General features: G+C 65.3%; 50 protein-coding genes (2 of these 50 running past the window's edge). 18 read left to right on the forward strand and 32 right to left on the reverse strand.

Translation table 11 applies throughout. From position 1 onward, the window contains the following. The 4 genes from FHP89_RS18025 to FHP89_RS18040 form a co-directional block, all read right to left on the reverse strand. Window positions 1–2,087: the 5' portion of an EAL domain-containing response regulator gene (locus tag FHP89_RS18025; protein ID WP_144173879.1), read on the reverse strand. It extends 124 nt beyond the left edge of the window; only the first 2,087 of its 2,211 coding nucleotides appear in the window; its start codon is at window positions 2,085–2,087; the stop codon falls past the left edge of the window. A gap of 52 nt (window positions 2,088–2,139) precedes the next feature. Further along, window positions 2,140–4,197 (reverse strand): ATP-binding protein, encoded by a 2,058-nt coding sequence (locus FHP89_RS18030; RefSeq protein ID WP_144173877.1) that lies wholly within the window; start codon window positions 4,195–4,197, stop codon window positions 2,140–2,142. 203 nt (window positions 4,198–4,400) lie between these two features. Further along, window positions 4,401–5,537: an EAL and HDOD domain-containing protein gene (locus tag FHP89_RS18035; RefSeq protein WP_144173875.1), complete on the reverse strand. Its 1,137-nt coding sequence runs from the start codon at window positions 5,535–5,537 to the stop codon at window positions 4,401–4,403. 4 nt (window positions 5,538–5,541) lie between these two features. Further along, a complete protein-coding gene (locus FHP89_RS18040; protein ID WP_144173873.1) occupies window positions 5,542–6,567 on the reverse strand; it encodes a CDP-6-deoxy-delta-3,4-glucoseen reductase in 1,026 nt (341 codons plus the stop codon). Window positions 6,568–6,596: 29 nt separating this feature from the next. Here FHP89_RS18040 and FHP89_RS18045 point away from each other — a divergent pair, with 29 nt between their 5' ends. From FHP89_RS18045 to FHP89_RS18065, 5 genes are all read left to right on the forward strand, one after another. Beyond that, on the forward strand, window positions 6,597–7,475 hold the full coding sequence (locus FHP89_RS18045; RefSeq protein ID WP_144173871.1) for an NAD(P)H-binding protein: 879 nt from the start codon (window positions 6,597–6,599) through the stop codon (window positions 7,473–7,475). Window positions 7,476–7,483: 8 nt separating this feature from the next. After that, entirely contained in the window at window positions 7,484–7,900 is a 417-nt protein-coding gene (locus tag FHP89_RS18050; RefSeq protein WP_144173869.1) for a CopD family protein, read from the forward strand. Window positions 7,901–7,911: 11 nt separating this feature from the next. Beyond that, window positions 7,912–9,063 carry a THUMP domain-containing class I SAM-dependent RNA methyltransferase gene (locus tag FHP89_RS18055; protein ID WP_144173867.1) on the forward strand — a complete coding sequence of 384 codons (1,152 nt, stop codon included), beginning with the start codon at window positions 7,912–7,914 and terminating at the stop codon, window positions 9,061–9,063. Window positions 9,064–9,115: 52 nt separating this feature from the next. Beyond that, the gene (locus FHP89_RS18060) at window positions 9,116–9,508 is read left to right on the forward strand and encodes a hypothetical protein (RefSeq protein ID WP_144173865.1); all 393 of its coding nucleotides are present in this window, start codon (window positions 9,116–9,118) and stop codon (window positions 9,506–9,508) included. Window positions 9,509–9,570: 62 nt separating this feature from the next. Then, on the forward strand, window positions 9,571–10,185 hold the full coding sequence (locus FHP89_RS18065; protein WP_144173863.1) for a LysE family translocator: 615 nt from the start codon (window positions 9,571–9,573) through the stop codon (window positions 10,183–10,185). A gap of 433 nt (window positions 10,186–10,618) precedes the next feature. Here the strand turns inward: FHP89_RS18065 and FHP89_RS18070 are convergent, their stop codons facing one another. Further along, window positions 10,619–11,752, reverse strand: a complete 1,134-nt coding sequence (locus FHP89_RS18070) for a PilT/PilU family type 4a pilus ATPase (RefSeq protein WP_144173861.1) — start codon at window positions 11,750–11,752, stop codon at window positions 10,619–10,621. A 40-nt stretch (window positions 11,753–11,792) separates the two neighbouring features. Then, window positions 11,793–12,836, reverse strand: coding sequence for a type IV pilus twitching motility protein PilT (locus tag FHP89_RS18075; protein ID WP_144173859.1), 1,044 nt, complete (start codon window positions 12,834–12,836; stop codon window positions 11,793–11,795). Between the two features lie 128 nt (window positions 12,837–12,964). Between FHP89_RS18075 and FHP89_RS18080 the strand changes: the two genes are divergently transcribed. From FHP89_RS18080 to FHP89_RS18100, 5 genes are all read left to right on the forward strand, one after another. After that, on the forward strand, window positions 12,965–13,648 hold the full coding sequence (locus FHP89_RS18080; RefSeq protein ID WP_144173857.1) for a YggS family pyridoxal phosphate-dependent enzyme: 684 nt from the start codon (window positions 12,965–12,967) through the stop codon (window positions 13,646–13,648). 22 nt (window positions 13,649–13,670) lie between these two features. Then, window positions 13,671–14,483 carry a pyrroline-5-carboxylate reductase gene (gene proC / locus FHP89_RS18085; RefSeq protein ID WP_144173854.1) on the forward strand — a complete coding sequence of 271 codons (813 nt, stop codon included), beginning with the start codon at window positions 13,671–13,673 and terminating at the stop codon, window positions 14,481–14,483. 21 nt (window positions 14,484–14,504) lie between these two features. Continuing rightward, window positions 14,505–15,086, forward strand: a complete 582-nt coding sequence (locus FHP89_RS18090) for a YggT family protein (RefSeq protein WP_144173852.1) — start codon at window positions 14,505–14,507, stop codon at window positions 15,084–15,086. Continuing rightward, the gene (locus FHP89_RS18095; protein WP_144173850.1) at window positions 15,083–15,379 is read left to right on the forward strand and encodes a DUF167 domain-containing protein; all 297 of its coding nucleotides are present in this window, start codon (window positions 15,083–15,085) and stop codon (window positions 15,377–15,379) included. Before FHP89_RS18090 ends, FHP89_RS18095 begins: the two co-directional genes overlap by 4 nt. A gap of 65 nt (window positions 15,380–15,444) precedes the next feature. Further along, complete coding sequence (locus FHP89_RS18100) at window positions 15,445–17,094, forward strand: acyl-CoA synthetase (protein ID WP_144173843.1); 1,650 nt, start codon at window positions 15,445–15,447, stop codon at window positions 17,092–17,094. A gap of 229 nt (window positions 17,095–17,323) precedes the next feature. On the opposite strand, the gene FHP89_RS18105 is transcribed toward FHP89_RS18100, so the two are convergent. From FHP89_RS18105 to FHP89_RS18125, 5 genes are read right to left on the reverse strand one after another with little or no spacing between them, the layout of a single operon-like run. Beyond that, window positions 17,324–18,601, reverse strand: coding sequence for a dihydroorotase (locus FHP89_RS18105; protein WP_144173834.1), 1,278 nt, complete (start codon window positions 18,599–18,601; stop codon window positions 17,324–17,326). Between the two features lie 25 nt (window positions 18,602–18,626). Continuing rightward, window positions 18,627–19,586, reverse strand: a complete 960-nt coding sequence (locus tag FHP89_RS18110; RefSeq protein WP_144173832.1) for an aspartate carbamoyltransferase catalytic subunit — start codon at window positions 19,584–19,586, stop codon at window positions 18,627–18,629. Beyond that, window positions 19,579–20,082, reverse strand: a complete 504-nt coding sequence (gene pyrR, locus FHP89_RS18115; protein WP_144173830.1) for a bifunctional pyr operon transcriptional regulator/uracil phosphoribosyltransferase PyrR — start codon at window positions 20,080–20,082, stop codon at window positions 19,579–19,581. The genes FHP89_RS18110 and pyrR overlap by 8 nt, the downstream gene beginning before the upstream one ends. Continuing rightward, window positions 20,066–20,524, reverse strand: coding sequence for a Holliday junction resolvase RuvX (ruvX, locus tag FHP89_RS18120; protein ID WP_144173827.1), 459 nt, complete (start codon window positions 20,522–20,524; stop codon window positions 20,066–20,068). Before ruvX ends, pyrR begins: the two co-directional genes overlap by 17 nt. Further along, a complete protein-coding gene (locus tag FHP89_RS18125) occupies window positions 20,517–21,092 on the reverse strand; it encodes a YqgE/AlgH family protein (RefSeq protein ID WP_144173825.1) in 576 nt (191 codons plus the stop codon). Before FHP89_RS18125 ends, ruvX begins: the two co-directional genes overlap by 8 nt. 96 nt (window positions 21,093–21,188) lie before the next feature. On the opposite strand from FHP89_RS18125, the gene FHP89_RS18130 reads away from it, so the two are divergent. Next, complete coding sequence (locus FHP89_RS18130) at window positions 21,189–22,637, forward strand: cryptochrome/photolyase family protein (protein WP_144173823.1); 1,449 nt, start codon at window positions 21,189–21,191, stop codon at window positions 22,635–22,637. Between the two features lie 19 nt (window positions 22,638–22,656). On the opposite strand, the gene FHP89_RS18135 is transcribed toward FHP89_RS18130, so the two are convergent. The 6 genes from FHP89_RS18135 to FHP89_RS18160 form a co-directional block, all read right to left on the reverse strand. Further along, the gene (locus FHP89_RS18135) at window positions 22,657–28,299 is read right to left on the reverse strand and encodes a hybrid sensor histidine kinase/response regulator (protein WP_144224979.1); all 5,643 of its coding nucleotides are present in this window, start codon (window positions 28,297–28,299) and stop codon (window positions 22,657–22,659) included. 31 nt (window positions 28,300–28,330) lie between these two features. Further along, a complete protein-coding gene (locus FHP89_RS18140; RefSeq protein ID WP_144179730.1) occupies window positions 28,331–30,466 on the reverse strand; it encodes a methyl-accepting chemotaxis protein in 2,136 nt (711 codons plus the stop codon). 45 nt (window positions 30,467–30,511) lie between these two features. After that, window positions 30,512–31,024, reverse strand: coding sequence for a chemotaxis protein CheW (locus FHP89_RS18145; protein WP_144179731.1), 513 nt, complete (start codon window positions 31,022–31,024; stop codon window positions 30,512–30,514). 10 nt (window positions 31,025–31,034) lie between these two features. Continuing rightward, entirely contained in the window at window positions 31,035–31,400 is a 366-nt protein-coding gene (locus FHP89_RS18150; protein WP_144179732.1) for a response regulator transcription factor, read from the reverse strand. Window positions 31,401–31,411: 11 nt separating this feature from the next. Beyond that, window positions 31,412–31,807 carry a twitching motility response regulator PilG gene (pilG, locus tag FHP89_RS18155; RefSeq protein ID WP_144179733.1) on the reverse strand — a complete coding sequence of 132 codons (396 nt, stop codon included), beginning with the start codon at window positions 31,805–31,807 and terminating at the stop codon, window positions 31,412–31,414. Between the two features lie 98 nt (window positions 31,808–31,905). After that, window positions 31,906–32,058 carry a rubredoxin gene (locus FHP89_RS18160; RefSeq protein WP_144179788.1) on the reverse strand — a complete coding sequence of 51 codons (153 nt, stop codon included), beginning with the start codon at window positions 32,056–32,058 and terminating at the stop codon, window positions 31,906–31,908. A gap of 248 nt (window positions 32,059–32,306) precedes the next feature. Between FHP89_RS18160 and FHP89_RS18165 the strand changes: the two genes are divergently transcribed. Genes FHP89_RS18165 through FHP89_RS18185 form a run of 5 tightly spaced genes read left to right on the forward strand, consistent with a single transcriptional unit; the run spans window position 32,307 to window position 36,673 of the window. Continuing rightward, a complete protein-coding gene (locus FHP89_RS18165; protein ID WP_186300415.1) occupies window positions 32,307–33,101 on the forward strand; it encodes a bifunctional hydroxymethylpyrimidine kinase/phosphomethylpyrimidine kinase in 795 nt (264 codons plus the stop codon). Next, entirely contained in the window at window positions 33,098–33,751 is a 654-nt protein-coding gene (gene thiE / locus FHP89_RS18170) for a thiamine phosphate synthase (RefSeq protein WP_144179735.1), read from the forward strand. Before FHP89_RS18165 ends, thiE begins: the two co-directional genes overlap by 4 nt. A 42-nt stretch (window positions 33,752–33,793) precedes the next feature. Continuing rightward, a complete protein-coding gene (hemL, locus tag FHP89_RS18175; RefSeq protein ID WP_144179736.1) occupies window positions 33,794–35,077 on the forward strand; it encodes a glutamate-1-semialdehyde 2,1-aminomutase in 1,284 nt (427 codons plus the stop codon). Between the two features lie 40 nt (window positions 35,078–35,117). After that, window positions 35,118–35,723 carry a TetR/AcrR family transcriptional regulator gene (locus tag FHP89_RS18180; RefSeq protein ID WP_144179737.1) on the forward strand — a complete coding sequence of 202 codons (606 nt, stop codon included), beginning with the start codon at window positions 35,118–35,120 and terminating at the stop codon, window positions 35,721–35,723. Between the two features lie 35 nt (window positions 35,724–35,758). Continuing rightward, entirely contained in the window at window positions 35,759–36,673 is a 915-nt protein-coding gene (locus FHP89_RS18185; RefSeq protein WP_144179738.1) for an alpha/beta hydrolase, read from the forward strand. Here FHP89_RS18185 and mgtE read toward each other — a convergent pair. From mgtE to FHP89_RS18230, 9 genes are all read right to left on the reverse strand, one after another. After that, window positions 36,623–38,059, reverse strand: coding sequence for a magnesium transporter (gene mgtE / locus FHP89_RS18190; protein WP_144179739.1), 1,437 nt, complete (start codon window positions 38,057–38,059; stop codon window positions 36,623–36,625). The two genes, FHP89_RS18185 and mgtE, sit on opposite strands and share 51 nt — an antisense overlap. A 96-nt stretch (window positions 38,060–38,155) precedes the next feature. Continuing rightward, the gene (gene mtgA, locus FHP89_RS18195; RefSeq protein ID WP_144179740.1) at window positions 38,156–38,848 is read right to left on the reverse strand and encodes a monofunctional biosynthetic peptidoglycan transglycosylase; all 693 of its coding nucleotides are present in this window, start codon (window positions 38,846–38,848) and stop codon (window positions 38,156–38,158) included. Further along, entirely contained in the window at window positions 38,845–39,678 is an 834-nt protein-coding gene (gene aroE, locus FHP89_RS18200) for a shikimate dehydrogenase (RefSeq protein WP_144179741.1), read from the reverse strand. Before aroE ends, mtgA begins: the two co-directional genes overlap by 4 nt. A gap of 57 nt (window positions 39,679–39,735) precedes the next feature. Next, on the reverse strand, window positions 39,736–40,671 hold the full coding sequence (locus FHP89_RS18205) for an energy transducer TonB (protein ID WP_144179742.1): 936 nt from the start codon (window positions 40,669–40,671) through the stop codon (window positions 39,736–39,738). 9 nt (window positions 40,672–40,680) lie between these two features. Further along, on the reverse strand, window positions 40,681–42,582 hold the full coding sequence (locus tag FHP89_RS18210) for a ribonuclease catalytic domain-containing protein (RefSeq protein ID WP_144179743.1): 1,902 nt from the start codon (window positions 42,580–42,582) through the stop codon (window positions 40,681–40,683). Window positions 42,583–42,625: 43 nt separating this feature from the next. Then, window positions 42,626–43,510, reverse strand: coding sequence for an EamA family transporter RarD (gene rarD, locus FHP89_RS18215; RefSeq protein ID WP_391525885.1), 885 nt, complete (start codon window positions 43,508–43,510; stop codon window positions 42,626–42,628). A gap of 3 nt (window positions 43,511–43,513) precedes the next feature. Then, a complete protein-coding gene (locus tag FHP89_RS18220) occupies window positions 43,514–44,344 on the reverse strand; it encodes a methyltransferase domain-containing protein (protein WP_144179744.1) in 831 nt (276 codons plus the stop codon). Continuing rightward, window positions 44,341–44,907, reverse strand: a complete 567-nt coding sequence (locus FHP89_RS18225) for a YqiA/YcfP family alpha/beta fold hydrolase (protein WP_144179745.1) — start codon at window positions 44,905–44,907, stop codon at window positions 44,341–44,343. Before FHP89_RS18225 ends, FHP89_RS18220 begins: the two co-directional genes overlap by 4 nt. 21 nt (window positions 44,908–44,928) lie before the next feature. Continuing rightward, the gene (locus FHP89_RS18230) at window positions 44,929–45,762 is read right to left on the reverse strand and encodes an undecaprenyl-diphosphate phosphatase (protein ID WP_144179746.1); all 834 of its coding nucleotides are present in this window, start codon (window positions 45,760–45,762) and stop codon (window positions 44,929–44,931) included. Between the two features lie 235 nt (window positions 45,763–45,997). On the opposite strand from FHP89_RS18230, the gene FHP89_RS18235 reads away from it, so the two are divergent. Beyond that, entirely contained in the window at window positions 45,998–50,491 is a 4,494-nt protein-coding gene (locus FHP89_RS18235; RefSeq protein ID WP_144179747.1) for a PAS domain S-box protein, read from the forward strand. A gap of 9 nt (window positions 50,492–50,500) precedes the next feature. Here the strand turns inward: FHP89_RS18235 and FHP89_RS18240 are convergent, their stop codons facing one another. From FHP89_RS18240 to xseB, 6 genes are all read right to left on the reverse strand, one after another. Next, a complete protein-coding gene (locus FHP89_RS18240; protein ID WP_144179748.1) occupies window positions 50,501–51,202 on the reverse strand; it encodes a hypothetical protein in 702 nt (233 codons plus the stop codon). 7 nt (window positions 51,203–51,209) lie between these two features. Further along, entirely contained in the window at window positions 51,210–51,722 is a 513-nt protein-coding gene (locus tag FHP89_RS18245; RefSeq protein WP_144179749.1) for a DUF2478 domain-containing protein, read from the reverse strand. A 140-nt stretch (window positions 51,723–51,862) separates the two neighbouring features. Continuing rightward, window positions 51,863–52,660 (reverse strand): GTP cyclohydrolase FolE2, encoded by a 798-nt coding sequence (folE2, locus tag FHP89_RS18250; RefSeq protein ID WP_144179750.1) that lies wholly within the window; start codon window positions 52,658–52,660, stop codon window positions 51,863–51,865. A gap of 54 nt (window positions 52,661–52,714) precedes the next feature. Next, on the reverse strand, window positions 52,715–54,595 hold the full coding sequence (dxs, locus tag FHP89_RS18255; RefSeq protein WP_391525889.1) for a 1-deoxy-D-xylulose-5-phosphate synthase: 1,881 nt from the start codon (window positions 54,593–54,595) through the stop codon (window positions 52,715–52,717). A gap of 14 nt (window positions 54,596–54,609) precedes the next feature. Beyond that, window positions 54,610–55,506, reverse strand: a complete 897-nt coding sequence (locus FHP89_RS18260) for a polyprenyl synthetase family protein (protein ID WP_144179751.1) — start codon at window positions 55,504–55,506, stop codon at window positions 54,610–54,612. Beyond that, window positions 55,503–55,751 carry an exodeoxyribonuclease VII small subunit gene (xseB, locus tag FHP89_RS18265; protein ID WP_144179752.1) on the reverse strand — a complete coding sequence of 83 codons (249 nt, stop codon included), beginning with the start codon at window positions 55,749–55,751 and terminating at the stop codon, window positions 55,503–55,505. The genes FHP89_RS18260 and xseB overlap by 4 nt, the downstream gene beginning before the upstream one ends. A gap of 136 nt (window positions 55,752–55,887) precedes the next feature. Here xseB and FHP89_RS18270 point away from each other — a divergent pair, with 136 nt between their 5' ends. Beyond that, window positions 55,888–56,124, forward strand: partial view of an aromatic ring-hydroxylating oxygenase subunit alpha gene (locus tag FHP89_RS18270; protein WP_144179753.1) — the 5' portion only. 864 nt of this gene lie beyond the right edge of the window; only the first 237 of its 1,101 coding nucleotides appear in the window; the start codon lies at window positions 55,888–55,890; the stop codon falls past the right edge of the window.

Below are 56,124 nucleotides of genomic sequence, written 5' to 3' on the forward strand. Positions count from 1 at the left end.
TCTTGCAGCCGCTGGGCCTGCTCCTGGCGTTCTACGCCTTCGGCGACCAGGTGCAGACCAAAGCCTCGCGCGATGCCGGTAATCGCCGAGATGATTGGCTGGGTGCCTTCGCCGTTGAGATTGTCGACAAAGCTGCGGTCGATCTTGAGGCTGCTGACCGGGAATTTCTGCAAATAGGCGAGCGCGGAGTAGCCGGTGCCGAAGTCGTCGATGGAGATGCCGACGCCGCAGTCGCGCAGCCGGCGAATCCGGGCGATGACCTCGTCGGTGTCGCGCATCATGACCCGCTCGGTGATCTCCACCTCGAAGCGGTCATGCGCGAGGCCGCAGCGCGAGACGCAGTCGGCGACCTGGTCGATGGTGTCGTCGCGATCGAAATCGTGGGAGGACAGATTGATCGACATGCGCAGGGCCTGATGCCCGCGAGCGTGCCATCGCGCGAGCTGTCGCGTGGCGGTATCGACGACCCAGTGGCTGATGTCGCGGATCAGACCGACCTCTTCGGCCACCTGAATGAAGGCCGCGGGGCCGACCAGCCCGTGGGTGGGGTGTTGCCAGCGCAGCAGGGCTTCGACGCCGACCAGCTGGCCGGACTCCATGCTGATCTGTGGCTGGTAGTGCAGCGAAAATTCGTTTCTGGCCAAGGCGCCGCGCAGGTCGTCTTCGAGCGCGATACGTTCGCGGTAGTGCGCGTTGAGGTCCGGGTCGAAGAAGCGGAAGCCGTTCTTGCCTTCGCGCTTGATCTGGTACATCGCGATATCGGCGTGCTGGGTCAGTTGTTCGGCCACGTCGCCGTCTCGCGGGAAGACCGAGATGCCAATGCTGACGGTGGCGTGAAAGCTGCCGTGTTCGAGCTGGAACGGGGTTTTCAGTGCGGTGTGGATTTTCTGCGCGATGGTTTCGGCGTCTTCGGCGTGGGCGATGTCGGGCAGCAGAATGATGAACTCGTCACCACCCAGGCGGGCGAGCGTGTCGCCTTTGCGCAGGGTCTCTTTCAGCCGGGTGGCGAGGCCGCGCAGCAGGCGGTCGCCTTCGCTGTGTCCGTAGGTATCGTTGACCCGCTTGAAACGGTCGACATCGATGAACATGACCGCCAGCAGTCCGCCGCGGCGCTGCGCCTGGGCGATCGCCAGTTCGAGGCGGTCCTTGAACAGAATCCGGTTGGGCAGGTGGGTGAGCTGGTCGTGGTAGGCCTGAAAGGTGATGATTTCTTCGGCCCGCTTGCGCTCCGAAATATCGCGGGCCACGCCGTAAATGCCGACCGGGGCCTGGCTGGCGTCCTCGCCGCTACGATTCGAAATCGGGACTGCATTGAGCGTGACGGTGACGGTTCTGGTGCCGGGTTGGCCGGATTGCGCATCCAACCGTCGCAGGCGCAGCTCCAGCACCGGGTGCATGCGTTTTCCGCGGGCTGCGTCGCGCAGCAAGGCCTCGACCCGAATGGCGTCATCGTCGAGCAAGAGTGTGCTGAAGGCTTTGCCGAGCAACTGCTCGCGGGTGTAGCCCAGCATGGTCTGAACGCGCGGGTTCACATAGTTGAACGCGCCGCTGGGGTTGAGGGTGAAGATGAAGTCGGGTGAGCTTTCGACCAGATAGCGATGCAGGCGCTCGGAGCTTTTCAGGCGCTGGCTCATGACCCCGTTGGCCTGCTCCAGCAGGGCTTTGTGCAAGACGTTTTGCACGGCGCGTTGCAGCTGGGCCACATGGTAGGGCTTGCGCACATAGTCGTCGGCGCCGCGGCGCAGGGCGCCAATGGCGGCGTCGATGGCGTCTTCGCCGCTGATCATCACCACCGATTCCGTGCGGCCGGCGTTGGCCAGCCAGTCGAGTACGTCGAGGCCGGAGCCGTCGGGCAGCCGGTAGTCGAGCAGGATCAGGTCGTAGCGATTGTTTTCAAGGCGGCTGATGGCGTCGGACACCGTGCCGCACTCTTCAAAGTGGCGGCCGGCATGGGCGAGGACATGCGGCAGGGTGCGACGCAAGGGGGCGTCGTCGTCGACCAGCAGAATGCGGCTGGGACGCTCGTACGTCGCCGTACGATCGGACAGGGTATGACTAAAGAAAGGGGCCTCACCGGGTATGACCATGATCTCCCCGTCGTCGCCAAGCGACAGCGTAACCCGTCGGATGATGCCCGATTCAGACGTTGCGGGCTAGTGGAATGAAAATCTGGAAGCTCGTGCCAGTGTTTTTTTGACTACGACAGAGGGTATAGGCACCAGATTGCCGGAGTAAGTCATTGACGATCGACAGCCCAATGCCTTGGTGGTCCTCGCCTTTTTGGCTCGGCTGCGGCGAAAACAGTCGGCCGAGGCGAGCGTCGGGTAGTCCGGGGCCGTTGTCGACGAGTCGCAGTTCCAGGCTAGGGACGCCATCGGCCATCAGCACACCGGGCGAAGAGATGCTCAGACGGCCGCCCTCGGGCAAGGCCTCGGCGGCATTGCGCATCAGGTTGAGGACGACTTGCTTGAGTGCGCTGGCCGGCATCGCCACGGCGGGCAGGCCGCGGGGGATTCGTACGTCGAGTTCGCGCTTGCGGCTGCTGAACAAGGTATCTGCATAGACTTGCTGGAGCTGGCGCACGACCTCGCCGAGGTCGGCGGTGGTGGTCACTGGCTCGGCCGTGTCGGGATCGCTCATGCGTCGCAGCAGCGCGCCAATGCGGTCGATCTCCTTGCTGACCTGGGCGAGCTCGCCGGTCAGCGCGGTGTCGGCGGTGTCGCGCTGGCTGATGATGCCCAGATAACTCTTGATGACGGTGAGCGGGCTATTGACCTCGTGCGTGATGCGGCGGGCCTTGGCCAGGTGTTCGGCGCGCGCGGTTGCCAGAAGCTGCGCCTCTGCCGCTTGGCGCTGCGCCTGGCGCACCTGGCTGGCCGCCGCGTGCGCGACCAGTGACAGCATCAGGCTTTGTTCGTCTGGCGCGATGTCGAGGCTTTCATCGATACCCAGCACGCCCACGCCGCGCTCGCCGCCAGCGTGCCACGGCAGGCACAAAATGCCGGCGCTATCGAGCCAGCGGGCGATATGCCAGTCGCGGGTGCTTCTGCCGGGCGCGTCGCGGCCAGGGAAGTGGCTGGTGCTGGTCTGGGTGCGCATGGCCAGGGCAACCACGCTGGTTTCATCTGACAGGCGCAAGTCGAGCTCGGCGATGGCGCTCGCTCGCTCGGCTTCATGCGTGGCGTCGAGTGCGAGCAGCACTTCGCTGTTGGCGCGTAACACCATCGGCGGGCGCTTGCCGAACAGCAGTCGAAACGCGTCCTGCAGTTGGCGCACGGCGGTCTCGGCAGAGGCGGCGTTGAATGCGGCCTGGATCAGCCCGTCGATGGTGACCCGTCGCCAGTGGGCTGGCAGGCGGGGGGAGTCGGGCGAGGCGCTGGTCGGCGCCACCGCGTTGCTGCCTGCCGGCTGCCCGATGCCAAGTGATTGCAGCCCCTGGCTGGACAGGTAGTCCACGTCGGTTTGCAGGCTGAGCAGGGCCTCTTTGGACAGGCCGCTGAGGCGCTGCGCTTCGTCGAGCCGTTGTGAGTCATCGCTCAGGCATTGCGCCGCACGAAGAATGGCGGCCAGCGGATGCGCGTTTTGTAGCTGCTCTTCGGTGGCGCCGGCCAAGGCCAGGGCGTCGATGACGGGGCGCGGCAGCTGGCAGTGCTGGGCCAGGTTGGCGCTCAGCGCGATGTGGTCGGTGTCGAAGCGTTGGCGCTCACGGGTGCGGAGGGCTTCGGGTGTGGCGCATTGCGCACATAGTTGCGCATAGTCGGGCGAGGAGGCGTGCAGGTTCATCTGCCCCAAGCGTGACCACAGACCGGCCAGAAAGGCCTCTTCAGGGCGCGGGTAGCGTTTCTCGATGGCCAGGTGCATGGCACTTTCGGCGGTGAGCAAGGCCTGCTGGTGCAGCCCTTTCATGACCGCAATATCGCCGGGGTGGGCGCTCGCATGCAGCAGCCAGGCGCGCAACAGGGGGGCGCCAACGCGACGCAGGCGATCGGCAAGCAGGGCTTGCAGCGGTCGGGCGTCGGCGCTGTCGAGCGGTTGCAGCCAGAGCAGGGCGAAGCACAGCGCGGCGTCGCGGCTGGCGTGCTCGGCCAGCGTGTCCCACGGAATGTCCGCCGCTTCCATCAGGCGCAACAAGGCCTCGGCCGCGTTTGGGTGCGGGCTCGGGCGATGCATGCGGAAGGGCAGGACGGGCAGTGACATCAAGAAGCGAAAGCCGTGAAAGACAGAGCAGACCGAATTCTAACGGCGGAACGCTCATCCAGACGTGATAGGTGTCGCAGGGGACGATGGGGTATGCGGCGGCGTCCAGAGGCAGTCTCGGGGCGTTGCTGTGCTCGCCGGGCGCGCACGGGCCCGTCTTTCGCCATAAGGAGGGGGCGGCCTGGCGGGTGGTCGGGCGGCGGTCAGGCTTGCAGGCTGTCGGCGAACTGCAGGCCGGCGAGCAGGGCGCGGTTGACGCTCTCGTTGTCGATGGCGAGCTCGCTGACTTGCGTTTGCAACCGCGACGGGTCAAAACGCTCGCAGGCGCGCGCCAGATTGAGGAAGGGCGCGAACGCGCCTTCGTCATTGATCAGGGCTTCGGTAATGGACTCGGGCAGGCTCATTTCGCCGAGCAGATCGCCCAGCGACGTGCCGAGCAGGGCCGGTAGCAGGGAGAAGGCGCCGGTAATGAACAGGTTGTCGTGATCGGCCTTGTCGAAGAAGGGCGCGCCGACGCGCTCCATCAGCCGGCCGCGGGCGATCGAGGTTTGCATCAGTGCCGGGGCGGCCGGGTCGCGGCTGGCGGTGACCAGCAGCAGCGACAGCCATTTGTTGAGGTTGTTGTAGCCCAGGATGGTGACTGCGTGGCGGAAGGACTGGATCTCGCAGCGCAGGCCGAAGCCGACCGAGTTGATGTAGCGCAGCAGCTTGTAGGAGAGCGCGACGTCTTGCTTGAGGACGGCTTCGATCTCCTTGATGTCGGCGTTGTGGCGGACGAGATTGAGCAGGCGGACGAGCTGGGCGTGGGAGGGCGACAGCTGCTTGCCCGGGGCGTTGCCATGCAGAAAGAACCAGCCGGCTGCGCCGTCGAAACCGCGGTGTGCTGCGTCGTCAAAGGCCGGCGTGTCCTTGAGGCCCCAGGCCAGGCTCAGGCCGGGGCTGTTGTGCGGGCTGGGTTGTTTGCGCTGGTCCATGATCACGAAGCGCCAGTCGACGTCCGGCGGCAAGACCGTGTCGGCGGTGTACCAGGACAGACAGGTGCCCACGCCCGCCGCTTTCAGTTCGGGGAGCAGCGCCTGCACTTTCGGGTGAGCCAGCGTGGGCGCCGGGATCTCGATGGTCAGGTTTTCGGGCATCTCCCAGTCGAGCAGATCGACGGTCGGGACGAGTTTGCCCAGCGAGAGAAACACCGAGTGGTGTCGCGGCCATTCTTCTTCGAACTGCTGCAGGCCTTCGACGATGTCGGCCACCGACGGCGCATGCGCGATCAGGCGGTTGGCGGTGATCGCGCGGTTGCGGTTGACGACGGGTTCGCGGGTCAGCAGCAGGGATTGGCTCATGATGTCAGGCTTGCGATTCCAGGGCGTAGGTAAAAGCGTCGGCAAAAAATTCTTCGTCGGGCAGGCCGCATTGCTGGGTGAAGTCTTGATGGGCGGCGTCAATCATGACCGGCGCACCGCAAGCATAAACCTGGTGGCCAGAAAGATCGGGCAAATCGGCCATCACCGCTTGATGCACCAGACCGGTTCGCCCCGTCCATGGCTCACTTGGAATGTTATCGGACAGCACGGGCACAAACTTGAACCAGGAATGCGATTCGGCCCATGCCGCTGCCATGTCGTGAAGATACAAACCGGCGCGGTCGCGGGCACCCCAGTAAAGTGTCATGGGGCGGGTCAGGCCGGTGGCGATGGCGTGCTCGATAAGGCCCTTGATGGGCGCGAAGCCGGTGCCGCCGGCCAGCAAGACGATCGGTTTGGCGCTGTCCTCGCGCAGGAAGAAGCTGCCCAGCGGGCCCTCGAAGCGCAGGATGTCGCGCACTTTCATGGTCGAAAACACCTGGCCGGTGAAGGCGCCGTCCGGCACATGGCGGATATGCAGTTCGAGGTGGTCGGCGTGGCTCGGCGGGTTGGCGATCGAAAAGCTGCGTCGCTTGCCGCCGGGCAGCAGGAAGTCGATGTATTGCCCCGCGCGAAAGGCAAAAACCTCCGTGGCGGGCAGTTTGAGCTTGAGCACCATCACGTCCGGCGCGGCCAGCGTCATCTCCTGCACGCGGCAAGGCAGTTTCTTGACCGGGATGTCGTCGGCGCGATTGACCGTGCGGCACTCGATGCTCAGATCGCTGCGGGGGGTCGCACAGCAGAACAACGCCAGGCCGGCGGCCTTTTCTTCGTCGGTCAGGGTCTGCGGACCGTGCTGGCCGTAGTCCACGGTGCCTTCCAGGATTTTGCCCTTGCAGGCGCCACAGACGCCGTCGCGGCAACTGTGGGGCAGTAGCAGGCCGGCCGCGGCGGCGGCGTCGAGGAGGGTCTGGTCTTCGGCGATGGCGACAACGTGATCGCCCGGGAGGATGTTGAGCTGAAAGGACATGACGAAATCTGGCGTGAGATAATGAAGCGATGAGAACGATTCTGATTGTGGGCTGCGGCGATGTCGCCCGGCGCGCCATTCCATGGCTGGCCGGGCGCTTTCGCGTTATCGCGATGATACGCGATGACAGCCAGCGTGCCGCCTTGCGGGCGCTGGGCGCGCGCGTGCTGGTGGCCGATCTGGACGATCGCCGCACCTTGCGGCGCCTGTCCGGCATCGCCGATGTGGTGCTGCATGCCGCTCCGCCGCCGCGCAAGGGGGCGGTCGATTCGCGCACCCGGCATCTGGTGGCGGCGCTGGCGCAGGGCAGCACAGTGCCGCGTCGGTTGGTGTATATCAGCACGACCGGGGTGTATGGCGACTGCCACGGCGCTTGGGTGAGCGAGACCCGCCCCGTGTCGCCGGACTCCGACCGCGCCGGACGCCGCGTTGATGCCGAGCGCCGGCTGCGTGCCTTCGGTCGCCGCTGCGGGGTGTCGGTCGGCATTTTGCGGGCGCCGGGCATCTATGCGGCTGACCGCTTGCCGCTGGCGCGCCTGGAGCGCGGCGACCCGATCCTGCGGCCCGAGGACGACGTCCACACCAATCACATCCATGCCGAAGATCTGGCCCGCTGGTGCGCCATCGCTGTGTTTCGCGGCGGGGCGGGGCGGGTGTGGAATGCCTGCGACAACACCCGCCTGACCATGGGTGGCTATTTCAATACGGTGGCCGATCACTTCGGCCTGCCGCGCCCCGAGCCGCTCAGTCGCGCTCAGATTGCCGAGCGTGTCTCGCCGCTGACGCTCACCTTCATGCAGGAATCGCGGCAGATCGACAATGCGCGCATCAAGCGCGAGCTGCGTGCGCCGCTGATGTATCCCGATATCCAATCCGGGCTGGCCGCCGTGTCGCCCGCCCTTCACTGAGACCCCCCATGCTTGTTGTCAAAGCCCTGCACATCATCTTCGTCGTCAGCTGGTTCGCTGGCTTGTTCTACCTGCCGCGCATCTTCGTCAATCTGGCCATGGTGCCCGCCGACAGCACCGCCGAACGCGAGCGTCTGCTGCTGATGGCGCGCAAGCTGCTGCGCTTCATGACGCCGCTGGCCGTATTGGCGGTGGTGTTTGGTCTGTGGTTGTGGTTTGGTTATGGCTTTGGCGGTGGCTGGTTGCATGCCAAGACCGCGCTGGTGCTCGTGTTGATCGGCTATCACGTGTATTGCGGCACTTTGCTCAAACACTTTGTGGCAGGGCGCAATGCGCGCAGCCATGTGTGGTTCCGCGTCTTCAATGAAATGCCGGTGCTGGTGCTGTTTGTGGTGGTGTTTCTCGTTGTCCTCAAACCTTTCTGAGTCGATTTCTCATGTCTGAACAGTTTTTTGCCCCGTGTCCGCGAGGACTCGAACCCGGTTTGCAGGACGAGCTGAGCGCGCTGGGCGCCGGCAAGATTCGCCAGGTGCCCGGCGGCGTGTCGTTTACCGGCGACTGGGCGCTGGCCTATGCGGTCAACCTCGAGAGCCGGCTGGCGACGCGGGTGCTGTGGCAGGTGGCGCATGGCCGCTATCACGGCGAGCAGGACATCTACAAACTGGCCTACGGTGTGACCTGGGCCAAGTGGTTTACGCCGGAGCAGACCATGCGTGTGTATGTCACTGCACGGCGCTCCCCGCTCAAGAGTCTGGAGTTCATCACGCTGCGTATCAAGGATGCAGTGTGCGATCACTTCCGTACCATCAAGGGCGTTCGGCCGAGCATCGACACGGCCAATCCCGATGTGCGCATCCATGCCTTCCTCAGCAATGACGAGGCGATGCTGTATATCGACACCTCGGGCGAACCGCTCTACAAGCGTGGCTTCAAGCAGGCCGCCGTTGAAGCGCCGCTCAAGGAAAACCTCGCCGCCGGCATTTTGCGGGTGAGTGGCTGGCAGCCCGGTGAGGCGCTGCTCGACCCGATGTGCGGTAGCGGCACCTTTCTGATCGAAGCGGCGCAAATTGCGCTCGACATCGCCCCCGGCCTTGGCCGTCGCTTCGGTTTCGAGGCGCTCAAAACGCTGGATGAGAGTGTGTGGCGCCGTATGCGCAAGGCGGCCGAAGGGCGTCGTCGGCATGTGGCAAAGCTGCCGATTTTCGGTTCCGACAGCGAAGGCGTTCAGGTCAAACGTGCGCGCATCAACCTCGAAGCCGCCGGTCTGGCCGACCAGGTCACGCTCGAACAGGCCGAGCTGACCGAGCGCATGCCGCCGGCGGCCGAAGGCGTGATGGTGGCCAATCCGCCGTATGGCGTACGCATTGGCGAGTCCTCGGAGCTGGCCGAGTTCTACCCGAAGCTTGGCGATGCCCTCAAGGCGCGCTGGGCCGGCTGGCGCTGCTACTTCCTCAGCGCCGACCCGGAACTGCCCAAGCTGATCAAGCTGAAGGCCACCAAGCGCACACCGATGTTCAATGGCGCGCTGGAGTGTCGGGTGTTTGAGTACAAGGTGATCGCCGGCAGCAATCGGCGAGAGAAAGCGTAGGGCGGGCGCCAGCCTGCCCGCCACGCTCAGGTCCAGCCAACAGGTGATTCCGATGACCCATCAAGACTTTGCACCGCACGAGGCATGGGTGCTGTTTCAACTCAACGACGCGCCGATCGAAACCGCTATGGACGGCGACTTCAACGTGTTGGCGATCATGGATGCGGCGACCGGCCGAATCCACGGAAACGCCTTCATCAGCGTGCTGGATGCCGAGCCGTCGGCGCTGGACGCGCGACGCTTGCTCGCGTCTTCGGAATCGGAAGCCGGGCTGCGGCCGCAGCGCTTGTATGTTGATGAGCAGTGTCGGCTTGTTGAACTGACTGGCGTGGCAAAGGCCATGGGGATCGTGGTGTGCCCCGAGCGCAGAAGTACGTTTGATCCGCTGACTCAGGATGCCCGCGAGGGCTTCGCTGCGCATGTGTCGGGCGCTCGGCGACAGTAGGCCGGGCGTTACGCCGGCCAGATGTTTCCCCGGCGTAAACGCTAGTTGCGAGGACGGCACCGATGATTACCGTTGAATTTCTCATCACTGCCCTGGTCGTCGTGCTCATTCCCGGTACGGGGGTGATTTTTACCGTGTCGACAGGGCTGCTTCAGGGCCGCGCGGCGAGCCTGTACGCGGCGCTGGGCTGCACGGCGGGCATTGTGCCGCACTTGCTGGCGACCGTTCTCGGGCTGGCCGCGGTGATGCATGCCGGGGCGCTGGCGTTTCAGGTGCTGAAGTTCGCGGGCGTGGCGTATCTGCTCTACCTGGCGTATTCGATGTGGCGTAACACCACGGCCTTTGCCGTGGATGGCGCCGTGTCGCGCACAAGCGCGCGGGCGCTGGTGATGAAGGCGGTGTTGCTGAATGTCCTGAATCCGAAGCTGACCATTTTCTTTCTGGCCTTTTTGCCGCAGTTCATTGAACCGGGTGCGGCACAGCCGATGGCTCAACTGCTGTTGCTCAGTGGCGTGTTCATGGTGATGACTTTTGCCGTGTTCGTGGTCTACGGCGTGGTGGCGCATGCGTTTCGCGCCAAAGTCATCGAGTCGCCGCGGGTGCAGCGTTACTTGCGCTATGGATTCTCGGCGGCTTTTGCGGGGCTGGGCGTGAAGCTGGCGCTGAGCGAGCGCTGATCGCAAGAGGCGCGTCGAAGGCTGCCCTGCGTCTCGTGCGTGGTGTTGTGGCGACAAGCCGTGAGGGGCAAGCGGGCTGGTGCCGCGGTGTAACGATGACGGCGGATGACGCTTCGCTCTTCCGCCCTACGCCAGACGCTGATTTGCGGAGGTGTGGCGGTGACGGCGGATGCGCTGCGCTTATTCACCCTACGCCGTGGGTGTGCGTGGTGTGGCAGCAAAAGGGTGTGGGGTCACCGCCCTTGCGCCGGGCAGCGAACGCAGTGAGCGTGGGGGCTCCGCCCCGCCGCCGGGCCGTCCCAAGGCGAGGCGCCGCCCCCTCGGGGGGGGGCAGCGAACGTAGTGAGCGTGGGGGCTCCGCCTCGCCGCCGGGCCGCCCCAAGGCGAGGCGCGGCCCCCTCGGGGGGCAGCGAGCGTTAGCGAGCGTGGGGGCTCACACAATATCGAGGTTCTGAATCCCCGCGTTGAGGTCCTTGTCGCCATGCTTGCTGTTGAGCTTGATCTGCAGGCGCAGGTCGTTGACCGAGTCGGCGTTGCGTAGCGCGTCTTCGTAACTGATCAGCTCGTCTTCGTAGAGGCGGAACAAGGCCTGGTCGAAGGTCTGCATGCCCAGTTCGGTTGAGCGCTTCATGATCTCCTTGATCTCAGAGACTTCGCCCTTGAAGATCAGATCGGAAATCAGTGGCGAGTTGAGCAGGATCTCGACCGCCGGCACGCGGCCCTTGCGGCCGACCATCGGCAGCAGGCGCTGGGAGACCATTGCGCGCAGGTTGAGCGAGAGGTCCATCAGCAGTTGCTGGCGGCGCTCTTCGGGGAAGAAGTTGATGATCCGGTCGATCGCCTGGTTGGCGCTGTTGGCGTGCAGGGTGGCCAGGCAGAGGTGGCCGGTTTCGGCGAAGGCGATGGCGTGGTCCATGGTTTCGCGGTCGCGGATCTCGCCCATCAGGATCACGTCGGGCGCCTGACGCAGGGTGTTTTTCAGTGCGGCGGTCCAGTCGTCGGTGTCGATGCCCACTTCGCGCTGGGTGACGATGCAGTTCTTGTGTTGGTGCACATATTCGATCGGGTCTTCGACCGTAATGATGTGGCCGTAACTGTGCTCGTTGCGGAAGTCGACCAGCGCGGCCAGCGAGGTGGTTTTACCGGTGCCGGTGCCGCCGACGAAGATCACCAGGCCGCGCTTGGCCATGCCGATGTCCTTGATGACGGCCGGCAGGCCGAGTTCGTCAATGGTCGGGATGGTCAGGGCGATGGTCCGCAGGACGCAACCGACGCGGCCTTGCTGGACAAAGGCGTTGGCGCGGAAACGGCCGATGCCTGCCGGCGAGATGGCGAAGTTGCATTCTTTGGTGGATTCAAAATCGGCGGCCTGGCGGTCGTTCATGATCGCGCGCGCCAGCTCGGTGGTGTGTTGCGGCGTGAGGATCTGGTTCGACTGCGGGACGATGCGCCCGTCGATCTTGATCGCCGGCGGAAAGCCGGAGGTGATGAACAGGTCAGAGCCTTTTTTCTGCACCATCAGGCGCAGCAGGTCCTGCATGAATTTGAGGGCTTGATCGCGTTCCATCGTGCGTTCCGGTCAGTAGTGGTTTGGCCTGCCGAGGCGATTAGCCGGCGAAGTTGTCTTTGTTCTGGGCGCGTACGCGGGCCTCGGCGGAGGACACCATGTTGCGCCGAACCAAGTCGGCAAGGCATTGGTCGAGCGTCTGCATGCCGACATTCTGGCCAGTCTGGATGGCCGAGTACATCTGCGCGATCTTGTTTTCGCGGATAAGGTTCCGGATGGCCGGCGTGCCGATCATGATCTCGTGCGCGGCGACGCGGCCTTTGCCGTCCTTGGTTTTGAGCAGGGTCTGGGCGATGACGGCGCGCAGCGATTCGGAGAGCATGGCGCGCACCATGTCTTTTTCTTCGGCCGGGAAGACGTCGACGATACGGTCGATGGTTTTGGCGGCCGACGAGGTGTGCAGCGTGCCGAACACCAGGTGACCGGTTTCGGCCGCGGTGAGCGCGAGGCGAATGGTTTCGAGGTCGCGCAACTCGCCCACCAGAATGACGTCGGGGTCTTCACGCAGGGCGGAGCGCAGCGCGTTGTTGAACGAGATGGTGTCGCGGGCGACTTCTCGCTGGTTGATCAGGCAGCGCTTGGCCTCATGCACGAATTCGATCGGGTCTTCAATTGTCAGGATGTGGCCGTACTGGTTGGTGTTGACGTAGTCGACCATCGCCGCGAGCGTGGTCGACTTGCCAGAGCCGGTCGGTCCGGTGACCAGCACGATGCCGCGCGGCTGGTCAGAGATTTCCTTGAAAATCTTGGGTGCATTCAGCTCTTCGAGCGACAGCACCTTGGACGGAATGGTCCGGAATACGGCCGCCGCGCCGCGTTCCTGGTTGAAGGCGTTAACCCGGAAGCGGGCCAGGTTGGGCACCGAGAACGAGAAGTCGACTTCCAGAAACTCTTCGTAGTGCTTGCGCTGGCCGTCGTTCATGATGTCGTACACCATGGCGTGCACGTCCTTGTGCTCCATGGCCGGCAGGTTGATGCGCCGGACGTCACCGTGAACACGGATCATCGGTGGCAGGCCGGACGACAGGTGAAGGTCGGACGCCTGATTCTTGACGGAAAATGCGAGGAGTTCTGTGATGTCCATGGGGGGCGTAGTCGAGGAAGCGTGGAAAAAGGGGTAGCGCGGGCGCAAAAAGCGCGGTGCTATAATTTTTCGGCCATTCTCGCGGGATCTTTAGATTTACGGCGACCCCACGGCAAATCGATTTCTATATGACATCAATCGCATCCAACTTGCAAGCCGTGAACGCGCGGATCGCCGCAGCGGCGAAGGCCTGCGGACGTGCGCCGGGCGATATCGCGCTGCTCGCGGTGAGCAAAACCTGGCCGGCAAAATGTGTGGCCGAGGCAGCCGATGCCGGCCAGCGCGCCTTTGGTGAAAACTATGTGCCAGAGGGCTCCGACAAGGCCGCAGCGCTGGCGGACCGGGCTTTGGCGTGGCATTTTATCGGCCCGCTGCAGAGCAATAAAACGCGCCTGGTGGCGAATGCGTTTGACTGGGTGCACAGTATCGACCGACTCAAGATCGCCGAGCGCTTGTCGGCGCAGCGCGATGCGGCGCGGCCACCGCTGAATGTGTGTCTACAGGTGAATGTGAGCGGCGAGGCGAGCAAGAGCGGGGTGGCGCCGGACGCGCTTGCTGCGCTCGCGCAGGCGGTCAGCGTGTTGCCCGGTTTGCGTCTGCGCGGTTTGATGGCCATTCCCGAAGCGACGGACGACATCGCTTTGCTGAAACAGCGCTTTGCTCAGGTGCGCGCCTTGCGCGATGCGCTCAATGGCGCAGGGATGGCGCTGGACACTTTATCCATGGGCATGTCCCATGATCTCGAAATCGCAATTGCCGAAGGCGCGACGATGGTACGTATTGGCACGGCCATTTTCGGCGCACGCGCGTGACGAAACCACAATGGAATCCATGATGAAAATTTGTTTTTTGGGCGGCGGCAACATGGCGGCGGCCTTGATCGGCGGCATGCTCGCCAAGGGCTATGTGGCCGGAGATATCGCGGTGGTCGAGTTGCAGGAAGAGGCGCGGGCGCGCCTGCGTGAGCGCTTTGGTGTGCGCACCCATGCCTCGCTCGATGCCGAGGCGCTGGCGTGCGACATCCTCGTGCTGGCCGTCAAGCCGCAGCAGATGCGCGATGCGCTGACGCCAGTGGCCGGCATGCTCACCCATCAGGTGGTGGTCAGCATCGCGGCCGGACTGCGCCTGGGCGACATGGCACGCTGGTTGGGGGGCTATTCGCGACTGGTGCGCTGCATGCCGAATACGCCGGCGCTGATTGGTGCGGGAGTGACCGGATTGTTTGCCGATGCGTCGGTGAGCGAGGCTGAGCGGCGCGCGGTCGGGCAGGTCATGGCCTCGGTCGGCGAGATTGTGTGGATCGATACCGAAGCCCAGATGGATGCGGTGACCGCGGTGTCGGGCAGCGGGCCGGCCTATGTGTTCCACTTTATCGAGGCGCTGGAGGCGGCCGGCGTGTCACAGGGCTTTGATGCGGATACGGCGCGCAAGCTGGCAATCGGCACCGTGTTGGGCGCGGCCCGGCTGGCGGCTGACAGCGATGAAGGTCCGGCGGTGCTGCGCGAGCGGGTGACATCCAAAGGCGGCACAACGGCGGCCGCATTGGCGGTGATGGCCGAAGGCGATCTGCTCGGGCTGGTCGGTCGCGCGGTGGATGCGGCCGAGGCCCGCGGCAAAGAACTGGGCGACGCGCTGGGCGCAGACTGAGTCGGGCAGGAGCACGAAATCATGATGTCGAATCTCTTTCTTTTTCTCATCGAAGCGGCGGCGAGTTTTGCGACGCTGATGCTGCTCGCGCGCTTCTTCATGCAGTGGCAGCGGGTGAGCTTTCACAATCAGCTCGGCCAGTTCGTACTGGCCACCACCGACTGGTGCGTGCGTCCCTTGCGTCGGGTGCTGCCCGGCTTATTTGGTATGGATCTGGCCAGTCTGGTGCCGGCCTGGGTGATCCAGACGCTGGTGGTGCTGGTGCAGTTGATGGTGTTCGGCGCCAGTCTGGATGGCAATCCGGCGGCGCTGTTGCTGGGCTCGTGGGGGCTTGGCTTGGTCGGCGTGCTGAAAATGATGGTGTATATGGTGATCGGCATCGTGCTGATCTCGGCCGTGTTTTCATGGGTCAATCCGCATGCGCCGATGGCGCCGCTGTTCTACAGCTTGTCAGCACCTTTCCTGCGCCCCCTGCGCAAGGTGATCCCGCCGATCGCCAATGTGGATATCTCGCCGCTGATTCTGTTGCTGCTGCTGCAGATCGTGCTGATGCTGCTGTCGAATTTTGCTGGCGGCTTCTCGGGGATGATGCTCGCCCGATGAGCGTCTGGCTGCGCCCCGACGGCGATCATGCGTTGATGCTCAGCCTGCATATCCAGCCCGGCGCAAAAAGCACCGAGTTTGTTGGTTTGCATGGCGAGGCAATGAAGCTGCGCCTCGCTGCGCCGCCGGTCGACGGCAAAGCCAACGCGGCGCTGATCGCGTTTCTGGCGAAGTTTTCCGGACTGCCCAAAAGCGCCGTGACGCTGGTCAGCGGGCACTGTGCGCGGGCGAAGCGCGTTCGCATTGAGGGTGCCGATGCGGCGCTCAAAGCCCGGCTGGCCGCCCTCGGCTAGCGCCCCGCGCGCGTGATAGGCTGCGACTCATCGCCGTGTTTTCAGAGCCCCCAGGGAGATTGCGCATGGTCCCGGATACTTATGCGGAGCGCTACGCCGCGCATCGCTGGAAAATTCCCCACGTATTCAATATTGCCGACGCGTGCTGCCGGCGATGGGCGGACGCCCCCGAGCGTATCGCGATTCTGTCTGAAGACGCCGACGGGGCTCAGGCCAGCTACAGCTATATTGATCTGATGCGGGCGGCCAACCGCTTGTCGAATGTCTTGCGTGCGCGGGGCATACAGGCCGGTGATCGGGTAGCGATAGTCATGCCGCAGCGCTTCGAAGCCGCGGTGTCCTTGATGGCGCTGTTTCAGCTCGGTGCGGTCGCCATGCCCCTGTCGACCCTGTTCGGGCCGGAGGCCATGGCCTATCGCCTGCAAGACAGCCATTCGGTGGCGGCGATTGTCGATGCGCGCGGCGTCGATACGCTGAGCGCGGTGCGCGCCGAGTGTCCCGCGCTGACTACGCTCATTTGTGTCGATTGCGCGGCGGAAGACGCGCTGGACTGGACGGCCCTGCTGGCCGCGGCGAGCGATGAATTCCCGTGTGAAATCACCGCGCCAGATGACCCCGCGGTGCTGATCTATACCAGCGGCACCACGGGTGCGCCCAAAGGCGCGCTGGTGCCGCATCGCGCCATGCTCGGCAATCTGCCGGGCTTTGTGGCCAGTCAGAACGGGTTTCCGCAGGTCGACGCGGTGTTCTGGTCGCCGGCCGACTGGGCGTGGACCGGCGGCCTGTGGGATGCGCTGCTGCCCACGCTGTACTTCGGTCAGCCGATTGTCGCGTACAGCGGCCGTTTCTCGCCCGAGACTGCGTTCTCGCTGATGGCGCGCTACCGGGTCACGCACACCTTTTTGTTTCCCACCGCACTCAAGGCCATGATGAAGGCCTTCCCGGCGCCACGCACCGAATTTGATCTGCACCTGCGCGCCATCATGAGCGCTGGCGAGGCGGTGGGCGATGCGGTGTTCGACTGGTGCCAGTCGGCGCTGGGCGTGACGGTGAATGAAATGTTCGGCCAGACCGAGATCAACTACATCGTGGGCAACAGCGCCACCGAATGGCCGGCGCGACCCGGCTCGATGGGCCGCGCCTACCCCGGCCACCGCGTGGCGGTGATCGACGACGCCGGGCAGGTGCTCCCGCCGGGCGAAGAGGGCGAGGTGGCGGTGCATCGCCAGGACATTCACGGTGACCCCGACCCGGTGTTTTTCCTGGGCTACTGGAAGAACCCGGAGGCCACCGAGCGAAAGTACGTCGAGGGCTGGTGCCGAACCGGCGATCTGGCCACTCAGGATGCCGAGGGCTACCTCTGGTACAAGGGTCGCGCCGATGATGTGTTCAAGGCCGCCGGCTACCGGATCGGGCCGGGCGAGGTGGAGAACTGTCTGGTCAAGCATCCGGCCGTCGCCAACGCCGCCGTGGTGCCCAAACCGGACCCGGAGCGTGGCGCGGTGGTCAAAGCCTTTGTGGTGCTGGCCGAGGGCTTCTCGCCCAGTCCGGCGCTGATTGATGCACTGCAGCAGCATGTGCGTGACCAGCTGGCGCCCTATGAATATCCCAAAGAAATCGAGTTTCTTGATGCCCTGCCGATGACCACCACCGGCAAGGTGCAGCGGCGTGTGCTGCGCTTGCGCGAGCGTGACAAGTCAGAAGGGCGGGCCTAACCGGGTATTTGGCTGGTGCTTTGCTGGCGGGCGCGAGCAGCGGTTTCAGCCCGCTCATTCAGGCATGCTACGAAAAAAAGCCCGGGCCAGAGACCCGGGCTGAATCCACACCAAATTGTTGCGCGTGGAGGAGACGGCTCAACCATAGCGCGTTTTTTGTTGCGGCGCAACAAATTGCGATGCTGCCATGGTGAATTTCGTCTCACGCGCGCGAGAGGGTGTGGATTCTTCAGGGCTCGGCGTACATCACCTTGCCCTCAACCACGGTGTAGCAGACCTTGCCAGGCAGGTTGTGGCCCAGGAACGGCGTGTTCTTGCCTTGGCTGCGCAGTCGTTCGCGGGTGACGGTGGTTTCGCCTTCCGCATCAAAAATACAAATGTCCGCCCGCGCGCCGAGGCTCAATTGCCCCGCCTTGGAGCCGATGATTCGCGCCGGATTGATGGTGACGCGGCGCAGTGTTTCGAGCAAGCTGAGTTTGTGGCTCTGGCCCCATTTCAGGGCGAGCGGCAGCAGCAGTTCGATGCCGGTGGCGCCTGGCTCGGCTTCGGAGAAGGGCACCTGCTTGGCGTCGTCGTCGATGGGCGAATGGTTGGAGCACAGGGCGTCGATATCGCCGGTGGCCAGGGCGGCTTGCAGTGCGTCGCGGTCGCGCTGGCTGCGCAGCGGCGGGTTGAGGCGGCAGTGGGCGTTGAAGTAGCCGATGTCCATGTCGGACAGGTGCAGATGGTTGATCGAAACATCACAGGTGATGTCCAGCCCTTCGGCCTTCGCCGCGCGCACCAGTGCCAGGCCTTCGGCGCTGGACAGGCGGGTGATGTGCAGCTTGGCGCCGGTCAGGCGGGCGAGTTCGATATAGGTGAACAGCGCGATGGTTTCGGCGGCGGTGGGAATGCCGGGCAGGCCGAGGCGGGTGGCGACTTCGCCGTCATGCGCGACGCCTTCGTGACCAAAGCGCGGGGCGATGGGCTGCAGCCATACGCGATAGCCAAAGGTGGCGGCGTATTGCAGCGCGCAGAACAGCACCTGGGTGTCGACGATGGGGGTGTTGGCTTGGCTGAAGGCGACGCAGCCCGCGTCGACCAGCTCGGCCATTTCGGACAGGCGCTTGCCTTCGAGCCGCTCGGTGAGCGCGCCGACCGGATACACGTGGGCGCGGTTGAGCTTTTTGGCGCGATAGCACAGCATTTCGACCAGGCCGGGTTCGTCCAGCGGGGGGTCGGTGTCCGGCGGGATGGCCAGGCTGGTGACGCCGCCGGCCATGGCGGCTTCCATTTCGGATTCCAGCGTGGCGAGGTACTCGAAGCCGGGCTCGCGCAGCCGGGCGGCGAGGTCGACCAGGCCGGGGCAGATGATCTTGCCGGTGGCGTCGATGGTTTGCGTGGCAACAAAATCGTCGGGCGCGCTGCCGATGCCGACGATCTTGCCGCGAGCGATGTACACGTCTTGCTGCTGGTCGATGTCATGGGCCGGATCGATGAGTCGGCCGTTGGCGATATGGATCTTCATGAATGTGCTCGAATTCTGTGCGGGCTCAGTTGCTGCCCAGCATGCTCATGACAGCCATGCGGACGGCAATGCCGAAGGTGACCTGCGGGAGAATGACGGCCTGGGTACCATCGGCGACGGCCGAGTCGATCTCGACGCCGCGGTTCATGGGCCCGGGGTGCATCACGATGGCGTCGGGGCGGGCGACGGCGAGTTTTTCGGGGGTGAGCCCCCAGACCTTGAAAAACTCCTGGCCGCTGGGTAGCAGCGGGCCGCTCATGCGCTCGTTTTGCAGGCGCAGCATCATCACCACGTCGACATCGCGCAGGCCTTCGCGCATGTCGTGGAAGACGCGTACGCCGAGCTTGTTCAGGTCGGTGGGCATCAGTGTTTTCGGGCCGATGACCCGCACCTCGGGCACCCCCAGCGTGGTCAGCGCGGCGATCTGCGAGCGCGCCACCCGCGAGTGCAGCACGTCGCCGACGATGGCGACCACCAGACCGGTGAAGTCCTGCTTGTAGTGGCGGATGGTGTACATGTCGAGCAGCCCCTGCGTGGGGTGTGCATGACGGCCGTCGCCGGCGTTGATGACATGGATGTCGTGACGGCGGGTGTTGTGCAGGTGCTCGGCGATCAGGTAGGGCGCGCCGCTGGAGGCGTGGCGCACCACAAACATGTCGGCCTGCATCGCGCACAGGTTGTCGACGGTGTCGAGCAGGGTTTCGCCCTTGTTGGTGGAGGAGGTCGCCACGTTGAGGTTGATGACGTCGGCCGACAGGCGCTTGGCGGCGATCTCGAAGGTGGTGCGGGTACGCGTCGAGTTTTCGAAGAACAGGTTGAAGATGCTCTTGCCGCGCAGGATGGGCAGCTTCTTGATCTCGCGTTCGGCCACTTCGGTGAAGGGTTCGGCGGTGTCGAGAATGGCGGTGAGAATCTCGCGCGGGAGTCCGTCGAGGGACAGCAGGTGCTGGAGTTCGCCGTGGGCGTTGAGTTGGGGATTATGCATCGATCAACCTCAGGGACAGGCTGCCGTTGTCGGCTTTTTCGAGTTGCAGATTTTGCTTGCCACCGAGTGGTGTGGCCAGGGTGTGGCCGCAGAAGCGGGCGGCGATGGGCAATTGGCGTTCACCGCGGTCGACCAGCACGGCCAGATCGACCCGTGCGGGGCGGCCGTAGTCGAACAGCTCGTTGAGCGCGGCGCGGGTGGTGCGGCCGGTAAACAGCACATCGTCGACCAGAATGACCGAACGGCCTTCCATGTCGAAGGGGATGTCGGAGCGGCGCAGCTGCGGGTGCAGCCCCTTGGCGGCGTAGTCGTCGCGGTAGAAGGACACGTCGATGGTGCCCAGCGGGTGGCGGATGCCGAGCGCCTCGTGGAGCCGCTCGGCCAGCCAGGCGCCGCCGGTGTAGATGCCGACCAGGGCGGTGTCGTCGTTAACATGGGGCGCCATCTGTTCGATCAGCGCCGCAAACAGGGTGTCTGCGTCAGGCAGTTGGGGCATGGGCGGTTTGGTCCAGGTAGTACTGAAGAATGATTTGGGCGGCCACGGCGTCGAGCACCGGTTTGCGGTCGGCCCAGCGGCGCTGGCCGGCCTCGGCCAGCTGGCGCTCGGCCTCGGCCGAGCTGAAGCGCTCGTCGATGAGGGCCACGGGCAGGCCGAAGCGGCCGCCCAGTTGATTGGCAAAGCGACGACAGCGCGGGGTGAGTTCTTGCGGCGTACCGTCTTCCGACAGCGGCAGGCCGACCACCAGCTGCACCGGTCGCCATTCGTCGATCAGGCGGGCGATGGCCTCGAAGCGTGCGGCATTGGCTTCGACGGTGAGGGTGGTCAAGGCATTGGCGCGGCCGGTTTCGAATTCGCCGACGGCGATGCCGACGCGTGCCAAGCCGAAATCAAAGCCGAGCAGCGAGCCGCGCGCGGGCCGCGCCGCGCCCTCAGGCATGACCGGCAGACTCGGACAGATTGGCAAAGTCGATGCCGAGCAGCTGCATGGCGGCGGCAAAGCGCTCTTCGGCGGGCAGGTCGAAGACGATGCTCAGATCGGCCGGCGCGGTCAGCCAGGCGTTGTCGGCCAGTTCCTGTTCGAGCTGGCCGGCATCCCAGCCGGCGTAGCCGAGGGTGACCAGCACGTCCAGATCACAGCCTTCGGTGGCCATGGCCTGGAGAATGTCTTTTGAGCTGGTCAGGCCGACTTCGTCGTTAACCTTGAGCGTGGCGCTCCAGTCGCCGGCCGGGCGATGCAGTACGAAGCCACGATCGGTTTGCACCGGGCCGCCAAAATAGACTGGCTGCTGGGCGTAGCGGTCGCTCTCAAGTGCCATGTCGACGCGCTCGAACAGCGTGGCCAGGCTCATGTCGATGGGGCGATTGACGATCACGCCAAGCGCACCGCCGTCGTTGTGCTCGGCAATATAGGTGAGCGTGCGGGCAAAATTGGTGTCCGCCATACTGGGCATGGCGATCAGGAAGTGGTGGGTCAGGTTCATGTCGGGGGTCGTCACACCGTGCATTTTAAACGCACGGATTTTCCGGGGAAAGCGCAGCGCACCCGGTTGGGCGCCTTGTCAGCCACAATTTACACTGAAGCACGGTAAGGAGCAGGATGAATGGGGCAAAAAGCATTGGTGTGGTTCCGGCGCGATCTGCGTCATTTCGATCACGCGGCCTTGTATCACGCGTTGCGTGACTACGAGTCGGTGTTCTGTGTGTTCGTGTTCGACCGCGATATTCTCGATGCGCTCCCCTCGCGCGAGGATCGTCGGGTGGGCTTTATTCATGCCGCGCTGGTCGAGCTGGATGCGGCCTTGCGCGCCGCCGGCGGCGGCCTGGTGGTGCGTCACGGCCGGGCTGTCGACGAAGTGCCCCGACTGGCGGAAGCACTTGGCGCCGACGCGGTGTATGTCAATCGTGACTACGAGCCGCAGGCCATCGCGCGAGACGCGGCCGTGGCGAAAGCCTTGGCGTCAGCGGGGCGGGCGCTGCACGACTTCAAGGATCAGGTCATCTTCGAGCAGGACGAGATCCTGACCAAGGGCGGCACGCCGTACAGTGTGTTCACGCCGTATCGGCGTGCATGGCAGGCGGCGCTGACGCCGGATCGACTGCAGTCGTATCCGGTGGGAGATCACCTTGCGGCGTTGCGTCCGCCGCCCGCCGGCGCGGCGCTGCCGACACTGGATGCGATCGGTTTCTCGGCGGGCAATCTGGCCAGCCTGCCGATGCCGACCGGCATGTCAGGCGGCGAAGCCTTGTTCGCCGATTTTCGGGATCGCATCGACAGGTATCGAGCGTTGCGCGATTTCCCGGCGCGAAAAGGCGTGTCCTATCTGTCGGCGCACCTGCGCTTCGGTACGGTGTCGATCCGCCAGCTGGCGAGCTATGCCTCGTTTCAGGGTGGGCAGGGCGCGGAAACCTGGTTGAGTGAGTTGATCTGGCGGGAGTTCTACCAGATGGTGTTGTGGCATCGGCCCGAGGTGGTCGATCATTGTTACCGGCCGGTTTATGACGCCCTGCAGTGGGACGACTGGCCGGAGGGCTTTGCGGCCTGGTGTGCCGGGCAAACCGGTTACCCGCTGGTCGATGCGGCGATGCGCCAGCTCAATCAGAGTGGCTACATGCACAACCGGCTGCGCATGATCGCGGCGTCCTTCCTGACCAAGGACCTGGGGATCGACTGGCGTGCCGGCGAGCGCTATTTCGCGCAGCAGCTGATCGACTACGATCTGGCGGCAAACAATGGCGGATGGCAGTGGGCGGCGTCGACAGGCTGCGATGCGCAGCCGTGGTTTCGCATCTTCAATCCGGTCACGCAGTCGCAAAAATTTGATCCGGCGGGCGCGTTCATCCGGCGCTATGTGCCGGAACTGGCGGCGGTGCCGGATCGCGACATCCATGCGCCGTGGACGCTGCCGCCCCTGACGCAATCGGCGCTCGGCATCCGGATCGGTGAGACCTATCCGGCACCGATTGTCGATCACGCCGAAGCGCGCGCACGAACCCTGGCCCGGTTTCGGGCAGTCACACCGGCCGATAAGGCATTGGCCGACGCATCGTGATGCGTCGGCCTGCGGTGGGTCAGTGTTTGGCGGGGCCGGTGTATTCGCGAATCAGGGCGAGCAGTTCTTCTTCCTGATAGGGTTTGCCGAGGTAGTGATCGACGCCGATCTGGCGCGCGTACTCGCGGTGCTTGTCGGCCAGTCGCGAGGTAATCATGACGATCGGCACGGCCTTGAGGCGCGCATCGTTGCGGATATTGCGCGCCAGGTCGAAGCCGTCCATGCGCGGCATTTCGATGTCCGACAGGATGACGTCCGGCAGCGTGTCGAGCAGCTGTTCGAGCGCATCGACACCATCCTTGGCGGTGACCACGCGGAAGCCTTCGCGTTCGAGCAGGCGGCCGGTGATCTTGCGCACGGTCAGCGAGTCATCGACCACCATCACCGTGGGTTCGACGCTGGCGGCGACCGCTTTGGTGACCGGCAGGGCGGTGTCGGTGCCTTGGCTGGCCTGCGCGCCGGCCAGTGCGACCGGGTTGATGATGAGTACGATCTCGCCGTCGCCAAGCACGGTGGCGCCGGTGTAGCCCACCAGACGGGCAAGCTGCGGGCCGGCCTTCTTGACCACGATTTCCTGGTTGCCGCGCAGCGCGTCGACATGCAGCGCGAGCGTCTGGGTGCCAGAGCGCAGCAGCAGCACCCAGTTGAAGCGTTGCGCCTCGGGCTGGGTGTCGTTGTCGCCGAGCAGCCGCGGCAGGTAGCGGTAGCGGTAGTCGTTGTCTTGCCAGGTCGTGCCGCCTTCGGCCTGCAGGGCGGCCAGCGGGGCAGCCTTGAGTTCCATCACCTGCGCCACCATGTTTGACGGAATGGCATAGGTGCGTCCGGCGGCGCGCACCAGCAGCGCCTGCGTGACCGCCAGTGTGAGCGGCAGATAGAGACGGAAGCGGGTGCCGTTGCCCGGCGTGGACGTGACATCGATGCGGCCGCCGACGGAGGCGGTTTCGGACTTGACCACGTCCATGCCCACACCGCGGCCCGACACGGCCGACAGGCTGCCCGCCGTCGAGAAGCCGGGCAGGAAGATCAGGTTGGTGAGGCGGCTTTCGTCGGCGATGTCGTCGGGGCCAAGCTGGCCGTTTTCGCGGGCACGGGCTTCAATGCGCGCGAAATCGAGACCGGCGCCGTCGTCGATCATGTCGATGACCACTTCGTTGCTTTCGTGGCGAACGGTCAGCTGGATTTCGCCGATCTCTGGTTTGCCGGCGGCCTTGCGTGCCTCGGGCGTTTCGATGCCGTGGGCAATGGCGTTGCGCAGCAAGTGTTCGATCGGGCTGGTGATGCGTTCGAGCACCGAGCGGTCGAGCTCGATACGGCCACCGCGCAGGTCGAGGTTGGCACGCTTGCCGAGGTCTTTGGCGCTCTGGCGAACCACGCGGTAGAGGCGGTCGGCGAGGCTGTCGAAGGGCGTCATGCGAACCGACATCAGCGCCTGCTGCAGGTCGCGGTTGAGCCGGCCTTGCGAGGTCAGGGCGGCGTCGGCGCCGTCGAGGTTGCGCAGCAAGGTGTGCTGCACGGTGGTGACGTCGTTGACGCTCTCGGCCATCATCCGGGTCAGTTCCTGCAGCCGGGTGTAGCGGTCCATCTCGAGCGGGTCGAACTCGGCGTGCTCGGACTCGGCCTGCGCGATGCGGGTTTGCATCTGCGTGTCGGCCTGGATTTCGAGTTCGCGCAGCTGGTTGCGCAGGCGAATGACGTTTTCGGTCAGGTCGAGCAGGGCGCGGCGCTGAGTGCGCAGTTCGCCTTCGACCCGGGTTCGGGTGATGCCGATTTCGCCCGCGTCGTTGACGAAGCGGTCGACCAGATCGGCGCGCACCCGCAGGGTGCCGCTGGTGGCGGCGCCAACGTCGTCGGCGGTGATGGCGACGGACTCCGCTTCGGGGGCTGCGGCATCGGGTGTCTCAAGCATGGGCAGGCCATGCGCCAGGCGATCCAGATACTGCTGCGCGATGTCGGCGCCTTGGTCGAGGCTGTCGAATAGCTCGTCGGTGGCCGTTTCGCTGACTTCAAGGCGGCTTTCGAGGGCGTGCAGGTGCTCGCCGAGGCTCATCGCCCCGGTCATGCGCGCGCTGCCCTTGAGGGTGTGCAGCAAGCGGGCGACGGCGGCGGCTGCCTCGGCGTCGGCGGGCTCGGCACGCCAGCTGCGCAGCGCAGCGCCCAGTTCGCTCAACAGATCCGAGCATTCTTCAAGGAAGATCGGCAAGAGCTGTTCGTCGATGTCGTCGTGAACATCGAGAACTTCCGGCTCCGGCGGCGGGTTGTACCCGGCGGGTGCGGCGGGCGCGTCGGTGGCGGCCAGGGTGGTGCTGTCGGGGGCGTCGAGTACGGCGGCGGCCTCGTCGGCTGGGGCGGGCGTCGTGCTGTCGGGTTCGGCGCTGGGGCGTAGCAGGGCGTCGAGCTGCGTCTCCAGCATGGGCGCGGGCAGCGGCTCGATGCCTTTGATGATTTCGCTGACCATCGCATCCAGCGTATCGGAGGCGGTGCCGAGGACGGCGGTTTGTTCTGCACTGGGGGTGCACTCGGTGTCGATCAGCCGGGCGAAGGCGTGTTCGAGTGCGCGCCCGAGGCTGAGGGCACCGTTGAACCCGGCCGTGCCGGAAATGCCGGCCAGGGTGTGCGCCGCGCGCAGGGCTTCTTCCTGCGGCATGCGGGTGGGGTTGGCTTGAAGCTGTGTGATCTCGCGGTGCAGCGTGGCGAGATGCTGACGTGCTTCGTTGATATAGAGCTGATAGAGCGGGCGCGAGAGCGTCACGCCGCCGACCGTGAGCGTGTCGCTCTCGACGGGGGCTTCAGGCTCAGGCTCAGGCTCAGGCTCAGGCTCAGGCTCAGGCTCAGGCTCAGGCTCAGGCTCAGGCTCAGGCTCAGGCTCAGGCATGCGTTCGGCATCCGGCGCGGCGTCGCTGGCGACGGTCATGTCGGCAGCGGGTTCGATTGTGCTTGCCGCTGCGTCAATGGCCGCTTCGGTGTCGGTGGGTGCGTCGGCGATGGCCGGGGCGTCGATGTCTTCGAGCAGTTCGAGATCGGCGAGTTCTTCGTCGTCAGCGTCGGAGGCCGTGGCGCTGTCGTCAGCCACGATAGGCTCCAGCGGGCTGTCGTCGGGGCCTTCGTCGACGGTAAGGCCGTCGAGTGTCGGCAGCGACAGGTCGGTGCTTTCCAGATCGGAGATGTCGAGGTCGGTGTCGGTCAGGTCGAGTGACAGATCGCTCGGTGTTTCTGTCGAGGTGCCGACCTCGGTGTCAGGACCGGAGGTGTCGTCGGCCTCGGGCAGTGCGTGTTCTGTTGCGCTGTCAGCGGCGGCTTCAATGTCGTCCAGCGTCGGGGCGTCTTCGCCCGGCGACTGTTCGCTGTCTTCGGGGCGCTCGATACTCATCAGGCGCGTGGCTTCGGCCACCATGCGCTGAGCGTCGTAGGCGGTGCTGCCACCGGCCACCAGCTGATCCACCCAGGCGGAGAAGACGCCGTGCGATTCGCCAAGCAGGGCATGCAGCGCCGGGGTGGGCGACCAGTCGAATTGCAGCCAGCGGTTGAGTGCCTGCTCCATCGACCAGGCGGCTTCACCCAAGGCGTTGAGACCGACCATGCGGCCGGAGCCTTTCAGGGTATGGAAACCGCGGCGGACGATGGTCAGCGCGTCGGCATCGGCCGGGTTGGCGCGCGAGGCAGCCAGATTGGTGGCAATGTTGCCGAGGACTTCGCGGGCTTCTTCGATGAAGATCTCGAGCAGTTCGGCGTCGATTTCTTCATCGCTGGCGGCCAGCAGCTGGCTGGCTTCGGCAGAGGGGGCAGGCACCGGCACGGGCGCTTCGGGGCGATCCTCTTCGTGCTCAATGGCGGGTTCGACGACGGGCTCAAGCGCTTGCGGACCCGGCTCGGTCTCCGGCTCGGTGGCAGGTGTGTCGGCGCTGCTGGGCAGATCCGGCAGGGGAACGTCGGCCGTCGGCAGCGCTGGTGTGGCGTCGGGCGCTGAGGTCGCCGTGTTCGCGCTATCGGCATCGGCGGTGTCGTCTTCGACATAGCCCACCAGATGGTGGCGCTCGGGGCGTCCGCGGCGCAGGCTGTCGATATAGAAGCCCAGCGCCGAGAGTTGGTCGGCGAGCGGCTCGAACAGTTCGGTGTCGGGCGTCTGCTCGGTGTCCAGAAACTGGGCAATCATGGCTTCGCAATCGCTCAGCGCATTGTGGGCATCCTGCTCGTCGAGCAGGGTGAGAATGGACTCGACTTGCTGCACCGGCGCGCGGATGCCGGAGAGCACCTCGCGCTTCTCGGGGTGGCGGAAGAAGCTGTCGAGCGCTTGTTCGACCTGCGCCAGGCTGACCTGCATTTCCTTGCACAGTTGGGCAACCGCGCTGTGCTCCTGGGCCATCCGGGCGGCATCGCTGACTTCGCTTTTGGCGACCGATTCGCCGCGCGAGCAGGCTTCGATGCGCACGATCGACTCTTCGACCTGGGTCGAGAATGCCGGATCGGGCACGCGGCCGGAATTGAGTGCGTTTTCGGCCAGCAGCAGGGCCGAGGCCACTTCCATGGAAATGGCCTCACTGAGGCGCAAGGGGTCTTTGCGCAGCCACTGCGCGAAGGCCGATAGCGTGGTCATCAGGCGCACGAAGGCGGGGCGGCCGAGTTTGCGTGCGGCAGCGGCCAACGAACCCATGCGATCTTCGAAGTTTGGCAGGGCGGCGGCCGTGCCTTCGGCGAACTGATCCCAGGCTTCTTTGGCAAGGCCGAGCTGGCCGCGCAAGTCCGCCAGCAGCGGCGCCAGGGGTTGTTCGCTGATCGCGGCATTGGGCGGCGGCAAAAGGGCGGGAAGCCGGTACAGCGCGTGGAGTGCCTTGATGAGCGGCGTGGTGGCCGGGGCGCGGGCCACCACGTATAGGGCGTCTCGGTGCAGGCGCTCGGAGACTTGCCCGCTCCCGGCCAGCAAGCGGCGGATCTGTGCGTCGATCCGGCTCCCGAGGCGGCGAATATAGGGCGAGTTCTGCACATGGCCTTCGGCCAGCGCGTCAAAGAAAGCGGTGGCCGCCAGCCACAGCGCGCGGCTGTTCGACTGGGTCTGGCGTGATTCGATGCCGGCGACGGCATCGCGCATCTGCATCGGGCCGGCCGGATTGTCGGGCTTTTTGATCCAGGCAAGCATGCCGCGCTGGAACTGGATGCGCAGGCCGCGCAGCAAGCGGGTTTCGGTGGCGCTGTCGAGTGTTTGCGGTGCGACGCGGCGGGGGACGCTGGTGCTCAGGTCGGGGAAAAACAGATCGCCTTCGCTCGGAGCCTCCACACCGCGGGCCAGCGCGATACGCGCGTGCAGGCGGGCCAGGCGCAGGGCCTGGTCGGGCGCGCCGTGGGTCAGCTCGTCCAGATAATTTCCGATGGCGGCGATGGCACGGCGGCACAGGTCGGCCAGCTCATTGGAGAATTCGGGCTCGCCGCGGGCCAGATCGCCCAGCAGTTTATCGACGCTGTCGGCAAACTGGGTCAGGCCGTCCAGACCGATAATCGACAAGGCGCCGCGCGCTTGGTGCAGATGCGATTGCGCAAACTGCAATTGGGTCGTGCGCTCCTCGTCGGCAACGGCCTTGTCGATGGCCTCCAGGGCGCGAGCGAGCGCTTGGTCGATTTCTCCCTTGACCCAGGTCAGGGGGCCAAGGTCGTGCTCAATGACATGACTCATGCGTGCTGCCTCGTGGCGCGGGCGTTCCGGATCAAACCTTGAAGCCGGAAACGGACCCTTTCAGTTCGACGGCCAGATCGGCCAGTTCGCCAATGGATACGGCGGTTTGCTTGGTGCCGCGGGTGGTCTGTTCGGTAATGGCCTGGATGCCGCGCATCGACTCGGCCACGCGGGTGGCGCTGGCGGCCTGGCGTTGCGTGTCGGTGGAAATCTGTTCAATCAGCGAGGCGGTTTCGGACGACACGCTGCGGATCTCGACCAGGGCCTGACCGGCAGAGTCGGACAGGGCGGCTCCGGCCACCACGTCGCGGGTGGCGGTTTCCATGGCGGACACCGCGTCCTGCGTGTCGGTCTGAATGGTCTTCACAATCGCCGAGATCTGCTTCGTGGCTTCGGCCGAGCGTTCGGCCAGCCGCTGCACTTCTTCGGCAACCACGGTAAAGCCGCGGCCGGCTTCACCGGCGGAGGCGGCCTGAATGGCGGCGTTGAGGGCGAGCACGTTGGTCTGTTCGGTAATGTCCGAAATCAGTTCCACGATTTCGCCAATCTCCTGGGACGACTCGCCCAGACGCTTGATGCGCTTGGAGGTTTCCTGGATCTTTTCGCGAATCTCGTTCATGCCCTTGATGGTGTTTTCCACCGCGTCACGGCCTTTGTTGGCCGAATCGAGCGAGCGGCGCGCCACCTGGGCGGACTGCATGGCGAGTTCGGAGGCTTCGGTCATGGAGCGCGCCATTGACTGCACGGTATCGCCCACTTCTTCGAGTTCTTCGGACTGTCGCTGGGCGGCGCTGAGTAGCTCGTTGGAGGTGCGGCGGGCAGCCTCGGTAGCGCTGGTCACGCGGCCGGCAGCGTCGTTGATTCGGCGCACCAGCACGGCGAGTTCTTCAACCGTGTAGTTCACCGAGTCGGCAATGGCGCCGGTGATGTCTTCGGTCACCGTGGCGCGGATGGTCAAGTCACCGTCGGCCAGATCGCCCATTTCGTTCATCAGGCGAAGAATGGCTTGCTGGGTCTGGTTCCGCTCGTCTTCGGCAGACTTCTTCTGGCCTTCGGCTTCGAGCTGTCGGGCGCCGAGGTCGTCACGATACATTTTCACCATGGCGATCAGGGTCAGCACGGCCAGCGCACCAATGACGGCAATGGCCAGCGGCAGGGTACCGAAACCGCCGTAGTAATCGGCGTAGCTGCTGGTCAGCTGGTTGGCCTGCTCGGACAGCGGGCGGGCGTTGTCGATGATTCGGCGGCCGGCCTGCTTGGCCTGCACCAGGTACTGAATGTTGCCGAGAATGCCGGAGACCGCGGCCAGACTTTCGTTAGCGACGGTTTCGAGTTCGGCGAGTTTTCCGCGGGTGGTGCCATCGGGCGTCATCTCTTTGAGCTGACCGAGAATCTCGCGGAAGCTGTTGGTGTCCTTGCCGAGCAGGAAGGCCACTTCGGGGTCGATGGCGTCGGCCACGAGCAGCGCGTTGGCGTTCTTGGCGATCCGCTGGGTCAGCATCACCAGACGGTTGGCGGTGGCGATTTCGCGGGCGCTGGCGCCGCCTTGCAGCTTGAGCGCGGCCACTTGCTCGGTGATGTCGAGCAGTAGCGCGTTCTTTTCGTTAATGGTTTCCACCGAGGTGCTGAGCGTGGTGAGGTTCTTCTCTTGCGCCAGCAGCAACTGGGTGTCTTTGTCGGTCTTGGCCCAGATGGCGGCCAGACTCTCGAGCGGCGCCGCGAACGGGGCAGGGCTGGCCGGCACGGCGCTGTCGGCTTTGGCCGGGCTGACCTGGCCCCCGGTGGTGACGGCGGCGAGGAGACGGTCGAATTCAGCGCGGCCGTTGCGAAGTTCGGCAAACGCGGCGGCATCCCCTTGCAGCGAGAGCTGACCGGACTTGGCGGTCTGCTCCGAGAGCATGCGCATTTCACCGGCGGCGAACAGGTAGGACGTGGCGTTGGCCGCCTGTTGCGTCTGCTGGTAGATCAGGACGCCGAGGGCGATGACGAGCACGAGCAGGACCGCGCCCAGCAAGCGAAGCTGATCGGCGATCGGGCGTTTGCCCAAGATGGCCAACCCTGGGCGCGCGGCCGATGCGTTGCCGGCTTTTTGCGAGGCCTCGGACTCCATGATGGTGGGGTCCTGGGCGGCAGCGCCTTTCAGGGAAGAGGTGGTCGTTGTTGCCATGGCGTTCGCTCCGTGTGGATGGGCGAGGTCAGAAAGAAGGCGAAGTCAAACTGCGCTTGCTTCGAGGAATTCGGTGTTCGTGAGCAGCTGCGGGACGTCGATGTGCTTCCAGCGGCGACCGTGCAGATCGTTCACATGGCGAGGAATCCACGCCACGGGGGTTTCCGGTGTGTCACCGGGTTCAAAGTCTTCGGGGCTGCGCAGGCCGACTGTGTTGCTGACCAGCAAGGCGCAGTTGGCGCCGTGTCGGGCGCCGATCAGGACGAGCCGGGCGGTGCCGGCCAGCGAGGTGGTGGGGCCGCCGCAGAAGGCTGACAGGTCGATGACCCCGAACAACGTGCCGCGCACATTGGCCAGGCCGCGGAACCACGGCTGGGTGAGCGGGACGCTCGCCAGCGGCGGGACGGACAGGATTTCGCCCGCGTCAGCCAGGTCAACCAGCCATTGTTCGCCGCCGGCGGTCAGGCCCAGCAGGTCGCGCCGCGGCGCCGATTGTGCATCGGCGAGGCGTCGGACAAGGCTTTCCTGAAATTCTCTGAGGCTGATGCGCTTGGCCATGCGGGGCGGCTCAGCCGATGGCCTTGATGCGGGCCAGCAACTCGGTGTGGTCGACCGGTTTGACGAGGTAGTCGTAGGCGCCCTGACGCATGCCCCAGATCTTGTCGGTTTCCTGACCCTTGGTAGTGCAGATGATGACCGGAATGGAACGCGTGGCTTCGTCGCGCGAAATGGTGCGCGTGGCCTGGTAGCCGTTCATGCCCGGCATGACCACATCCATCAGGATCAGGTCGGGCAGTTCGCTCTTGCTCTTGGCAATGCCTTCTTCGCCGGTTTCGGCGGTGATGACCTGGTACCCGTTCTTGGTCAGCGCTTCGCTCAGTGCGTAACGCTCCGTCGGGGAGTCGTCGACGATGAGAATTTTCTTGATCGGCATGGAAGTTCAACTCACTCGGTGGATTGGAGGGGCGTGCCATGCGTGGCTACGGCCCGCAGCAGACTGTCCTTGGTAAAAGGTTTGGTCAGGTATTCGTCGGAGCCGACCATACGGCCGCGCGCCCGGTCGAACAGGCCGTCCTTGGAGGACAGCATGATGACCGGGGTCTTGGTGAGGCGGGCGTTTTTCTTGATCAGGGCGCAGGTCTGATAGCCGTCGAGGCGCGGCATCATGATGTCGACAAAAATGACATCGGGTCGGTGGTCGGCAATCTTCGCGAGGGCGTCGAAACCGTCTTCGGCGAGCACCACCTGGCAGCCCGCCTGCGCGAGAAAAATCTCAGCACTGCGTCGAATGGTGTTGCTGTCGTCAATCACCATTACTTTCAGTCCGGTCAGATCAACCATAGTCACCCTGCGTATCGGTTTGCGCTGCTCATGGAGCGCTGCACGAAGTCTTGTCGTGTATCACTATCGGACAATCATTTCGCATCTTGAGCGAAAGTTTAGATTTCGACCATTTCGAAATCTTCCTTGCGCGCTTCGCACTCGGGGCAATTCCAGTTCGGGGGAATGTCTTCCCAGCGTGTTCCGGGCGCAATGCCTTCGTCTGGGAGTCCGGCGGCTTCATCGTAAATAAAGCCACAGATCAGGCACATGTAGGTCTTGAAATCAGTCTCGAGCATCGGTGTTCGCGTCTGCCTCGTCCGAGTCGTCCTGCTCCGCCAGCGGGGGGCGCCGGCGGAAAAGGAAGCTCGTGTCTCGTGTGTGTTCTTGTCCCGATTCCGCGGTAACGGCTCGCTCACGCTGAGATGGGCGCGGGATGCTAAAATTTGCGGCATCTTACCGTATTTTGCTGCGCATGCCAGTGCGCGGCGGTCCGCCCGGCTCGAGGCGGGAGACATCAATGCGTCATGTTGCTGCTGTTCTAGTTGTCGGCCCGGCCGACCCGACCTCCGCTGCCGGCGTGACTGCCGATGTCCTGACCATCGCGTCGCAGGGGGCCTATCCGCTGAGTGTCGTTTCGGAAATGTGCCTGCGTGACACCGCGCAATTCGACGCGCGCATCGCGCTTGACCCCGAGCTCGTGCTTGAGCAGGCGCGGATGATTCTCGAAGACGCGCCGGTTGCCGCGATCAAGCTGACCTTGCCAGGCTCGGTTGATATGGTGGTGGCGCTGGCCGGGCTGGTGTCTGACTACGGGAACGTGCCGCTCGTGATCGAGGCGCCGTCGTTGATTCTGAACGAAGATGACACCGACGACTCCCCCTTGTCTGCTGCGATCGAACTCTTGTTGCCGCAGGCGGCTGTGCTGGTGGGTGATGTCGCCGTGTGCCGTCGCCTGGTGAGCTCGGCGTTTGAGGGGGACGAGTCGCAGTTGAGCGTCGAAGACCTCGGTGCCGCCTTGTGTGCGACGGGTGCGGACCATGTGTTGTTGCTCGGCGGTGCTGCCGGCGTGCAGGTGGTGCACGTTTTGCATGGGTCGTCGGGTGTGGTTCGTCGTGATGTGTTCGAGCGCGCTTCGGTGCCGGTGCTGGGCCTGGCCAGTTCCGTGTCGGCGGCGCTGGCGGCCGGCCTGGCCGAGGGGCAGGGTGTCCCCGCTGCCGTGCAGGCAGCGCTGCGTTGTGCGCATGCCGCCGAAGGCCGACACTTCCGCCTGGGCATGGGCACTGCGGTGCCTGGTCGCGGGACGCGCAAATGAGCGTCGCGACACCCCCGATGCGCGGCCTGTATCTGGTGACCCCCGACTGGGACGACAGCGCGCGCCTCTTCAGCGCGGTTGACGCCGCGTTGGCGGGGCAGCCGGCTCTGCTGCAATACCGCAACAAGTCGACGGACGCCGCCCGGCGGCTGAACGAGGCCTCGCGGCTCGCTGCACTTTGCCGGCGCGCGGGTGTGCCCTTCATCGTCAACGACGATCTCGAACTGGCGCTGCGTGTCGAGGCCGACGGCGTGCATCTTGGCCGGGACGACGGCGCGCTCGAGAGGGCGCGCGAATGCCTGGGCGCCGACCGGATGCTCGGCGTGACCTGCTACAACGATGTGGCGCGGGCGGAGGCCGCCGAGGTGCTCGGCGCCGATTATGTGGCCTTTGGCGCCATGTTTCCGTCGCCAAGCAAACCGCAGGCGGTGGTCGCCACGCCGGCCGTGCTGTCGCTGGCGCGCCAGCGTTGCGCGGTGCCGGTCGCGGCCATCGGTGGCATCACGCTGGAGAACGCCGCGCCGCTGGTCGCAGCGGGTGCGGACTTGCTTGCGGTGATCAGTGATGTTTTCATGGCGGCCGATGTGGCCGCGCGCGCGGCGGCGTATGGCGCCCTGTTTGATGGTGCGACACCGCCCGCCAGGCCCTGACCGCGAACTGCGGATTCAAGAACACCTTATCTGGAAGAACTCATGAGCCGAAACGAAACCTTGTTCAATCGCGCCCAAACCGTGATCCCCGGCGGCGTTAATTCTCCGGTGCGCGCCTTCGGGTCGGTCGGCGGCTTCCCGCGCTTCATCGCGCGGGCCGAAGGCTCACGCATGTGGGATGCCGACGGCGCGGCCTATATCGACTATGTTGGCTCCTGGGGCCCGGCCATCGCCGGTCACGCCCACCCGGCCATCGTCGAGGCGGTGCGCGAGGCGGCGCTGAAGGGCTTGTCCTTTGGCGCGCCGACCGAGGCGGAAGTGGAGATTGCCGAGGAGCTGTGTGCGCATCTGCCCAGCCTCGACATGGTGCGCCTGGTCAGCTCCGGCACCGAGGCAACGATGAGCGCCATTCGTCTGGCGCGTGGTTTTACCGGCCGCGACACCATCATCAAGTTCGAAGGCTGCTACCACGGCCACGCCGACTGCCTGCTGGTCAAGGCCGGCTCCGGTCTGCTGACCTTTGGCAACCCGTCCTCCGGTGGCGTGCCCGAGGACTTCGCCAAGCACACCCTGGTGCTCGACTACAACAACCCCGAGCAGCTCGAAGAAACCTTCCGCGCCAAGGGCGACAGCATCGCCGCGGTTATCGTCGAGCCCTTCGCCGGCAACATGAACCTGATCCGCCCGAGCGACCGCTTCCTGCATCTGCTGCGCCAGCTGTGCTCCGCGCATGGCACCGTGCTGATTTTTGACGAAGTGATGACCGGTCTGCGCGTTGGCCCGCAAGGTGTGCAAGGTCTGGTCGGCATCACGCCGGACCTCACCACCCTGGGCAAAGTCATCGGTGGCGGCATGCCGGTGGGTGCCTTTGGTGGCCGTCGCGACATCATGGAAAAGATCGCGCCGCTCGGTTCGGTGTATCAGGCCGGCACACTGTCTGGCAGTCCGGTGGCCGTCGCTGCCGGACTGGCGTCGCTCAAATTGATCCAGGCGCCGGGCTTTTACGAAGCGCTCGAAGCGCGCACCGTGCAACTGGTCGAGGGCCTGCAGGCTGCTGCCAAACGCCACGGCGTCACTTTCTGCGCCCAATCCTTCGGTGGCATGTTCGGACTGTATTTCGCCGACGCGTTGCCGCAGTCCTTTGCTGACGTGATGGCCTCTGATCGCAACCGCTTCAACCAGTTCTTCCATGCCATGCTCGACGCGGGCCATTACTTTGCGCCCTCGGCCTTCGAAGCCGGCTTTGTCTCGGCCGCCCATACCGAGGTGGACATTGACGCTACCATCGCGGCAGCGGATCGGGTGTTTGCCGGCATGGCGGCGTAAAAGCCTTGATAAAAGAACGATCGTTCTATAGTGTGAGCGCATGAACAAAGGCGAACGTACCCGACAAACCATCCTCGATGCGGCAGTGGCCATGGCTTGCGAAGCAGGCTTCGAGTCGCTGTCGATCGGGGCGCTGGCTGATCGGGTCGGCATGTCGAAGAGCGGACTGTTCGCCCACTTCGGCTCACGCGAAGACTTGCAGATCGCCGCCATCGAGGCGGCGGCCGCACGCTTTACCGAGCTGGTCTTCCTGCCGGCGCTCAAGGCACCACGCGGGGTGCCGCGTCTCGACGCCTTGCTCGGCAACTGGCTGACCTGGGTCGACCGGGGCGGCTGGGGCGGCGGTTGCCCCTTGCAATCGGCCGCGCTGGAATTCGATGACAAGCCCGGCCCGGTGCGCGACGTGGTGATTGCCCATTATCGGCAGCTGGAACGAGAGCTCACGCGCACCGTGCGCCTGGCGGTGGAGCAGGGCGAGTTCCGTGCCGATCTCGATCTGAGTCAGTTCGTGTTCGACATGCTGGGCATTGTTTTCGTTACCTACTACCGGCGACGCCTGCTCTCCGATGCGAACACGCGCGCCATGGCGCTGCGCAGCTTCAACGACCTGATTTCACGTAGCCGGACGATACCGGCAACCCACTGATCCCGTCCGGGATAGGCGATCTGACAGAGAGAGGCATGATGAAAACTTTGCCAAAAAATAGCACGACCGATCGTATTGAATTGCTGACCCCCGCGCAACGCCGCTGGGTATCGCTCAGCGCGCGGCTGTTTCCGGGCTGGACGGCGGGCAAGGCCGAGGCGCTGCTGCTTCGACCACCACGCAAACGGGGGCGGGCGGGTGAGGTGCTCAGTGCCTGGGGCCAGCGCGAGACCTTGAGCGTGGGCGGCCACGCGATGGCGGTGTGGCATTTCGGCGAGGCCGGGCGGCGGCGCGTGGTGCTGGTGCATGGCTGGGGCGGGTATGGCGCGCAATTGGCCGCCTGGGTGCCGGCTTTGCTGGCGCGTGGGTTTGCGGTCAGCGTATTCGACCAGCCTGGCCATGGCGACAGCGATGGCCAGGCGGGGATCTTGCCCGACTTCATTGCCGGCTTGCGAGCGGTGATGGCGGTGGTGCCCGATGTGGCGGCCGTGGTGGCGCATTCGATGGGCGCCGCCAGTGCCTTGCATGCGGTGCGCGAGGGCTTGCCGGTGGATGCCCTGGTGTTGATTGGCTCGCCGGGCTCCTTCGACATCCACCTGAAAAGTTTGTCTCGGCGGGTTGGCCTGGGGCGGCGGGCGCATCACTCGCTACGCGGCCGACTGGAGCGTCGCTATGTGCCAATCGCTGAAATGGATGCCTTGCGCGACCTGCCCGTGGCGCGCACGCGTGCCCTGTTTGTGCATGACGAGGATGACTCGGAGGTCGACTTCAGCCATCTGGCACGACTGCATGCCGCCTGGCCGGGGAGCGAGACGATGGCCACTCACGGCTACGGGCACCATCGGATCCTGCGCGCGCCGGAGGTGATCGCGAGATCGGTGGACTTTCTGGCGGAGGCCCTAAAGCAAAAAAATCGAGGCCAGCCCAAGGAAGATGAAGAAGCCGCCTGAGTCGGTACAGGCGGTGATCATGACGCTGGCGCCGAGGGCCGGGTCGCGTCCGAGGCGCTGCATGGTGGTGGGGATGATGACCCCCATGCTGGCGGCCAGCAGCAGATTGAGCGTGGTCGCCAGCGTCATCACCAGGCCGAGTTCGGCGTTGCTGTACAACAACCAGGCCATCACGCCGAGCAGGCCGCCCCACACCAGGCCATTGATCAGGGCGACGCCAACTTCCTTTTTGAGCAGGCGCTTGCCGCTCTCGTGGCTGATCTGGCCGACGGCCATGGCGCGCACGATCATGGTGATGGTCTGATTGCCGGAGTTGCCGCCAATGCCCGCCACGATGGGCATCAGTGCGGCGAGGGCGACCAGTTTCTCGATGGCGCCTTCGAAGACGCCGATCACCCGCGAGGCGATGAAAGCGGTGACCAGATTGACCGCCAGCCAGGCCCAGCGGTTGCGCACCGAGTCGAGCACCGGGGCAAAGATGTCTTCTTCTTCGCGCAGACCGGCCTGATTGAGCAGTTCGGCTTCGGATTCTTCGCGGATGTAATCCACGACTGCGGCGACGGTCACGCGACCGATAAGGCGGTCGTCGGAGGAGACCACCGGCGCCGACACCAGATCGTAGCGTTCGAAGGCGGTGGCGGCGTCCTCGGCCTTGTCGTCGGGGCGCAGCAGCAGCGGGTCGTCATTCATGATCTCCGACACCAGTGCGTCCGGGTCGCACACCAGCATGCGCCTGAGCGAGAGCACGCCGCGCACGGCTTCTTCGCGGTCGACGACATAGAGCTTGTCGGTATGGTCGGGCAGTTCGGTAAAGCGGCGCAGGTAGCGCAGCACGACTTCCAGGCGCACATCTTCGCGGACGGTCACCATGTCGAAGTCCATCAACGCGCCGACCGTGCCTTCGGGGTAGGACATGGCGGCGCGCAACTGGGCGCGCTCTTCCACGTCCAGCGACAGGTACACATCCTCCATCACCGCGTCGGGCAGGTCGGGCGCGAGGTCGGCCAGTTCGTCGGCGTCGAGTTGCTCGGCCGCGGCCTTGAGCTCCTCGTGCGCCATGGTCTCGATCAGCGATTCGCGCACCGCATCGGAGACTTCCAGCAGGATCTCGCCGTCGCGCTCGGCCTTGACCAGATCCCAGACGAAGAGACGCTCGTCAACCGGCAGCGCTTCGAGGATGTAGGCGATGTCGGCCGGGTGCAGCTCTTCGAGTTTTTGCGTCAGCTCGGCCACATGCTGGCGATGGACCAAGGCGTCCACCAGCTCGTGGCGGGGCATCTCCTGGCGGTGCACGAGGGTCTCGACCAGCGACTGGCGGCGCAGCAGGTCTTGCACCTCTTTCAGGTGCGCCTGGACATTCTCGCGAGGCTGCTCGAGTTCGGACATGAGGTGGATTCCGCGGCGCTGAAGGGGGCGGCCGGTTTTGGCGGGGGCCATTGTACGTGCTTTGCCCGGGGGGCGCGATGCCGGTTTTTGGCCGGATCAGGGCACTTGCGATCGGTGCATCCGGGCTTGTATGCGCTCGGCGTGAGCGGCCAGGCGGGGGCCGAACTGGCGCTCGTAACGGCGCGGGTTGGGCAGCATCACGGCCAGTCGCGCCGCTTGTGCCGGGCCGAGCGAGGCGGCCGGTTGGCCGAAATAATGGCGCGCGGCGGCCTCGGCGCCGAACACACCGCGCCCCCACTCGACCACGTTGAGATACACCTCAAGAATCCGCCGCTTGCTCCAGGTGGTCTCGATCATCAGGGTGACAATCGCCTCCTGCGCCTTGCGCACATAGCTGCGCGAGGGCGACAGAAACAGGTTCTTGGCCAGTTGCTGGCTGATCGTCGAGCCGCCCGCGACCGCGGCGCCACGCTTTTGATTCTTTTCGATGGCGCGCTGGATGCCTTCCCAGTCGAAGCCTTCGTGTTCCAGAAAACGGTCGTCTTCGGCCGCCACCACGGCTTGCTTGAGATGGCGGGAGATCTTGGCGTAGGGCACCCACTGGTGCTTGAGCCGGGCGTTGGGCTCGCTTTCGCGCAGGACAGACAACTGGGTGGACATGAAGCGGGTCATGTCCGGGTCGTTGCGGGTCCACCACAGCACATGCGCGAAAATCCAGCACTCGTAGAGGACGAAGGTCGCCAGCAGGAGCAGCAGCGCGCCGCCGGTCCAGCGGCCGATGGCTTTCATCCGCCTGCCAGTGTCGCGCGCTGTGCGGCGAGTACCGGGGCGGTGTCGGGACGAACGCCGCGCCAGATCAGGAAGCTCTCCGCCGCCTGCTCGATGAGCATGCCCAGGCCGTCGGCCACGCGTGCGGCGCCAGCGGTAGACGCCGCGATCAGAAACGCGGTGGGCTCGGCGCCGTACATCATGTCGTAGGCCAGCGCGCCGGGGGCGTAGACCGTGTCGGGGATGGCCGGGGCGGCGGCTGACAGGCTGGCCGAGGTGGCGTTGATGATGATCTCGAAGGCAGCGATGCCGAGGTCGTCGAAACCGCTGGCGGTCAGCGGGACTGCGCCGGCCAGGCCGTCGAACTCGCCGGCCAGTTCGACCGCTTTGGCGGCCGTGCGGTTGGCGATGTGCAGTGCGCGTGGGGCGGCTTCGATCAGCGGCTGAATGGCGCCGCGCGCCGCGCCGCCCGCGCCGAGTAGCAGCACGCGCCGGCCAGCCAGCGGGCAGTCGAGATTGGCGATCAGGTCGCGCACCACACCGACGCCATCGGTGTTGTCACCATGAATGCCATCGGCGCGAAAGCTGAGCGTGTTGACCGCGCCGGCGGCCTGGGCGCGCGGCGACAGGTGGTCGGCCAGCGCGAAGGCTTCGAGCTTGAAGGGCACGGTCACGTTCATGCCACGGCCCCCCGCAGCGATGAAGTCGCGCACCGTGTCGACGAAGCCGTCGAGCGGGGCCAGGATGCGTTCGTAAGTCATCGCCTCTCCGGTCTGCGCGGCAAAGGCGGCGTGGATGGACGGAGATTTGCTGTGGGCGACGGGGTGGCCGATCAGGGCGTAGCGGTCCATGGGCTCGGGGGCGCGTGAGAAAACGCCATTTTACCGTCGCTGGCCAGCGTGCCGACGCTATTTGGCGCTGGTCTCGAGCGCGTCGGCGTTGGTGAAGCTCCAGGTGCGTGTGATTTCGACGATGTCGGTGTCTTTGCGGATGCTGGCCGGGAAGGCCGAGAAGGGCGCCGCCAGCTCGACGATGCGCCGGGCGGCGTTGTCGAGCACGGTGTGGCCGGAGGACCGATGGATGTTGATGGACTCGACGCTGCCGTCGGCGCGGATGACCACCGACATCAGCAGGCTGCCGTAGAGTTTGCCGCGCGCCGAGTCGGGGTAGTTGAGCGTGCCGACGCGCTCGATCTTGAGGCGCCAGTCTTCGACGTACTGCGCGAAGCGGTATTCCTTGGTGCGCGCGCCGATGAACTTCTTGCGCGGGCGCTTGGCGTATTCATTGAGGTTCTTGTCGATCTTGGCTTCGAGCCGGGCGATGGCGGCGGCGCTGTCCATCAACTCGGTGCCGGAGAGCTCGCGCGGGGTCTCGGCCGGGGCGTCGCTGTTCTTGACCACCGGTTGCGTGGTCGGGCGGGTTTTCTTGGCCTCGGCCACCAGTTTGCGCTGCGCCGCTTCGAGCGCTTCGACCTTGCGCTTGGCGTCCATCAACTGGTCGCCGTCTTTTTGCTTTGGTTTGGGCGGCACCGGGGTGCTGGCCATCTGCTTGGCGTCGGTGTTGCCGCCGCCATCGAGGTTGGCCTGCGCCAGCGCTTCGGCCTTGTCGGGCGCGCGGGCGTGGCGGGCGTTGACCAGCACCACTTCGAGGCCGCTGTCGCGCTTGAACGCCTTTTTGATGTCGGGGAATTCGAAGTGCAGCGATAACACCGCGGCGTGCAATAAAAAGGAGATGCCGAAGGCGATGATCACCGCCGATGAGCCGCGCCGCGCCCAGGCACGCGCCGACGGCCGCGGGGCCGCCTTTTTGGCGCGTGGTGTCGGGGCTTTGACGGCTTTGATCATGACAACATTCTACTGTGCAAGCGAATCGGCAGCGGCCTCGTCGGTGGCTTCGGAGAGCAGGCTGACGAAGCGCGCGCGCACGTCGACATCGAGCAGGTCCGAATCCTTGAGCTCCAGACTGATATGCGCGCCCGGCGCTTGCAGGGGCATGCCATTGACCTTGAACACGAAGGGCGAGTCGTCGAGGCGCACCACGTTGTCGCGCAGCACGCGGGCGGTGATGATCGGGTCTTCGCGCTGACGCAGCCAGCGCACGCACCAGTAGCGTTCCATGTGGCGCTGGAACTCGGCGTAGGCGGTGTAGGCCAGGTCGAAGTCGCGCACGGCTTCCATCAGGTCTTGCGACTTGGGCGGGAAGGGTGGCTCGACGCCTTGCAGCACGCTGATCAGTTGCCACTGATTGACCATGTCGACATAGCGGCGCAGCGGCGAGCTGGACCAGGCGTAGCAATCGACGCCCAGGCCTTCGTGCGGTGCGGCCACGGTGGCCATGCGCACCTTGCCGCCGCCTTGCACGCGGTAGATGCCCGGCACGCCGGCTTCATCCAGGCGCTTGCCCCAGGTGGAATTGGCGGCAATCATCAGCTCGGAGACGGTCTTGTCGATGGGCGAGCCGCGCAGGCGCTGGCCGATGCTGATCACGCCGGGGCCGTCGGGCGAGGTGGCGTCCCAATCGACCGCGAAGCTGAAATCGGTCTGCGTCTGGTTGGTGGCCGGTTTGCCGCGGCCGGCTTCCAGAATGGTGGCCAGCTCCCACAGCAGGGTCAGCTCTTTCTTCCAGGGGAAGTCGGGGCCGCCGTTCATCAGGGTGTCGTCGTTGAACACCGGCTCCAGGTCGTGGTGGCGCAGGTTGGCGGCAATGGGCACCATCTCCAGCCGGGTTTCATGGCTGAGCACGGCGAGCGCGTTGGTGATGTCGAGGTAGAGCGACACCGCCGGGCAGGTGCGTCCGGCCTCCAGCGTGAAGGTCTCGACCACCGAATCGGGCAGCATGGTGATCTTATTGCCGGGCATGTAGACCGTCGACAGGCGCTTGCGGGCAATCTCGTCGAGCGTCGAGCCCCGCGCAAAGCCCAGGCCCGGCGCGGCGATGTGGATGCCGATGCGCCAGCCGCCGCCTTCGCGCGGGGTGACCGAGAAGGCGTCGTCGATCTCGGTGGTGGTGGCGTCGTCGATGGAGAAGGCTTTGACGTCTGCCACCAGCAGATCTTGCGGCCACGTGCAGGTGGGCACCTCGCCAAAGTCGGTGCCATCCGGGAACTGGTCGAACAGGAAGCGACCGTAGTGCACATCGTAAGTCGAGCTGAAGGCGCCGCACTTGAGCAGCAGCGCGGCGGCGCTCAGGCCACTGTCGACGCAGGCGGCTTCGAGGGCTTTGGCTTCGAGGCGGTTGCGGTCGGGGCGGTAGAGCAGTTGCGCCACCATGCCGTCGAACTCGTCGGGCAGCTCACCGGCGAGCAGGCGGTCGCGCATGGCTTCGATGGCGAGGCTTTGCTGACGTTTTTTCTCCAGCCCGGCCAAGGCGGCCTGGAGGATGTCGTCGGGTGCCTTGCGGAAGCGGCCGCGGCCCTTGCGGTGGAAGTAGATCGGCGCCGAATGCAGGCACAGCAGCACAGCGGCGGATTCGACCGCGTTGGGCACATGGCCGAAGTAGTCTTTGGCAAAGTCGACAAAATCGAATTCGTCGTCGCCGCAGACCTCCCACAGGAAGTCGACCTCCAGCGATTCGGCTTCGGACTCCGCGCGCGGGATCAGCTCGCCGGGGGCAGGGCTGTCGAAATTGAGCAGCACATGGTTGCGCTTGATCTTGAGGCGCTTGCCATGCGTGTTCTCGACTTGCAGGGAGCTGTCGTTGTCCAGCAGAACGGTGCCGCATTTAAAGGCGCCGCTCTCGTCATAAAGCACGTGCATCGGGGGGCTGTCTGGGAGGTTGAGGCCCGACAGTTTAATGGATTCAGGCGCGCGATGGCGCTCGGCTGGCGCGCAGCAGATCGGCGGTGTAGAGCGCCAGCGCGCACCAGATGATCACGAAGCCCGCCAGGCGGGCGGCGTCGAAGGCTTCGTGGAACACAAAGATGGCCAGCAGGAAGTTCAGGCTGGGCGCCAGATACTGCAAAAAGCCGACCGTCGCCAGCGGCAGGCGGCGGGCGCCGAAGGCAAACAGCATGAGCGGCGTGGCGGTGAGCACACCGGCAACGGGTAGCAGCAGATCGATGTGCAGGTCGTGGCCGAAGTGAAGGTCGCCGGTGAGGTAGAGCCAACCCAGCCAGCCGAGTGCCAGCGGCAAGACCAGCACGGTTTCGACGCACAGGCCGACGATGGCGTCGACCGGGGTGCGCTTGCGCAGCAGGCCGTAGATGCCGAAGGTCAGTGCCAGAAACAGGGCGATCCACGGCACCGCGCCGACCGCGGCGATGCGCCAGGCCACGCCGCAGGCGGCGATGGCGACGGCCAGTTTCTGCAGCGGCCGGAGCCGTTCACCCAGAAACAGCCGGCCGAGCAGCACACTGAGCAGCGGGTTGATGAAGTAGCCCAGGCTGCCTTCGAGCACGCGCTCGTGCGTGATCGCCCAGACAAAAACCAGCCAGTTGCTGCCGGTGAGCAGGGCGGTGAATAACAAGGTGCGAAGCAGCCGACGGTTGCCAAACGCGGCGCGCAGCGCCGGGCCTTGTCGCATGAAGCCGACCAGCGCGGCCAGAAAGACGACCGACCACAGCACGCGGTGGGCAACGATTTCGTCAGCCGGTACCGTGCCCACCGCCTTGAAGTACAGCGGCGCCAGGCCCCAGATGGTGAAGGCCGCCAGGGCGGCGAGTATGCCGCGGCGCGTGTCGTCCACGACTTACGGCTTGATGGCGGTGGCGATCAGCGTGCTGGCGGGGACGTGGTAGCCGTCGTCGTCAGCCAGATCGGCGAGATCGTCGGCGACGGCGGCGCGCAGTGCCTGCTGCTTGTCGGCGGGGAGGCGGGACAGCGCTTCGGTGGCGCCGCCGGCGAGCGCGAGAAAGGCGTCCCAGTAGGCGTCGGCGGTGGCGAAGCGGCAGTGGAAGTCATGCGGCGCGAGCGTGATGCGGCCGAAGCCGGCCTCGCTCAGCATCGCGCTCAGGTAGGCCGGGTCGCCAAAGCGGAACACCGAGGGGCGCGCCACTTTGGGCGCCGGCAGCAGTCGGGCGATGCATTGCTGGGCGCGCTCGATCAGCGGCACGCTGCCGGCGGCGCCCCATACCGATAGCGCGATGCGCCCGCCCGGCTTGAGGCTGCGGCGCAATTCTGCCAGGGCTTTGTCGGGGTGCGGCAGCACGAACAGGCCGAGGCCGATGCTGATGCCGTCGAAGTGGCCGTCGGGCGTGCACAGGCGCTCGGCATCGGTGGCGGCGAACAACACATTGCCGGCGTCGATGTTGCGCCGGGCGTGGGCGAGCATGCCGTCGGCGATGTCGGTGGCCAGCACCGAGCCGGTCGGGCCGAGCTGCGGCGCCATGGCGCGGGCGAGCAGGCCGGGGCCGCTGGCGACGTCGAGCCAGTGCTCGCCGGGCGCGGGCGCGGCGGCCGCGATGAGCGCGTCCTGCAAGCTGGCGCGCAGATGGGCGGCGTTGTCGTAGTGGGCGGCGATGCGGTTGAAGCCGGCGCGCTCCATGGCCTTGAAGCGGCGGGCGTCGAAGTCGGAACTCATGTGATCTCCGCGAAGGCGAGGACGTCGTCGAGGTAGTCGTTCCAGCGCGAGAAGCTATGGTCGCCGCCGTCGAGCACGGTCTGGCGGGCGCCGGCGTATTTGGCCACGGCGTGGCGATAGTCGAGGACTTCGTCGCCGGTCTCGACCATCAGCCAGTAGCGCTCGGGGCGGGTGATTTTTGGCACTTCCATGGCCTTGAAGTCGGCGATGTACTGCTCGGTGAAATCGAAGACTTCACCGGTGTAGAGGTTGGTCTGCTGGCCGACATAGGGCGCGAGCGAGATGTGCGACAGCACGCTGGGATTGACCGCGATGGCTTTGAAGCCGTGCTTTTCGGCCAGCCAGGTGGCGTAGAAGCCGCCCAGCGAACTGCCGACCAGGGTGGGCGGCGTGTCGCAGCGCGCGATCTGCGCTTCGATGAGGTCGATGGCCGCTCTGGGCGCCACCGGTAACTGCTCACACCAGAACTGATCCGCCAGGCCGCGCTCGGCCATGTAGGCTTTCAGGCGCGAGGCTTTGATCGAGGCGGGCGCGGAGCGGAAGCCGTGGAGGTAGATGATCATGGGGCGATCCTGTGCCGTGTGTCAGGCGTCGTGCCAGCTCACCCAGCCGGCTTGCCAGGACACCAGCACCACGATACCAAACACGATGCGATACCAGGCGAAGGGGGCGAAGCTGTTGTTCGACACGTAGTGGATGAAGGCCTTGACCGCGACCATGGCGGCCAGGAAGGAGGCCACAAAGCCAATGGCAAAGACCAGGTAGCCGTCGCTGTTCATGCCGCTGAGCAACGCCCAGTTTTTATAGACGTCGTACACCGTCGCGGCGAGCATGGTGGGGATGGCGAGGAAGAAAGAGAATTCGGTGGCGGCCTTGCGCGACAGGCCGAGCATCAGCCCGCCCATGATGGTGGCGCCGGAGCGTGAGACGCCCGGGAACATCGCGAGCGACTGGGCAAAGCCGACCTTGAGTGCGTCTTTCCAGCTCATGTCTTCGACGGTGTTCAGGCGCGGGTGGTAGGCGCGGCGCTCGATATACAGAATCAGCAGACCGCCGGCGATCAGTGCGCCGGCCACGGTGAGCGGGTTGAACAGATAGCCCTTGATGATCTTGTAGAACATCAGGCCGAGCACGGCGGCCGGCAGGAAGGCGACGATCAGGTGACCGGTGAAGCGCCGGGCGAGCGGATCGGTGCGCAGGCCACCAAGCACCGTGGTAATACGCTGGCGATAATCCCAGCACACGGCGAGAATGGCGGCGAGCTGGATCACGATCTTAAAGACCTTGCTCTGGTCGTCCGTATAGTCGAGGAGGTCCCCGAAAATGATCAGGTGGCCGGTGGACGACACGGGCAGGAATTCGGTCAGACCCTCGATGACACCGAGGATGGCCGCTTTGAACAGCAGTGGGAGATCCATTCTGATTACAGTTTGCGCAAAGGCGCGATTATAGCCGGCCGAGGTGATTGGCATGTGACGCGTCGTATCGCGGCGGCGCCGGGGCGATTTTTGGTGGCTGGTGCGGACGCTGAGGTCAGGATGATCTATCCTTGACGGATTCCTGTCGGGCAAAAGAGAGGGGCTGGATGGGCAGAAAGCTTGAAAACCACAGGTCGGGCCGGGCGGCGGCGGTGAGCTGCGCTTTGATCGCCGCATGCCGGTGAGTGCGCCGTCAGACACGCCGCGCATTGCGTCGGTGCCGGGGGCATCGCGCTGGGCGCTGCTGACTGTGGTGGTCGGTGCGCTGATCAGCCTTGCCTTCAGCGCGCAACTGAGCCTCGCTGAGTGGCGCAACGTCACGCAGGCTGAAACCGAGGCGGTGGATGCCCAGGCGGCGTTGCTGCGCGAGCGTCTGGCGCATGTGTCAGGTGATCTGCATGTGATCGGCCACTTGGTGGCGACAGACCCGGAGGCGGCGGCCGGGTTGTTTGGCGAGATCGCGCGGGGTGCGCTGGCGCATTCGCCGGTGTATCACCAACTCGTATGGGCCATGGCCGATGGCCCCGATCCGGCCATGGCCGCGTATCCGGTGTCGCTGTCCATCGGGCGCGGTCTGGCCGCGCTGAAAATCGGCAGCGATCTGCGTGCAGACCCGGCCGCGTCGGCATTGTTGCCGCGTGCGCTGGCCCAGCCCGGTCTGGTCGGTGGCGGATTGATCGCGGCCGGCCCTGATTCGCCATCGGTTGTGCCGGTCGCAATGGTCGTACGCGACCGGGATGCGGCCAAAGGGACGGTCGGCATCTTGCTGGCGAACCTGCTGCCGGAACAGCTGATGGTGATGCCTTCGTCGGTGGGGCAGGGCGCCGATCTGAATTTCGTTTTGCGCGATGTGAGTGGCGGCGCGTCCACCGAGCTTGGCGGGTATGGGGCGTCAGTGTCGGACGAGGTGCCCGCCACCGCGTTTCGCGAGTTGGTGTTAGCCGAACGAACATGGCGGATCGAGAGCCGGCGTACGGAGGCCTTTGTCAGCCGTCACGTCAGCCCTGCGCCCTGGTTGATCCTTGTGGCGGGGCTGGTCGCCACACTGGCGCTGGCCGCGTTGGTGCGCGTGTTCCTGCGTCGCCACGCCGATATTTCGCGACTGGTCGAGGCACGGACCCAGGCGCTGGCCGAGACGGAAGCCCGCTTTACTTCGGCCTTCGAACAGGTTGCGGTGGGCATGTCGCATATCGGCCTGGATGGCCAGTGGCTGATGGTCAACGATACCTTGTGCAAGCTGGTCGGCTATTCGCGCGACGAACTCCTCGAAAAAGGGTTTGCTGGCATAACAGAATCGGACGATCTGGCGCGGGATCTTGAGGCCAAAGCCAAAATGGAGCGCGGCGAGATCGAGGTGTACACCACCGACAAACGCTATCGCCATCGCGATGGACATCTGGTGTGGGTGCGGGTGGTAGTGTCGCCGGTGTTCGACGGCGCGGCGCGTCCCAAGTACTACGTGTCGGTGATCGAAGACATCAGCGATCGCAAGCGTGCCGAGGCCGAGGCACGTCAGGCCGAGGCGGCCAAATCGCGCTGGCTGTTCGCGCTGGAGGCGGCGGGTCACGGCTTGTGGGAGTGGAACGCGCCGAGCGGTGAAGTCAGTGTGTCGGAGCAGGCCAAGGCGTTGGGCGGCTATGCGCACTGGGAGCTTGAAAATACCGTTGCGCAATGGCTGTGGCTGATCCATCCGGACGATCTCGATCAGGTGCGCGCCTCCTTGATCGCGCACCTCAAGGGGGAGACTGGGGTGTGGCGGAGCGAGCACCGAGTGCGTTGCAAGGATGGCAGCTATCGCTGGATTCTTAATTGCGGCGGGGTGGTCGAGCGTGACGAGACGGGCCGCGCCGTGCGGGTGGTGGGTACCAACACCGATATCACCGAACAAAAGGAGATGGCCGCGCTGGCGCGCGAAGCCCAGCTGCGCTGGCAGTACGCCATCGAGAGCGCCGATCACGGGGTGTGGGACTGGGACGCCACAAGCAATCGGGTGTTCTTCTCTGCCCAGTGGAAGGCGATGCTCGGTTACACCGAGGCCGAGGTTGGCGACACGCTCGGCGAGTGGGAGAGCCGCGTGCATCCGGACGACCTGCCGGACACCCAGGCCACTCTCCGGCGGCATCTGGATGGCAAGACGGCGAGCTATACCAACGAACACCGGATGCGTCACAAGGATGGCAGCTGGCGGTGGATTCTTGATCGTGGCCGGGTGGTGGAGCGCAATGCCGCAGGCGAAGCGCTGCGGGTGATGGGCACGCACACCGATATCACTGATCGCAAGGAGGCAGAGGCGGCGCTGCGGGCCAGCGAGCGCCAGCTGCGTACCCTGATCGAGGCCATGCCCGATCCGGCCTTCTTCAAGGATGGTCAGAATCGCTGGCGGGTGATCAACAGCGTTGCCATGCGGCTGTTCGGGCTGACGCGTCAGTCCGAATGGTATGGCTACTCCGATCCCGAGCTGGCGGAGCGCTTTCCCGATCGCGCGGTACAGTTCATCCATTGCGCCGAGAGTGATGAGCGCGCCTGGAGCCTGGGTCGCCTGTATAGCGCTCGTGAGGAGATTCCGCTCCCCGGTGGCGAAATCGGCTTCTTCGATGTCTCCAAAGTGCCCTTGTTCGATGCCACAGGCAAACGCGAGGCCATGGTGGTGATTGGTCGCGACATGACGCGCTACGAGATCGCCGCACAGCGCTTGCGCGCGCGTGACGCCTTGCTGGGCGGCGTGTTCGATGCCGTGCGCGACGGCTTGCTGGTGTTTAACGAGCGCGGCATGGTGGTGGAGTCGAACGCCACGGCAGCGCAGATGCTGGGTCGGCCGGCCGAGACCATGTCGCAGGCGGATCTGGTGAGCCTGTCGGGCAGCGCGGGGCGTCGCTGGGGCCCGCGCCTGGCGGCCCGGATGCGCCATCGGCGACCGGTGAGCCTGCAAGGCCGTCTGGCGCCGGCGGCACAGGCCGAGGTCGACGTTGAGCTGACGGGCGTGCCCATGCACACCGGTGAGGAGCAGCGGTATCTCGTGGTGATTCGCGACGTGACCGCACGCCGTCAGCTGGCGCTCGAGCAGGCGCGGCGCACCGAAGAGCTCGAGGCGCTGGTGGGGCAGCGGACGGTCGATCTGGTGGCTGCCAAGGAGAACGCCGAGCGTGCCAATCAGGCCAAGAGCGCCTTTTTGGCCAACATGAGTCATGAAATCCGCACGCCGATGAATGCGATCATTGGCTTGTCGGGGCAGTGCCTCAAAACCGGGCTCGATGCCCGCCAGCGCGATTACATCGTCAAGGTCAATGAGTCCGCGCAGTCCTTGCTCGGCATCCTGAACGACATCCTCGATCTGTCAAAGGTCGAAGCCCAGCGGCTGGAGCTGGAGGTGGCGCCCTTTGCGGTGCGCGAAGTCGTCGAGAGCGTTGCCGCCATGGTGTCTTACCGGGCCATTCAGAAAGGGTTGAACTGGGTGGTGTCGGTGGGTGACGATGTGCCGGTGACGGTCATCGGCGACGCGCTGCGCTTGCGCCAGATCCTGACCAATCTGGCCGGAAATGCGGTCAAGTTCACCGAGCGCGGTCGCGTTGATCTGGTCGTAGAACGGCTGAACACGCTGGCCGGACGCGTCCGATTGCGCTTTAGTGTGATCGACACCGGCATCGGGATCGCCGATGAGGCGATGGCGCAGCTGTTCAGCCCGTTCTGGCAGGCGGACACCAGTACCTCACGCCGATACGGCGGGTCGGGCCTGGGACTGGCCATTTCTCGCCATCTCGCCGAGGCCATGGGCGGTGTCATTTCGGCGCACAGTGCGCCCGGCCAGGGCAGTCGCTTTGTCTTCGAGGCGGAGTTCGATATTGCGGATGCCGGCGAGCGCGTGGCGGCCGCGCCTGCGGTACTGGACGCCACGTCACTGGTCGGCATGCATGTGCTGGTGGTGGAAGACAATCCGCTCAACCAGCAACTGGCGCGCGAGCTGCTCGAAGAGGTGGGCGTCAAGGTCAGCGTGGCGGAGGATGGCGAACTGGCCCTGGCGCAAATCGAAGCCAACGCGTTCGACGCGGTGCTGATGGACATCCAGATGCCGCGCATGGACGGTCACGCGGCCACCCGGCAACTGCGGGCCACGCCGCGCCACAGCGGCTTGCCGGTGATTGCCATGACGGCCCATGCGCTGGCCGAGGAGCGCGACCGTTGCGTGGCCGCGGGGATGGATGACTTCCTGACCAAGCCGGTCGAGCCGAGTGCTTTGTACGCCGTGCTTGCCCGCTATCGCAACGGCCGGACGCCAGGCTCGGCAACGCCGCCAGCATCCGGGATGCCGGCGGTCGATGTGCCATCGGGTGCGGTGATTCAACCTGAGGTCGGCTTGCGCTACGCCGGCGGCAAGGAGGCCTTGAGGTTGCGCCTGCTCGGTCGTTTTCGCGACACCCAACACGACCTGATGCTTCGATTCGACCGCGCACAGCGCAGCGGGGCGCGCCAGGAGGCGTATCGACTGGCGCATACCTTGAAGAGCTCGTCGGCGACCATTGGCGCGATGGCCTTGTCGGAGGTGGCGCGCGCGCTCGAGGAGGCCTACCACCAGGAGGATCCCGGCGGGATCAGTGCCGGCCTGGAGCGGGTTCGCGCGCGTTTTGACGAGGTGATGGCGGCGATCGACGAGCAGCTTGGCCCCAGCGTCTGAGGGCCGGCGTCAAGCGGCGCCTGGGTGGCAGACCCACTCAATCAGCTGCCATTGCGTCGTATCCAGATGCCACAGGGCGTAGTCGGCCTCGCGGCGCCAGCCCAGCGTGCCGTGATCGACCACCTCGCAGCCGATGCCCGCCCAAAGCTGGCGGGCGACGGCGCTGCTGTCGGTGCTTGCGTCGATGGGAGACGCCGGCAGGCGGCGCGGCGCCTGCGGTGCCGAGAAAACGTCGTGCCAGCTGGCCCAGTGGTGTTGCGTGAGCGCATCTTGCTGGGCGAGGCGCCAGGGCGGCGCGGTGTCGGTGTCCAGCCGCTGGCCGATCACATTGCAAAACAGAATGGCCGCGTCGGGCCACTGACGCGCCAAGGCCGCCGGTCCGTCGGGTAGCGAAAACACATCCAGCCACGCGAATTGCAGCGGCACGCCGCGAAAGCGTCGGCGCAGCAAGGCGCGGGCCAGGCGATCGGGCTCAAGGACGGTGATTTTTGTGAAGCGCGACAGAAAGCGCTCGGTCAAGGCGTAGCCGGCCGACGGGCCGACCAGCACCAGTTCGCGGGTGGGCGGGTGCCAAGCGTCCAGCCAGTCACCGATCTGGAGCAGGAAGGGCGCCCAGAGGCGATGGCGCAGGCGCCAGGCGCGCCAGTGGTAGCCCAGGCCGCCGCTGGCGTCGGTCCAGTGCGATTTCAGGCGCGGGGCGGGGGTGGCCACCCGGGGCTCAGTCTGGCGTATTGAAGGCGTCCCACCAGGCCAGCGCGGCTTCGGCCGAGCAGCTCAGGCGGTCGTAGTCGCCGCCGGTGAACTCGGTCCAGGCATCGAGAAAGCGCTCACCCACGGCGGTGATCAGTGGCACGCCGGCCATCACCGAGGCGGCCATTTCGTCGCGCAGGCCATCGCCCAGCGCTTCCTGCGAGCCGAACTTGTTGAACACCGCCAATTCCGCGCCGTTGGCAATCGCGGCTTGCACCGTGATGGCGGCTTCGGCCATGGCGGCCGGGTCCAGCCGGCAGGAGGTCGAACCGCTGCCCAAATACTGCGACATCGGCATCCGCCGCCCCGAAGGCAGGAGTTCGAGTTCCATGGTGCAGGTGGCGCGTGGGCCGGTGTCGTGCTGGATGGCGCCGGCCAGCGACACGCCGCGCGCCTGGAGTGCACGGACGAACTGTGTCAGCACCGGGGTGGGGTCGGACTCGGGCGGATAGAAGATGGCAGCGATCGGCTGGGCACTCATGGACGGGCATCCGGCGGCATCAATGGCGGGCATTGTCGCATGAACTCGTACGGTGGTTATTGGCGCCGGTCAATCGGCTTGGTGCACAAAAAACGCCTGCGGTGCTCGGCAGGCGTTTTGGGGTGTGCGGCGTGCGGGGGCTACTTCTGGCGTTCGATCAGCGCGTAGGCCGAGTGATTGTGGATGGACTCGAAGTTTTCCGATTCGACCACATAGGCGCCTATGCGTGACTCGCGGTCGAGCACGCCGGCCACGTCGCGCACCATGTCTTCGACGAACTTTGGGTTGTCGTAGGCGCGCTCGGTGACGTATTTCTCGTCCGGCCGCTTGAGCAGGCCGTAGAGCTCGCAGGAGGCCTGGGCTTCGACCTGTTCGACGATCTCCTCGATCCACACATGCTCACGCAGGTTGGCCGTGACGGTGACATGCGAGCGCTGGTTATGCGCGCCGTAGTCGGAGATTTTTTTGGAGCAGGGGCACAGGCTGGTGACCGGCACCACGATCTTCATGCGGAAGCTGTAGACGCCGCCTTCGGTGATTTCGCCAATGAAGGTGACGTCGTAGTCCATCAGGCTGTTGACGCCAGAGATCGGCGCGGCCTTGTTGATGAAGTAGGGGAAGGTCATCTCGACATGACCGGTCTCGGCTTCGAGGCGCTGCACCATCTCGCGCAGCATGGGCTCGAAGGATTCGACCGAGATCTCGCGCTCGCCGCCGTTGAGAATCTCGACGAAGCGCGACATGTGGGTGCCCTTGAAGTTGTGGGGCAGGCCGACATACATGTTGAACATGGCGATGGTGTGCTGCACGCCACCGCTGCGATCACTGACCGTGACCGGGTGGCGGATGGCCTTGATACCGACCTTGTCGATGGCGATCTGGCGGCTGTCCTGGCTGTTCTGGACGTCGGGAATGGCTTGGGAATCAATGGCGGACATCGGGGTCTCGATCATGCTGGCAGGCGGGAAGCCTACGGTTTCCGACAAAAATACTCAACTATTGGCGGGATAGCGTGCGTGTATGGCCTTGAGGATGCCCTCGACATCGAGGCCGACCTCCTTGAGCAGCTGGCCTTGCTCGCCGTGATCGATGAAACGATCCGGCAGACCGAGGCGCAGCGTGCGCACCGGCGAGGGCGCTGTTTCGAGCACCCGGCTGACTTCGCTGCCCGCGCCGCCGATGATGGCGTTTTCTTCGAGCGTCACGATCAGCGCGTGGGTTTGGGCCAGTTCGAGAATCAGCGCCTCGTCGAGTGGTTTGACGAAGCGCATGTTCACCACCGTGGCGTCGAGCGCTTCACCTGCTTCCAGCGCCGGCTTGAGCATGGCGCCGAAAGCCAGCAGGGCGATCTTCTTGCCGCTGCGGCGCAGCTCGGCCTTGCCGATGGGGTAGGCCGTCATGGCTTTCTCGGGCGTGACGCCCATGCCGCTGCCGCGCGGGTAGCGCACGGCAGCGGGGCCATCGTGACAGTGCGCGGTGTACAGCATCTGCCGGCATTCGTTTTCGTCGGCCGGCGCCATGACCACCAGATTCGGAATACAGGTGAGGTAGGACAGGTCGTAGGCGCCGTGGTGGGTGGCGCCGTCGGCGCCGACCAGGCCGGCACGGTCGATGGCGAAGACCACGGGCAGGTTCTGCAGGGCCACGTCGTGAATGAACTGGTCGTAGCCGCGCTGCAGGAAGGTCGAGTAGATGGCGACCACCGGCTTGAGTCCGTCGGCGGCCATGCCGGCGGCGAAGGTGACCGCGTGCTGCTCGGCGATGCCCACATCGTAGTAGCGCTTGGGGTATTTCTCGGCAAAGCGCACCAGGCCCGAGCCTTCGCGCATGGCGGGCGTCACGCCAACCACGCGCTCATCGGCCTCGGCCATGTCGCACAGCCAGTCGCTGAACACCTGGGTGTAGCTGATCTTGCTGCTCGGCTTGCCGGATGACTTGATGCCCTCGGTGTGGTCGAAGGTCGACACGCCGTGGTAGAGAATCGGGTCGGCCTCGGCCAGTTTGTAGCCCTGGCCCTTGCGGGTGACCACATGCAGAAAGTGCGGCCCGTCGAGTTTGCGCAGGTTGTGCAGCGTGGGCAGCAGGGCGTCGAGGTCGTGACCGTCGATAGGGCCGACATAGTTGAAGCCGAATTCTTCGAACAAGGTGCCCGGCGTGACCAGACCTTTGACGTGCTCTTCGACACGGCGGGCGAAGTCGAGCATCGGCGGCGCCACGCCCAGCACCTTGCCCCCTGCGCGGCGGGCGGCACTGACGGTGCGGCCGGTCATCAGGCGAGCCAGGATCTGGGTGAGCGCGCCAACCGGTGGCGAGATCGACATCTCGTTGTCGTTGAGGATCACCAGCAAATTGGTGTCGCGCATGTCGCCGGCGTTGTTGAGCGCCTCAAAGGCCATGCCAGCCGACATCGCGCCGTCGCCGATCACGGCAATGGCGCGGCGGTCCGAGCGCTGGTCGCGCGCGGCGACGGCCATGCCGAGCGCGGCTGAAATCGAGGTGGACGAATGCGCCGTGCCAAAGGTGTCGAATTCGCTTTCATCGCGTCGCGGAAAGCCCGACATGCCTTGGTATTTGCGTAGCGTTGGCATGCGCCCGCGCCGACCGGTGAGGATCTTGTGACCGTAAGTCTGGTGGCCGACGTCCCACACGATGCGGTCTTCGGGCGTGTTGAAGATGTAGTGCAAGGCGATGGTCAGCTCGACCGTGCCCAGGTTGGACGACAGGTGGCCGCCGGTGCGCGAGACCGATTCGATCAGAAACTGGCGCAACTCCTTGGCCAGCGCCGGCAGCTGCTTGCGTTCGAGCGCGCGCAGCTCGGTCGGGGAATCGATGGCGTTGAGCAGGGGATACATGGCGGGCATTGGATCGTTCATTCGGGTCCCTGCGCTCAGAAGCGACGGTGGACGATGTAGCTGGCCAGCGCGCGGAGCATGTCGGCGCGTGCGTCCAGCGGGCTGAGGGCGGCCAGGGCGTCGGCTTCGAGTTCGGCGGCAAAACGGCGCGCTTCTTCGAGGCCCAGCAGGGTGACATAGGTCGGTTTGTCGTTGCGGGCGTCCTTGCCCGCGGTCTTGCCCAATGTGGCGGTGTCGGCTTCGCAGTCGAGGATGTCATCGACCACCTGGAACAGCAGGCCGATGCGCTTGCTGAACTGGTCGAGGCGGGCGAGGGTGTCGGCGTCCTGCGTCGGGCCGCACAGCGCCCCCAGTTGGACCGAGGCACGGATCAGCGCGCCGGTCTTGTGCACATGCATGACTTCAAGCGCTTCGCGGCTGATGGCCTGCCCCACCGATTGCAGGTCAATCGCCTGGCCGCCGGCCATGCCGCGCGAGCCGGAAGCAATGCCCAGGTGCTCGACCATCTTCAGCTGGCGCGCGGCGTCCGGGAGCAGGCCCGGTTCGGCCAGCAGCTGAAAAGCCAGTGATTGCAGTGCGTCGCCGACCAGCAGCGCGGTGGCGTCGTCGTATTCGACGTGTACGGTCGGCTTGCCACGGCGCAGGCTGTCGTCGTCCATGCACGGCATGTCGTCGTGCACCAGCGAGTAGGCGTGAATCAGTTCGACGGCACAGGCGGCGCGGTCGACCGTGTCCGGCGCGGCGGCGGTGACCAGGCCCGCGCCATGGGCGAGCAGCGGTCGCACCCGCTTGCCGCCGCCGAGCACCGCGTAGCGCATGGCTTCATGCAGGCGGTCGGGGGTGAGATCCAGCGGGGGCAGGGCGTTGGCAAGTGCGGTTTCGGTGCGCGACTGGATGCTGCGCATCCAGTCGGAGAAAATGGCGCCACTCATGATGGGTCGTCTGCCGGTGCGATCGTGTCGGCCGAGGTGTCGTCGGCGTTGGCTTCGAGGGTTTCGAGGCGGGCTTCGGCGCGGCTCAGCGTGTCCTGGCAGTAACGCAGCAGGCCGATGCCTTGCTGGTAGTGATCGAGCGCGTCTTCCAGCGGCAGATCGCGCGACTCCATCGCGGCCACGATCTCTTCGAGCTGGGTGATGGCGTTTTCAAAGCTTTTCGGGGATTTTGCCTGTTTGGCCATGAGTCGGCTGCGCGCGAGGGTCAAAGGCGGAAAAATACCCGAAGGGGGGCCCTGCGGTCAAACCAGCCTTCGACTATAATTTTATGTTACTCATTGTTTTATTGGACCTTTTGCGCGTTTTCGAGGGAGTTCGCGGATGTCCGACATCGCAACGCAACACGGTTTGACGCGGGCCGCGCCTCAGCTGCCGGTGTCGAGCTACTTTGATGAGAAATTGTTCGCGCTCGAAAAGCACCTGCTTTTCGATGCCGGGCCGGGCTACGTGGGCCATGAATTGATGGTGCCGGCGCTGAACGATTACCGTTCGCTCGAAGGCTGCGACCACGCCAAACTGCTGGTGCGCGGGCCCGAGGGCTGCTACGAATTGTCGAAC

The sequence above is a fragment of the Denitromonas ohlonensis genome (genome assembly GCF_007625205.1).
Classification (GTDB): Bacteria; Pseudomonadota; Gammaproteobacteria; order Burkholderiales; family Rhodocyclaceae; genus Nitrogeniibacter; species Nitrogeniibacter ohlonensis.

Excerpts from the sequence above, each read along its gene's own strand:
- FHP89_RS18030 (WP_144173877.1), bottom strand. The coding sequence starts at position 4,197 with ATGTCACTGCCCGTCCTGCCCTTCCGCATGCATCGCCCGAGCCCGCAC.
- FHP89_RS18035 (WP_144173875.1), bottom strand. The coding sequence starts at position 5,537 with ATGAGCCAATCCCTGCTGCTGACCCGCGAACCCGTCGTCAACCGCAAC.
- FHP89_RS18040 (WP_144173873.1), bottom strand. The coding sequence starts at position 6,567 with ATGTCCTTTCAGCTCAACATCCTCCCGGGCGATCACGTTGTCGCCATC.
- FHP89_RS18045 (WP_144173871.1), top strand. The coding sequence starts at position 6,597 with ATGAGAACGATTCTGATTGTGGGCTGCGGCGATGTCGCCCGGCGCGCC.
- FHP89_RS18050 (WP_144173869.1), top strand. The coding sequence starts at position 7,484 with ATGCTTGTTGTCAAAGCCCTGCACATCATCTTCGTCGTCAGCTGGTTC.
- FHP89_RS18055 (WP_144173867.1), top strand. The coding sequence starts at position 7,912 with ATGTCTGAACAGTTTTTTGCCCCGTGTCCGCGAGGACTCGAACCCGGT.
- FHP89_RS18060 (WP_144173865.1), top strand. The coding sequence starts at position 9,116 with ATGACCCATCAAGACTTTGCACCGCACGAGGCATGGGTGCTGTTTCAA.
- FHP89_RS18065 (WP_144173863.1), top strand. The coding sequence starts at position 9,571 with ATGATTACCGTTGAATTTCTCATCACTGCCCTGGTCGTCGTGCTCATT.
- FHP89_RS18070 (WP_144173861.1), bottom strand. The coding sequence starts at position 11,752 with ATGGAACGCGATCAAGCCCTCAAATTCATGCAGGACCTGCTGCGCCTG.
- FHP89_RS18075 (WP_144173859.1), bottom strand. The coding sequence starts at position 12,836 with ATGGACATCACAGAACTCCTCGCATTTTCCGTCAAGAATCAGGCGTCC.
- FHP89_RS18080 (WP_144173857.1), top strand. The coding sequence starts at position 12,965 with ATGACATCAATCGCATCCAACTTGCAAGCCGTGAACGCGCGGATCGCC.
- proC (WP_144173854.1), top strand. The coding sequence starts at position 13,671 with ATGAAAATTTGTTTTTTGGGCGGCGGCAACATGGCGGCGGCCTTGATC.
- FHP89_RS18090 (WP_144173852.1), top strand. The coding sequence starts at position 14,505 with ATGATGTCGAATCTCTTTCTTTTTCTCATCGAAGCGGCGGCGAGTTTT.
- FHP89_RS18095 (WP_144173850.1), top strand. The coding sequence starts at position 15,083 with ATGAGCGTCTGGCTGCGCCCCGACGGCGATCATGCGTTGATGCTCAGC.
- FHP89_RS18100 (WP_144173843.1), top strand. The coding sequence starts at position 15,445 with ATGGTCCCGGATACTTATGCGGAGCGCTACGCCGCGCATCGCTGGAAA.
- FHP89_RS18105 (WP_144173834.1), bottom strand. The coding sequence starts at position 18,601 with ATGAAGATCCATATCGCCAACGGCCGACTCATCGATCCGGCCCATGAC.
- FHP89_RS18110 (WP_144173832.1), bottom strand. The coding sequence starts at position 19,586 with ATGCATAATCCCCAACTCAACGCCCACGGCGAACTCCAGCACCTGCTG.
- pyrR (WP_144173830.1), bottom strand. The coding sequence starts at position 20,082 with ATGCCCCAACTGCCTGACGCAGACACCCTGTTTGCGGCGCTGATCGAA.
- ruvX (WP_144173827.1), bottom strand. The coding sequence starts at position 20,524 with ATGCCTGAGGGCGCGGCGCGGCCCGCGCGCGGCTCGCTGCTCGGCTTT.
- FHP89_RS18125 (WP_144173825.1), bottom strand. The coding sequence starts at position 21,092 with ATGCACGGTGTGACGACCCCCGACATGAACCTGACCCACCACTTCCTG.
- FHP89_RS18130 (WP_144173823.1), top strand. The coding sequence starts at position 21,189 with ATGGGGCAAAAAGCATTGGTGTGGTTCCGGCGCGATCTGCGTCATTTC.
- FHP89_RS18135 (WP_144224979.1), bottom strand. The coding sequence starts at position 28,299 with ATGAGTCATGTCATTGAGCACGACCTTGGCCCCCTGACCTGGGTCAAG.
- FHP89_RS18140 (WP_144179730.1), bottom strand. The coding sequence starts at position 30,466 with ATGGCAACAACGACCACCTCTTCCCTGAAAGGCGCTGCCGCCCAGGAC.
- FHP89_RS18145 (WP_144179731.1), bottom strand. The coding sequence starts at position 31,024 with ATGGCCAAGCGCATCAGCCTCAGAGAATTTCAGGAAAGCCTTGTCCGA.
- FHP89_RS18150 (WP_144179732.1), bottom strand. The coding sequence starts at position 31,400 with ATGCCGATCAAGAAAATTCTCATCGTCGACGACTCCCCGACGGAGCGT.
- pilG (WP_144179733.1), bottom strand. The coding sequence starts at position 31,807 with ATGGTTGATCTGACCGGACTGAAAGTAATGGTGATTGACGACAGCAAC.
- FHP89_RS18160 (WP_144179788.1), bottom strand. The coding sequence starts at position 32,058 with ATGTGCCTGATCTGTGGCTTTATTTACGATGAAGCCGCCGGACTCCCA.
- FHP89_RS18165 (WP_186300415.1), top strand. The coding sequence starts at position 32,307 with ATGCGTCATGTTGCTGCTGTTCTAGTTGTCGGCCCGGCCGACCCGACC.
- thiE (WP_144179735.1), top strand. The coding sequence starts at position 33,098 with ATGAGCGTCGCGACACCCCCGATGCGCGGCCTGTATCTGGTGACCCCC.
- hemL (WP_144179736.1), top strand. The coding sequence starts at position 33,794 with ATGAGCCGAAACGAAACCTTGTTCAATCGCGCCCAAACCGTGATCCCC.
- FHP89_RS18180 (WP_144179737.1), top strand. The coding sequence starts at position 35,118 with ATGAACAAAGGCGAACGTACCCGACAAACCATCCTCGATGCGGCAGTG.
- FHP89_RS18185 (WP_144179738.1), top strand. The coding sequence starts at position 35,759 with ATGATGAAAACTTTGCCAAAAAATAGCACGACCGATCGTATTGAATTG.
- mgtE (WP_144179739.1), bottom strand. The coding sequence starts at position 38,059 with ATGTCCGAACTCGAGCAGCCTCGCGAGAATGTCCAGGCGCACCTGAAA.
- mtgA (WP_144179740.1), bottom strand. The coding sequence starts at position 38,848 with ATGAAAGCCATCGGCCGCTGGACCGGCGGCGCGCTGCTGCTCCTGCTG.
- aroE (WP_144179741.1), bottom strand. The coding sequence starts at position 39,678 with ATGGACCGCTACGCCCTGATCGGCCACCCCGTCGCCCACAGCAAATCT.
- FHP89_RS18205 (WP_144179742.1), bottom strand. The coding sequence starts at position 40,671 with ATGATCAAAGCCGTCAAAGCCCCGACACCACGCGCCAAAAAGGCGGCC.
- FHP89_RS18210 (WP_144179743.1), bottom strand. The coding sequence starts at position 42,582 with ATGCACGTGCTTTATGACGAGAGCGGCGCCTTTAAATGCGGCACCGTT.
- FHP89_RS18220 (WP_144179744.1), bottom strand. The coding sequence starts at position 44,344 with ATGAGTTCCGACTTCGACGCCCGCCGCTTCAAGGCCATGGAGCGCGCC.
- FHP89_RS18225 (WP_144179745.1), bottom strand. The coding sequence starts at position 44,907 with ATGATCATCTACCTCCACGGCTTCCGCTCCGCGCCCGCCTCGATCAAA.
- FHP89_RS18230 (WP_144179746.1), bottom strand. The coding sequence starts at position 45,762 with ATGGATCTCCCACTGCTGTTCAAAGCGGCCATCCTCGGTGTCATCGAG.
- FHP89_RS18235 (WP_144179747.1), top strand. The coding sequence starts at position 45,998 with ATGCCGGTGAGTGCGCCGTCAGACACGCCGCGCATTGCGTCGGTGCCG.
- FHP89_RS18245 (WP_144179749.1), bottom strand. The coding sequence starts at position 51,722 with ATGAGTGCCCAGCCGATCGCTGCCATCTTCTATCCGCCCGAGTCCGAC.
- folE2 (WP_144179750.1), bottom strand. The coding sequence starts at position 52,660 with ATGTCCGCCATTGATTCCCAAGCCATTCCCGACGTCCAGAACAGCCAG.
- dxs (WP_391525889.1), bottom strand. The coding sequence starts at position 54,595 with ATGAACGATCCAATGCCCGCCATGTATCCCCTGCTCAACGCCATCGAT.
- FHP89_RS18260 (WP_144179751.1), bottom strand. The coding sequence starts at position 55,506 with ATGAGTGGCGCCATTTTCTCCGACTGGATGCGCAGCATCCAGTCGCGC.
- xseB (WP_144179752.1), bottom strand. The coding sequence starts at position 55,751 with ATGGCCAAACAGGCAAAATCCCCGAAAAGCTTTGAAAACGCCATCACC.